At 38.5% G+C, this 55,626-nt stretch carries 55 protein-coding genes, 21 tRNA genes, 2 rRNA genes, 1 riboswitch and 1 other annotated feature (1 of these 80 only partly in view); of the genes, 54 read left to right on the forward strand and 24 right to left on the reverse strand.

The genetic code is table 11. From position 1 onward, the window contains the following. The 23 genes from ACFSFW_RS02320 to ACFSFW_RS02430 form a co-directional block, all read left to right on the forward strand. Positions 1–121, forward strand: a 23S ribosomal RNA gene (locus ACFSFW_RS02320); the annotation flags it as partial. A gap of 106 nt (positions 122–227) precedes the next feature. Beyond that, positions 228–343 (forward strand): 5S ribosomal RNA (gene rrf / locus ACFSFW_RS02325). A gap of 10 nt (positions 344–353) precedes the next feature. After that, a tRNA-Val gene (locus tag ACFSFW_RS02330) sits at positions 354–429 on the forward strand. Positions 430–448: 19 nt separating this feature from the next. Next, a tRNA-Thr gene (locus ACFSFW_RS02335) sits at positions 449–524 on the forward strand. Positions 525–529: 5 nt separating this feature from the next. Beyond that, a tRNA-Lys gene (locus ACFSFW_RS02340) sits at positions 530–605 on the forward strand. Between the two features lie 14 nt (positions 606–619). After that, positions 620–700, forward strand: a tRNA-Leu gene (locus ACFSFW_RS02345). Between the two features lie 4 nt (positions 701–704). Then, positions 705–779, forward strand: a tRNA-Gly gene (locus ACFSFW_RS02350). A 17-nt stretch (positions 780–796) separates the two neighbouring features. Next, positions 797–885 (forward strand) — tRNA-Leu (locus ACFSFW_RS02355). Between the two features lie 18 nt (positions 886–903). After that, positions 904–980 (forward strand) — tRNA-Arg (locus tag ACFSFW_RS02360). A gap of 5 nt (positions 981–985) precedes the next feature. Next, positions 986–1,062: transfer RNA gene (locus ACFSFW_RS02365), tRNA-Pro, on the forward strand. Positions 1,063–1,073: 11 nt separating this feature from the next. Then, a tRNA-Ala gene (locus tag ACFSFW_RS02370) sits at positions 1,074–1,149 on the forward strand. Positions 1,150–1,179: 30 nt separating this feature from the next. After that, positions 1,180–1,256: transfer RNA gene (locus ACFSFW_RS02375), tRNA-Met, on the forward strand. A 13-nt stretch (positions 1,257–1,269) separates the two neighbouring features. Next, positions 1,270–1,346: transfer RNA gene (locus tag ACFSFW_RS02380), tRNA-Ile, on the forward strand. A 19-nt stretch (positions 1,347–1,365) separates the two neighbouring features. Continuing rightward, a tRNA-Ser gene (locus tag ACFSFW_RS02385) sits at positions 1,366–1,458 on the forward strand. Positions 1,459–1,643: 185 nt separating this feature from the next. Then, positions 1,644–1,720, forward strand: a tRNA-Met gene (locus tag ACFSFW_RS02390). A gap of 60 nt (positions 1,721–1,780) precedes the next feature. Continuing rightward, positions 1,781–1,856 (forward strand) — tRNA-Asp (locus tag ACFSFW_RS02395). Positions 1,857–1,864: 8 nt separating this feature from the next. Further along, a tRNA-Phe gene (locus tag ACFSFW_RS02400) sits at positions 1,865–1,937 on the forward strand. A gap of 26 nt (positions 1,938–1,963) precedes the next feature. Beyond that, positions 1,964–2,039, forward strand: a tRNA-His gene (locus ACFSFW_RS02405). A gap of 38 nt (positions 2,040–2,077) precedes the next feature. Continuing rightward, positions 2,078–2,151: transfer RNA gene (locus ACFSFW_RS02410), tRNA-Gly, on the forward strand. A gap of 11 nt (positions 2,152–2,162) precedes the next feature. Beyond that, positions 2,163–2,239 (forward strand) — tRNA-Ile (locus ACFSFW_RS02415). A gap of 9 nt (positions 2,240–2,248) precedes the next feature. Then, positions 2,249–2,323, forward strand: a tRNA-Asn gene (locus tag ACFSFW_RS02420). Between the two features lie 5 nt (positions 2,324–2,328). After that, positions 2,329–2,419: transfer RNA gene (locus ACFSFW_RS02425), tRNA-Ser, on the forward strand. Positions 2,420–2,447: 28 nt separating this feature from the next. Next, a tRNA-Glu gene (locus ACFSFW_RS02430) sits at positions 2,448–2,519 on the forward strand. Positions 2,520–2,623: 104 nt separating this feature from the next. Here the strand turns inward: ACFSFW_RS02430 and ACFSFW_RS02435 are convergent. Then, complete coding sequence (locus tag ACFSFW_RS02435; RefSeq protein WP_099362268.1) at positions 2,624–2,815, reverse strand: hypothetical protein; 192 nt, start codon at positions 2,813–2,815, stop codon at positions 2,624–2,626. Between the two features lie 32 nt (positions 2,816–2,847). Next, entirely contained in the window at positions 2,848–3,645 is a 798-nt protein-coding gene (locus tag ACFSFW_RS02440) for a TIGR00266 family protein (protein ID WP_388034888.1), read from the reverse strand. Positions 3,646–3,834: 189 nt separating this feature from the next. Between ACFSFW_RS02440 and ACFSFW_RS02445 the strand changes: the two genes are divergently transcribed. Further along, on the forward strand, positions 3,835–6,246 hold the full coding sequence (locus ACFSFW_RS02445) for a penicillin acylase family protein (RefSeq protein WP_388034891.1): 2,412 nt from the start codon (positions 3,835–3,837) through the stop codon (positions 6,244–6,246). 36 nt (positions 6,247–6,282) lie between these two features. On the opposite strand, the gene ACFSFW_RS02450 is transcribed toward ACFSFW_RS02445, so the two are convergent. Continuing rightward, entirely contained in the window at positions 6,283–7,038 is a 756-nt protein-coding gene (locus tag ACFSFW_RS02450; RefSeq protein WP_304219375.1) for a TraR/DksA C4-type zinc finger protein, read from the reverse strand. Positions 7,039–7,469: 431 nt separating this feature from the next. Then, the gene (locus ACFSFW_RS02455) at positions 7,470–8,405 is read right to left on the reverse strand and encodes a 1,4-dihydroxy-2-naphthoate polyprenyltransferase (RefSeq protein ID WP_388034893.1); all 936 of its coding nucleotides are present in this window, start codon (positions 8,403–8,405) and stop codon (positions 7,470–7,472) included. A 369-nt stretch (positions 8,406–8,774) separates the two neighbouring features. Here ACFSFW_RS02455 and ACFSFW_RS02460 point away from each other — a divergent pair, with 369 nt between their 5' ends. From ACFSFW_RS02460 to menC, 6 genes are all read left to right on the forward strand, one after another. Continuing rightward, on the forward strand, positions 8,775–10,166 hold the full coding sequence (locus ACFSFW_RS02460; protein WP_369695650.1) for an isochorismate synthase: 1,392 nt from the start codon (positions 8,775–8,777) through the stop codon (positions 10,164–10,166). Next, on the forward strand, positions 10,159–11,907 hold the full coding sequence (gene menD / locus ACFSFW_RS02465) for a 2-succinyl-5-enolpyruvyl-6-hydroxy-3-cyclohexene-1-carboxylic-acid synthase (RefSeq protein WP_304219369.1): 1,749 nt from the start codon (positions 10,159–10,161) through the stop codon (positions 11,905–11,907). The genes ACFSFW_RS02460 and menD overlap by 8 nt, the downstream gene beginning before the upstream one ends. Positions 11,908–11,909: 2 nt before the next feature. Further along, positions 11,910–12,728, forward strand: coding sequence for a 2-succinyl-6-hydroxy-2,4-cyclohexadiene-1-carboxylate synthase (gene menH / locus ACFSFW_RS02470; protein ID WP_388034897.1), 819 nt, complete (start codon positions 11,910–11,912; stop codon positions 12,726–12,728). A 42-nt stretch (positions 12,729–12,770) separates the two neighbouring features. Continuing rightward, entirely contained in the window at positions 12,771–13,592 is an 822-nt protein-coding gene (gene menB, locus ACFSFW_RS02475; RefSeq protein ID WP_304219365.1) for a 1,4-dihydroxy-2-naphthoyl-CoA synthase, read from the forward strand. Between the two features lie 79 nt (positions 13,593–13,671). Beyond that, entirely contained in the window at positions 13,672–15,150 is a 1,479-nt protein-coding gene (locus ACFSFW_RS02480) for an o-succinylbenzoate--CoA ligase (RefSeq protein ID WP_388034900.1), read from the forward strand. Beyond that, positions 15,146–16,246: an o-succinylbenzoate synthase gene (gene menC, locus ACFSFW_RS02485; protein WP_388035028.1), complete on the forward strand. Its 1,101-nt coding sequence runs from the start codon at positions 15,146–15,148 to the stop codon at positions 16,244–16,246. The genes ACFSFW_RS02480 and menC overlap by 5 nt, the downstream gene beginning before the upstream one ends. A 42-nt stretch (positions 16,247–16,288) precedes the next feature. Here the strand turns inward: menC and zupT are convergent, their stop codons facing one another. The 3 genes from zupT to ACFSFW_RS02500 form a co-directional block, all read right to left on the reverse strand. Next, entirely contained in the window at positions 16,289–17,098 is an 810-nt protein-coding gene (gene zupT, locus ACFSFW_RS02490; protein WP_099362257.1) for a zinc transporter ZupT, read from the reverse strand. 234 nt (positions 17,099–17,332) lie between these two features. Beyond that, positions 17,333–17,491, reverse strand: coding sequence for a DUF1540 domain-containing protein (locus ACFSFW_RS02495; protein WP_099351896.1), 159 nt, complete (start codon positions 17,489–17,491; stop codon positions 17,333–17,335). A 95-nt stretch (positions 17,492–17,586) separates the two neighbouring features. Beyond that, positions 17,587–18,525 (reverse strand): metal ABC transporter substrate-binding protein, encoded by a 939-nt coding sequence (locus tag ACFSFW_RS02500; RefSeq protein ID WP_388034904.1) that lies wholly within the window; start codon positions 18,523–18,525, stop codon positions 17,587–17,589. Positions 18,526–18,747: 222 nt separating this feature from the next. Between ACFSFW_RS02500 and ACFSFW_RS02505 the strand changes: the two genes are divergently transcribed. Together ACFSFW_RS02505 and ACFSFW_RS02510 are read left to right on the forward strand one after the other, a co-directional pair. Further along, positions 18,748–19,308, forward strand: a complete 561-nt coding sequence (locus ACFSFW_RS02505; protein ID WP_304219358.1) for a beta-class carbonic anhydrase — start codon at positions 18,748–18,750, stop codon at positions 19,306–19,308. 150 nt (positions 19,309–19,458) lie between these two features. Next, positions 19,459–20,223, forward strand: coding sequence for a FixH family protein (locus tag ACFSFW_RS02510; RefSeq protein WP_388034906.1), 765 nt, complete (start codon positions 19,459–19,461; stop codon positions 20,221–20,223). Positions 20,224–20,239: 16 nt separating this feature from the next. On the opposite strand, the gene yidD is transcribed toward ACFSFW_RS02510, so the two are convergent. Then, entirely contained in the window at positions 20,240–20,479 is a 240-nt protein-coding gene (gene yidD, locus ACFSFW_RS02515; RefSeq protein WP_304219354.1) for a membrane protein insertion efficiency factor YidD, read from the reverse strand. A gap of 183 nt (positions 20,480–20,662) precedes the next feature. On the opposite strand from yidD, the gene ACFSFW_RS02520 reads away from it, so the two are divergent. Beyond that, complete coding sequence (locus tag ACFSFW_RS02520) at positions 20,663–21,136, forward strand: S-ribosylhomocysteine lyase (protein ID WP_304219352.1); 474 nt, start codon at positions 20,663–20,665, stop codon at positions 21,134–21,136. Between the two features lie 30 nt (positions 21,137–21,166). Here the strand turns inward: ACFSFW_RS02520 and ACFSFW_RS02525 are convergent, their stop codons facing one another. Both ACFSFW_RS02525 and ytzI read right to left on the reverse strand, forming a co-directional pair. Continuing rightward, complete coding sequence (locus ACFSFW_RS02525) at positions 21,167–22,630, reverse strand: amidase family protein (protein WP_388034910.1); 1,464 nt, start codon at positions 22,628–22,630, stop codon at positions 21,167–21,169. Beyond that, positions 22,620–22,784: a YtzI protein gene (ytzI, locus tag ACFSFW_RS02530; RefSeq protein ID WP_304219348.1), complete on the reverse strand. Its 165-nt coding sequence runs from the start codon at positions 22,782–22,784 to the stop codon at positions 22,620–22,622. The genes ACFSFW_RS02525 and ytzI overlap by 11 nt, the downstream gene beginning before the upstream one ends. 163 nt (positions 22,785–22,947) lie before the next feature. Between ytzI and ACFSFW_RS02535 the strand changes: the two genes are divergently transcribed. Further along, positions 22,948–23,388, forward strand: coding sequence for a Dps family protein (locus ACFSFW_RS02535; RefSeq protein ID WP_388034913.1), 441 nt, complete (start codon positions 22,948–22,950; stop codon positions 23,386–23,388). Positions 23,389–23,459: 71 nt separating this feature from the next. Beyond that, positions 23,460–24,476 (forward strand): low-specificity L-threonine aldolase, encoded by a 1,017-nt coding sequence (gene ltaE, locus ACFSFW_RS02540; RefSeq protein ID WP_388034916.1) that lies wholly within the window; start codon positions 23,460–23,462, stop codon positions 24,474–24,476. 39 nt (positions 24,477–24,515) lie between these two features. On the opposite strand, the gene ACFSFW_RS02545 is transcribed toward ltaE, so the two are convergent. After that, positions 24,516–24,776 (reverse strand): DUF6154 family protein, encoded by a 261-nt coding sequence (locus ACFSFW_RS02545; protein WP_099351906.1) that lies wholly within the window; start codon positions 24,774–24,776, stop codon positions 24,516–24,518. 177 nt (positions 24,777–24,953) lie between these two features. On the opposite strand from ACFSFW_RS02545, the gene ACFSFW_RS02550 reads away from it, so the two are divergent. Together ACFSFW_RS02550 and ytkD are read left to right on the forward strand one after the other, a co-directional pair. Continuing rightward, complete coding sequence (locus tag ACFSFW_RS02550) at positions 24,954–25,292, forward strand: hydrolase (protein ID WP_304219491.1); 339 nt, start codon at positions 24,954–24,956, stop codon at positions 25,290–25,292. Between the two features lie 72 nt (positions 25,293–25,364). Continuing rightward, the gene (ytkD, locus tag ACFSFW_RS02555) at positions 25,365–25,853 is read left to right on the forward strand and encodes an RNA deprotection pyrophosphohydrolase (protein ID WP_304219342.1); all 489 of its coding nucleotides are present in this window, start codon (positions 25,365–25,367) and stop codon (positions 25,851–25,853) included. Positions 25,854–25,872: 19 nt separating this feature from the next. Here the strand turns inward: ytkD and ACFSFW_RS02560 are convergent, their stop codons facing one another. Genes ACFSFW_RS02560 through ACFSFW_RS02570 form a run of 3 tightly spaced genes read right to left on the reverse strand, consistent with a single transcriptional unit; the run spans position 25,873 to position 28,436 of the window. Continuing rightward, complete coding sequence (locus ACFSFW_RS02560) at positions 25,873–26,682, reverse strand: ABC transporter permease (protein WP_304219340.1); 810 nt, start codon at positions 26,680–26,682, stop codon at positions 25,873–25,875. Further along, positions 26,660–27,439: an ABC transporter ATP-binding protein gene (locus ACFSFW_RS02565; protein ID WP_304219338.1), complete on the reverse strand. Its 780-nt coding sequence runs from the start codon at positions 27,437–27,439 to the stop codon at positions 26,660–26,662. Before ACFSFW_RS02565 ends, ACFSFW_RS02560 begins: the two co-directional genes overlap by 23 nt. A gap of 10 nt (positions 27,440–27,449) precedes the next feature. Beyond that, positions 27,450–28,436: an ABC transporter substrate-binding protein gene (locus ACFSFW_RS02570; protein ID WP_304219336.1), complete on the reverse strand. Its 987-nt coding sequence runs from the start codon at positions 28,434–28,436 to the stop codon at positions 27,450–27,452. 156 nt (positions 28,437–28,592) lie between these two features. Between ACFSFW_RS02570 and ACFSFW_RS02575 the strand changes: the two genes are divergently transcribed. Next, on the forward strand, positions 28,593–29,402 hold the full coding sequence (locus ACFSFW_RS02575; RefSeq protein WP_388034921.1) for an alpha/beta hydrolase family protein: 810 nt from the start codon (positions 28,593–28,595) through the stop codon (positions 29,400–29,402). 20 nt (positions 29,403–29,422) lie between these two features. Here the strand turns inward: ACFSFW_RS02575 and pckA are convergent, their stop codons facing one another. Continuing rightward, positions 29,423–31,012 carry a phosphoenolpyruvate carboxykinase (ATP) gene (gene pckA, locus ACFSFW_RS02580; RefSeq protein ID WP_388034923.1) on the reverse strand — a complete coding sequence of 530 codons (1,590 nt, stop codon included), beginning with the start codon at positions 31,010–31,012 and terminating at the stop codon, positions 29,423–29,425. 282 nt (positions 31,013–31,294) lie between these two features. Next, positions 31,295–31,457, forward strand: a riboswitch (SAM riboswitch). A 423-nt stretch (positions 31,458–31,880) separates the two neighbouring features. On the opposite strand from pckA, the gene metK reads away from it, so the two are divergent. Continuing rightward, on the forward strand, positions 31,881–33,080 hold the full coding sequence (metK, locus tag ACFSFW_RS02585; RefSeq protein ID WP_304219330.1) for a methionine adenosyltransferase: 1,200 nt from the start codon (positions 31,881–31,883) through the stop codon (positions 33,078–33,080). 19 nt (positions 33,081–33,099) lie between these two features. Here the strand turns inward: metK and ACFSFW_RS02590 are convergent, their stop codons facing one another. Next, positions 33,100–33,639, reverse strand: coding sequence for a gamma carbonic anhydrase (locus ACFSFW_RS02590; protein ID WP_388034926.1), 540 nt, complete (start codon positions 33,637–33,639; stop codon positions 33,100–33,102). Positions 33,640–33,759: 120 nt separating this feature from the next. Here ACFSFW_RS02590 and tbcS point away from each other — a divergent pair, with 120 nt between their 5' ends. Further along, on the forward strand, positions 33,760–34,824 hold the full coding sequence (gene tbcS / locus ACFSFW_RS02595; RefSeq protein WP_388034928.1) for a tetraprenyl-beta-curcumene synthase: 1,065 nt from the start codon (positions 33,760–33,762) through the stop codon (positions 34,822–34,824). Between the two features lie 22 nt (positions 34,825–34,846). Here the strand turns inward: tbcS and mnmM are convergent, their stop codons facing one another. Both mnmM and mnmL read right to left on the reverse strand, forming a co-directional pair. After that, positions 34,847–35,419, reverse strand: coding sequence for a tRNA 5-(aminomethyl)-2-thiouridylate-methyltransferase MnmM (mnmM, locus tag ACFSFW_RS02600; protein WP_099351916.1), 573 nt, complete (start codon positions 35,417–35,419; stop codon positions 34,847–34,849). Beyond that, positions 35,416–36,378 carry a tRNA modification radical SAM protein MnmL/YtqA gene (gene mnmL, locus ACFSFW_RS02605; protein ID WP_388034930.1) on the reverse strand — a complete coding sequence of 321 codons (963 nt, stop codon included), beginning with the start codon at positions 36,376–36,378 and terminating at the stop codon, positions 35,416–35,418. The genes mnmM and mnmL overlap by 4 nt, the downstream gene beginning before the upstream one ends. 247 nt (positions 36,379–36,625) lie before the next feature. Between mnmL and ACFSFW_RS02610 the strand changes: the two genes are divergently transcribed. From ACFSFW_RS02610 to ACFSFW_RS02635, 6 genes are all read left to right on the forward strand, one after another. Next, the gene (locus tag ACFSFW_RS02610) at positions 36,626–36,910 is read left to right on the forward strand and encodes a YtzC family protein (RefSeq protein ID WP_099362236.1); all 285 of its coding nucleotides are present in this window, start codon (positions 36,626–36,628) and stop codon (positions 36,908–36,910) included. A gap of 11 nt (positions 36,911–36,921) precedes the next feature. Next, positions 36,922–37,083, forward strand: a complete 162-nt coding sequence (locus ACFSFW_RS02615; protein WP_388034933.1) for a glycogen biosynthesis protein GlgD — start codon at positions 36,922–36,924, stop codon at positions 37,081–37,083. 148 nt (positions 37,084–37,231) lie between these two features. Beyond that, positions 37,232–38,416, forward strand: a complete 1,185-nt coding sequence (locus ACFSFW_RS02620) for an MDR family MFS transporter (protein WP_388034936.1) — start codon at positions 37,232–37,234, stop codon at positions 38,414–38,416. 117 nt (positions 38,417–38,533) lie between these two features. Beyond that, positions 38,534–39,907 carry a sigma-54 interaction domain-containing protein gene (locus ACFSFW_RS02625; RefSeq protein WP_388034939.1) on the forward strand — a complete coding sequence of 458 codons (1,374 nt, stop codon included), beginning with the start codon at positions 38,534–38,536 and terminating at the stop codon, positions 39,905–39,907. 338 nt (positions 39,908–40,245) lie between these two features. Further along, positions 40,246–41,565 carry a GntP family permease gene (locus ACFSFW_RS02630; RefSeq protein WP_388034942.1) on the forward strand — a complete coding sequence of 440 codons (1,320 nt, stop codon included), beginning with the start codon at positions 40,246–40,248 and terminating at the stop codon, positions 41,563–41,565. A 9-nt stretch (positions 41,566–41,574) separates the two neighbouring features. Then, complete coding sequence (locus ACFSFW_RS02635) at positions 41,575–42,351, forward strand: 3-hydroxybutyrate dehydrogenase (RefSeq protein ID WP_388034945.1); 777 nt, start codon at positions 41,575–41,577, stop codon at positions 42,349–42,351. A gap of 133 nt (positions 42,352–42,484) precedes the next feature. On the opposite strand, the gene ACFSFW_RS02640 is transcribed toward ACFSFW_RS02635, so the two are convergent. Next, positions 42,485–43,549, reverse strand: a complete 1,065-nt coding sequence (locus tag ACFSFW_RS02640) for a multicopper oxidase domain-containing protein (RefSeq protein WP_388034948.1) — start codon at positions 43,547–43,549, stop codon at positions 42,485–42,487. Between the two features lie 413 nt (positions 43,550–43,962). Continuing rightward, positions 43,963–44,196 (forward strand) — a binding site (T-box leader). A gap of 69 nt (positions 44,197–44,265) precedes the next feature. Here ACFSFW_RS02640 and leuS point away from each other — a divergent pair. Beyond that, positions 44,266–46,683 carry a leucine--tRNA ligase gene (gene leuS / locus ACFSFW_RS02645; RefSeq protein ID WP_388034951.1) on the forward strand — a complete coding sequence of 806 codons (2,418 nt, stop codon included), beginning with the start codon at positions 44,266–44,268 and terminating at the stop codon, positions 46,681–46,683. Positions 46,684–46,752: 69 nt separating this feature from the next. On the opposite strand, the gene ACFSFW_RS02650 is transcribed toward leuS, so the two are convergent. After that, a complete protein-coding gene (locus ACFSFW_RS02650; RefSeq protein WP_388034953.1) occupies positions 46,753–47,802 on the reverse strand; it encodes a M42 family metallopeptidase in 1,050 nt (349 codons plus the stop codon). Positions 47,803–47,961: 159 nt separating this feature from the next. Here ACFSFW_RS02650 and ACFSFW_RS02655 point away from each other — a divergent pair, with 159 nt between their 5' ends. From ACFSFW_RS02655 to ACFSFW_RS02670, 4 genes are all read left to right on the forward strand, one after another. Then, entirely contained in the window at positions 47,962–48,264 is a 303-nt protein-coding gene (locus ACFSFW_RS02655; protein WP_099351927.1) for a rhodanese-like domain-containing protein, read from the forward strand. 194 nt (positions 48,265–48,458) lie between these two features. Continuing rightward, complete coding sequence (locus tag ACFSFW_RS02660) at positions 48,459–48,989, forward strand: hypothetical protein (RefSeq protein ID WP_388034956.1); 531 nt, start codon at positions 48,459–48,461, stop codon at positions 48,987–48,989. 70 nt (positions 48,990–49,059) lie between these two features. Continuing rightward, the gene (locus ACFSFW_RS02665; RefSeq protein ID WP_388034959.1) at positions 49,060–49,620 is read left to right on the forward strand and encodes a hypothetical protein; all 561 of its coding nucleotides are present in this window, start codon (positions 49,060–49,062) and stop codon (positions 49,618–49,620) included. 55 nt (positions 49,621–49,675) lie between these two features. After that, entirely contained in the window at positions 49,676–49,861 is a 186-nt protein-coding gene (locus ACFSFW_RS02670; protein ID WP_388034961.1) for a sporulation protein Cse60, read from the forward strand. 32 nt (positions 49,862–49,893) lie between these two features. Here the strand turns inward: ACFSFW_RS02670 and ACFSFW_RS02675 are convergent, their stop codons facing one another. Together ACFSFW_RS02675 and ACFSFW_RS02680 are read right to left on the reverse strand one after the other, a co-directional pair. Then, positions 49,894–51,168 (reverse strand): BaiN/RdsA family NAD(P)/FAD-dependent oxidoreductase, encoded by a 1,275-nt coding sequence (locus ACFSFW_RS02675; protein ID WP_388034964.1) that lies wholly within the window; start codon positions 51,166–51,168, stop codon positions 49,894–49,896. Positions 51,169–51,220: 52 nt separating this feature from the next. Further along, positions 51,221–51,613: a thiol-disulfide oxidoreductase DCC family protein gene (locus tag ACFSFW_RS02680; protein ID WP_388034966.1), complete on the reverse strand. Its 393-nt coding sequence runs from the start codon at positions 51,611–51,613 to the stop codon at positions 51,221–51,223. 228 nt (positions 51,614–51,841) lie between these two features. On the opposite strand from ACFSFW_RS02680, the gene ACFSFW_RS02685 reads away from it, so the two are divergent. Next, on the forward strand, positions 51,842–53,470 hold the full coding sequence (locus ACFSFW_RS02685) for a putative polysaccharide biosynthesis protein (protein ID WP_304219276.1): 1,629 nt from the start codon (positions 51,842–51,844) through the stop codon (positions 53,468–53,470). Positions 53,471–53,555: 85 nt separating this feature from the next. Here ACFSFW_RS02685 and ACFSFW_RS02690 read toward each other — a convergent pair whose 3' ends face one another. Beyond that, complete coding sequence (locus ACFSFW_RS02690) at positions 53,556–53,762, reverse strand: hypothetical protein (RefSeq protein WP_388034969.1); 207 nt, start codon at positions 53,760–53,762, stop codon at positions 53,556–53,558. A gap of 129 nt (positions 53,763–53,891) precedes the next feature. Between ACFSFW_RS02690 and ACFSFW_RS02695 the strand changes: the two genes are divergently transcribed. Next, on the forward strand, positions 53,892–54,611 hold the full coding sequence (locus tag ACFSFW_RS02695; RefSeq protein ID WP_388034971.1) for a pseudouridine synthase: 720 nt from the start codon (positions 53,892–53,894) through the stop codon (positions 54,609–54,611). Positions 54,612–54,737: 126 nt separating this feature from the next. Here ACFSFW_RS02695 and ACFSFW_RS02700 read toward each other — a convergent pair whose 3' ends face one another. Then, positions 54,738–54,956: a DeoR family transcriptional regulator gene (locus ACFSFW_RS02700; protein ID WP_010678476.1), complete on the reverse strand. Its 219-nt coding sequence runs from the start codon at positions 54,954–54,956 to the stop codon at positions 54,738–54,740. A gap of 361 nt (positions 54,957–55,317) precedes the next feature. Here ACFSFW_RS02700 and ACFSFW_RS02705 point away from each other — a divergent pair, with 361 nt between their 5' ends. Continuing rightward, on the forward strand, positions 55,318–55,626 hold the start of the coding sequence (locus ACFSFW_RS02705) for an ABC transporter ATP-binding protein (protein WP_388034974.1). It continues 414 nt past the right edge of the window; only the first 309 of its 723 coding nucleotides appear in the window; the start codon lies at positions 55,318–55,320; the stop codon falls past the right edge of the window.

A 55,626-nucleotide genomic window follows, 5' to 3' on the forward strand; every position in this document is an offset into this window, starting at 1 on the left:
GAGATTTCCCATAGTGTTAAACTAGTAAGATCCCTCGAAGATGACGAGGTTGATAGGTCAGAGGTGTAAGCATGGTGACATGTGCAGCTGACTGATACTAATCGATCGAGGACTTAACCAAAATACTTCTAACATGAATGCAAGTACGTTATCTAGTTTTGAAGGAATGAAAATTTCCTCTTGAATTTTTTCTTGAAGATAGTATAATATATCTTGTCTTTAACTTATCTAGTGACGATGGCGAGAAGGTCACACCCGTTCCCATACCGAACACGGAAGTTAAGCTTCTCAGCGCCGATGGTAGTTGGGGCATTGCCCCTGTGAGAGTAGGACGTCGCTAGGTTGGATGAGACGGAGGATTAGCTCAGCTGGGAGAGCACCTGCCTTACAAGCAGGGGGTCGGCGGTTCGATCCCGTCATCCTCCACCATATATTTTAGGTTAAATTTGCCGGTGTAGCTCAGTTGGTAGAGCAACTGACTTGTAATCAGTAGGTCGTGGGTTCGACTCCTATCGCCGGCACCACTTACGAGCCATTAGCTCAGTTGGTAGAGCATCTGACTTTTAATCAGAGGGTCGAAGGTTCGAATCCTTCATGGCTCACCATTTAAATTAAATATGCGGGTGTGGCGGAATTGGCAGACGCGCTAGACTTAGGATCTAGTGTCTTTGACGTGGGGGTTCGAGTCCCTTCACCCGCATTATGCGGAAGTAGTTCAGTGGTAGAACACCACCTTGCCAAGGTGGGGGTCGCGGGTTCGAATCCCGTCTTCCGCTCCAGAGGTAATTTAAGAAGTGCCGGGGTGGCGGAACTGGCAGACGCACAGGACTTAAAATCCTGCGGTAGGTGACTACCGTACCGGTTCGATTCCGGTCCTCGGCACCATCTAAAAAAATATAAAATGCGCCCGTAGCTCAATTGGATAGAGCGTCTGACTACGGATCAGAAGGTTATGGGTTCGACTCCTATCGGGCGCGCCATTTTACGGGAAGTAGCTCAGCTTGGTAGAGCACTTGGTTTGGGACCAAGGGGTCGCAGGTTCGAATCCTGTCTTCCCGACCATTTAAAAAATTGGGGCCTTAGCTCAGCTGGGAGAGCGCCTGCCTTGCACGCAGGAGGTCAGCGGTTCGATCCCGCTAGGCTCCACCAATAGAATTTTAAATAGTTGCTTTTAATTATGGCGGTGTAGCTCAGCTGGCTAGAGCGTACGGTTCATACCCGTGAGGTCGGGGGTTCGATCCCCTCCGCCGCTACCATTTGAAAATTCTAGGACCTTTAGCTCAGCTGGTTAGAGCAGACGGCTCATAACCGTCCGGTCGTAGGTTCGAGTCCTACAAGGTCCACCATTTACAACTTCTTATATGTGGAGGAATACCCAAGTCCGGCTGAAGGGATCGGTCTTGAAAACCGACAGGGGTGTTAAAGCCCGCGGGGGTTCGAATCCCTCTTCCTCCGCCATATTATTTAAAATGGTATGGCTTGAATTAAATATTTTATTATCGCGGGGTGGAGCAACGAGCGTTGCATCATCGAAATACTGCGAGTTGTCCCGACGGACTTAGCTTCTAGAGTAAGCTTGCAGAGGAAGGGACAGTCATCTGCTATAATTAACGCATGACAAAAAACTATATATTTTCTATTATCGCGGGGTGGAGCAGTCTGGTAGCTCGTCGGGCTCATAACCCGAAGGTCGTAGGTTCAAATCCTGCCCCCGCAACCAAAAAAAATATGTTGACAAACAAAAGAAGTTATTGTAAAATAATTTTTGTTGTTAAAAAAAGGTCCCGTGGTGTAGCGGTTAACATGCCTGCCTGTCACGCAGGAGATCGCCGGTTCGATCCCGGTCGGGACCGCCATATATTGTGGCTCAGTAGCTCAGTCGGTAGAGCAAAGGACTGAAAATCCTTGTGTCGGCGGTTCGATTCCGTCCTGAGCCACCTTATTTATTTTATAAACTTTAATGGCGGTTGTGGCGAAGTGGTTAACGCATCGGATTGTGGTTCCGACATTCGTGGGTTCGATTCCCATCAGCCGCCCCATATAAAAATTATAAATTTATAAAAATAAAATTCATTACGCGGGTGTAGTTTAATGGTAAAACCTCAGCCTTCCAAGCTGATGTCGTGAGTTCGATTCTCATCACCCGCTCCAATTTATACAATGGGCCTATAGCTCAGCTGGTTAGAGCGCACGCCTGATAAGCGTGAGGTCGATGGTTCGAGTCCATTTAGGCCCACCATATAATTATTCCGCAGTAGCTCAGTGGTAGAGCTATCGGCTGTTAACCGATCGGTCGTAGGTTCGAGTCCTACCTGCGGAGCCATTTTTGGGGAAGTACTCAAGTGGCTGAAGAGGCGCCCCTGCTAAGGGTGTAGGTCGCGTAAGCGGCGCGAGGGTTCAAATCCCTCCTTCTCCGCCATGTCGAATCATATAAATACTTATTTTCTGGCCCGTTGGTCAAGCGGTTAAGACACCGCCCTTTCACGGCGGTAACACGGGTTCGAATCCCGTACGGGTCATCAAACGTTATGAGAATTTCTCATGGCGTTTTTTTATTTTTAGTAGATTTCTAGCTTCTTACTTCTTTATGGTTTGCAAAAAGAAAAACACCTGTTGCCAGGTGCTAATCTTGAGAAATTATATCATCTTCTATTTTCTTTGCGGGGTTGTCTAAATCTACATCTGAAAAGAGTCCGGGTGATATTCCGCGGAACATGTCAAATGCTAGAATTTTATCATCTGGGGCATCAAATAGTGGAGCATCGGGTTTTCTATTAACGTCGTCATCTTTACGTTTCATCTTCCACACCTCCATTTATTATCCTCCCAGTTATGCCTATAATTATTCTATCTGTTATCACCGTTTAATAAATTTCCGATTCCTCCTAGTATACTTCCTTCACCTGTGTTTCCCCCATTTCTAGGTGCACTCGCGAAAATACGGTCTGCCATACGGCTAAATGGCAATGACTGTACCCAAACCGTTCCAGGGCCACATACAGTTGCGTAGAATAACCCTTCCCCACCAAAGAAAGCTGTTTTTATTTTTCCTACATATTCTATATTGTAATCTACTTCCTTCGTCATCCCAACTAAGCAGCCTGTGTCGATTCGAAGGGTTTCACCTGGTTGGAGTTCTTTTTTATGTATGGTTCCACCTGCGTGTAGAAAGGCTAATCCATCTCCTTCTAATTTTTGCATGATGAAGCCTTCTCCACCGAAGAAACCAGTACCTAATTTGCGTTGAAAGTCTATTCCGACTGATACTCCTTTTGCTGCACATAGAAACGAATCTTTTTGGCAAATCACCTTTCCACCAAGCATACTTAAATCAACTGGAATGATTTTACCAGGGTACGGTGCCGCAAAGGAAACATGTTTTTTCCCCATATGGTTATTTGTAAATACTGTCATAAAAAGACTTTCACCAGTCAGGACTCTTTTACCTGCACCAAAAAGTTTACCTAAAAGACCGCCACCTCCAGATTCTGAGCCATCACCGAATATGGTTTCCATTGAGATTCCATCTTCCATCATCATCATTGCTCCTGCTTCCGCAATAACACTTTCACTCGGATCTAACTCGATTTCTACAAATTGCATGTCATCTCCATATAGTTTGTATTCAATCTCATGAGCGTTCATTGTATTCTTCCTTTCACTTAAAAAAATGATATATAGAAATAATTCGTCATTTGGTTAGTATCTTCCTTTAAACTTTACACTACGTATGAAAATAATGTCAGTCTATTGGAGATTACAATGACAAAATCAAAATGGGATATTATAATATATTTAGAATTTTCTTGAAATGATAAGTCTAAGGGGGATTTTATGAGTTCAGAAGTCGCTATAAATAGACGTATTTGGCCTAGAAAGAAAAGATGGAGGGTTATTTTAGTATCAGGAATCATAATCGTCCTCCTTCTTGTGGCAAGTATTTTGGCAGGCTATTTATTTTTGAGAAAAAGTTTACCAGAAATTGAAGGAAAAATTAGTGTTGCTGGTATTACTGATGAGGTTGAAGTGATTCGTGATCAAAATGGGGTTCCTCATATCTGTGCAAAAAACACTCATGATCTGTATTTTGCACAAGGATATGTAACAGCTCAGGATCGGTTATTTCAAATGGATCTAAGCCGTAGACAGGCCTCAGGAGAGATCAGTGAGGTTATTGGTAGCTCCCTTATTGAGCAGGATAAATACTTTAGAGCTCTTGGGTTACGTAGAGCAGCTAAAATCTCGTACGAAGGATACTCAACAGAAGCGAAGGGTGTCTTACAATCTTATGCGGATGGTGTAAATGCTTTTATTAGGGAAGCAAAGGAGAAGAATACATTACCCGTAGAGTTTACTCTAGCTGGATATAAACCAACTGAGTGGAGCCCTATAGACTCGCTCACGATCGGGAAGTATATGGCTTATGATTTAGGAGGCCATTATAAAGGTCAAGCCTTTCGATATTACATGGCACAACATGTATCAGATGAAAAACTACTAGAATTATTCCCTACATATCCTGAAGACGGGGCAACCGTTCTTCAAGCGATGAAAGAAAGTCCTGTTGATATTTCCAAAAGTATTGCACAAGCACCTTTTCCAAATGAGTTTAACGGTAGTAATAACTGGGTTGTTAGTGGGGAGAAATCTGATTCAGGTATGCCGATTCTTGCGGATGATCCTCATTTAGCATTGGCGACTCCGTCGATTTGGTATGAAACGCATTTACAAAATGACGAGGTAAACGTAAGTGGTGTCATTTTTGCAGGTGTTCCAGGAATTATATTAGGACGTAATGAACATATTGCCTGGGGGGTTACCAATGTAGGTCCTGATGTTCAGGATTTATATATTGAAAAAAGAAATCCAGAAAATCCAAATCAGTTCGAGTATATGGGGGAGTGGGAGGATGCGACAATCATTGAAGAACCAATAAAGGTAAAGGATGGAGAAACAATTCCTTATCAGGTTCAGGTAACAAGGCATGGTCCGATTATTTCAGAATTCACCCATGACCATAGGGAGAAGACAGCTTTAGCGTTAAGATGGACAGCTCTCGACCCTTCGACCGAGCTTGAAGCGGTGTTGATGTTTAACAAGGCGAAAAATTGGGATGAATTTAAAGAAGCTCTTACATCTTTCCATACCCCGGCTCAGAACTTTGTTTTTGCAGCTACGGATGGAACCATTGCTTATCGAGCAAATGGGTTAATTCCTATTCGAAAAAAGGGAGACAGCTCGGTACCTGTACCAGGTTGGACGAATGAATATGAGTGGGAGGGCTTTATTCCATGGGATGAACTCCCAACAATTGTGAACCCAAAGGAAGGTTTTATTTCTACGGCAAATAATAAAATTGTAACAGATGATTATCCATACCATATTACGAATACTTGGGCACAGCCATATCGTCAGCAGCGTATACGGGATGTTTTAACGAGTAAGAATAAATTTTCGGTTGATGATATGTTTCAACTGCAGTTTGACCAACATAATTTGCAGGCGGAGGAATTTGTACCGATTCTTCTTGATGTATTAACAAGCAAAAAAGACAAGCTAAGAGAAATCGATATAGAAGTCTTAAAGCAGTTTGAAGGATGGGACTTTGTGGACCGAATAGAAGATGGGGAGCCTCTAGTCTTTCATAAATGGATGGAGGAATTTGCGAATGTATTGTTTGAGGAATCCATTCCAAATGAAATCGATAACTTGTTTGAGGGTAAATCACAAATTGTAGACCAAATGATTAGAAATGCTACAAAAGGGGATGAAGGTGTATGGTTACGTGAAGCTGGTGGCTTGGAGCAAGTAACTCTAGAGTCATTCAAGCGAGCTGTTGATTTTGCTGTTAAACAACAAGGGAAGAATTCAGGTAAATGGCAATGGGGAGAATTTCATAGGGTTCCTTTTAATCATCCATTGTCTGCAATTTCACCGTTAAACTATCTTTTTAATCAAAATGAATTTGTTCCTATGGGTGGTAGTGGAATATCGGTAGCTGCTGCAAGTTTTAATAAAAAATCAGGCGCGATCACACACGGAGCTGCATGGCGTTCAGTAATTGATCTATCAAACATGAATCAAAGCTATAATGTGGTAGGCCCAGGGCAATCTGGTCATGTATTAAGTCCATTCTATCATGATCAAATTTCTGATTGGACAACAGGGAAATATCACATTACTCATACTGAAAAAGAGAGTTATATGAAAAATAGTTATACACTTCTTTTACAACCAATAAAGTAACAAGAAAGCAGTGGAAGAGATTCCACTGCTTTGAATTTAATCCTGTGCTTCATCTTGTGTGTAAGGTTCTTTTTCATATGGAGGAAGATCGCCGAACATGGTCATGATTCCTTCTTCATCTAACACTTCCTCATATCGTTCATGCTGGTTGTTTGGATAGATGATTATTTCTTTCCCTTCGATGTCTGTTGCGACGAAGTTTTCGTAATCCTCTACATAGCCTACATTTTCATCTGATTCGAGGAATACTTCATTATAACTATCAACTGGGTCAGCAAGGTCTGAAGGAGTATCAGATGTTCCATACTTTGCAACATCTTGCCATGAATCTTCTGCATCAAAGGATACATTATCTTCCTCATCAACAAACTTTCCAAATGGTGGCATTAAAACCCCTTCCTCAATAGGTCGATTATGAGATACGACTTGGGTCGGGGTATGCTCAACACAATATGTTGTGGTAGGAATTGCTTCCAACCGGTCTACAGGTATTTCCTTACCGCATTTTTCACATTTCCCATATCTTCCTTCAGCAATTGCTTGTAAGGCGTAGTCAATGTCTTTTAATTCTTTTTCAATATGCTCATTAAGTGCAATGTCCTTTTCGCGTTCATAAAGCGCAGTTCCCTCATCCCCTGGATGGTTATCATAAGAAGAGAGTTCCCCCATCGACCCGTGGAAATGACCGCGTTCTAAATCAAAATGATCGCTATCCGTTAATTGTTCTTCAACCTCTTTTTTTGCGTTTATCAACTGTGAACGGAAGGTTGATAATTGCTCATTTGATAACATGAAAAGCACTCCTTCCATAATGATTTCGTAACGAATCTTGTTATGTATTATTTACATAAACACGAAAATCATAAATGTAAAAAAGTGCTTGTATAGGATGTTCAAAAGTCCGGTGAAAATGACACATTGAATTTCTGTGATTTTTGCTCCTGGAAAACATCATGAACAATAGGTTATGCGCTTGCGTCTGCTAGTATATTCAAGAAGTCAATTCCTCAGTGCAAGGCTGCAAGGGAGTTAACTCAAGCAGTTGCCTCGCTCCGGTACTCAAAGCTTCGCCGCCTTGAACTTTCGACGCACAGGACGTGCTAGTGTCGACAATGCCACAGGACGTGGCGCTTTTGTCGACGCGGTCCTTTTCATCCTCCTTTTTGAACACGTATTTTGTGAAAGAAGACAAAAGAAAAAACACGATCGTAAAAATCGTGTTTTTAAAAGAAGTAACCGATAAAGATTCCAATAGATAATAGGAAACCAAAAAATGTATTTGTTTGGGCAGTTGCTTTCATTGCTGGCATCATTTGGATTGGTTCTGATTTACCAATAAAACCAATTATTGCTTGAACGGCTTTTGGAACACTTACCAATACAAGTAGGCTCCACCAAGACGCTATTCCCATAAATGACAAAGCAATAATCCAGACATATGAAATAATAAACAATACCGCTAAAAACTTAATCGCATTTTTTCTTCCTAATAAAATCGGTAAAGTGCGACGTCCGTTCTTTTTGTCGCCATCCAAATCACGAATATTGTTTGACATATTAATGGCACCAACAAGGATCATTATTGGAATTGAAATTAAAATACTTGTTGAAGTAACAGTACCCGTTTGGATGAAAAACGATATTAAAATAATGATCATACCCATAAAGAAACCAGCTGCAAGCTCTCCAAAAGGTGTTGATGAAATTGGGAATGGGCCACCTGTATATAAATAACCAACAGACATACATATAGTCCCCACTAACGCTAACCACCAGCTACTATTCATACTAATATAAACACCTAAAAGTGTGGCAATTCCCATAAAGGCAAATGCCAAGTTTAAAATCACTTTTGGCTTTACTCCATCTCTAACAATTGTTCCACCAATACCGACTGATTCAGCGGTATCAAGACCGCGTTTATAATCAAAATACTCATTAATCATATTAGTTGCTGCTTGAATGAGAAGACAAGCAAGTAACATTGTTAAGAATAATGCCATGTTTATAGATGTATCTGGAAGTGCAAGTACTGTTCCTAGTATAACTGGAACAAAAGATGCAGTGAGTGTATGTGGACGCATAAGTCTCCACCATACTTGTAACCCATTTGAAGGCTTTTTAGATAGCTTCTGATTTGACTGAAGTTCCGTATGCATTAGACTTCTCCTCTCACGTCATATCATGTATATCCAAAGTTCAGTTTAGTGAATTGGACAGGTACTGTCAATGGTTTAATGTAACAAAAAAGACATAAACATTCTTCCTACGATTTAATCCCCAGACTAACATAACTCTCAAAACGTAATAATAAGGAAGTAAGTGGTCATAGTGCGAGTAGATATGGTAGAATCAAGTTTGTTGACAACTATTCATTATCAGGTATATCGTAGCATTTGATTCATTAATCAAAAATTATCGGATTATAATACTAAGGGTAAATATATGTTAATGATATACTATAATCATATACTATTTCTAAAGTAAAATTTATTATGGGATACACTTCGGGGGGATATAAGTTGGTCATGATACAACAAAAAGGATTGAAGGATTACATAGAGAAAGGAATGCTCCGTTCAAAGGAGCTTTCAAAGCCGATACTTGTAAGTCAGGTTAGAGAGATTGAGAACATAGACCCCCTATTGTTCTTTTCTGCTGGGAAAAAAGAAACGTTTAAAACGCGATGTTTCTGGTCCAATCCAACAAATGATACGATAATTGTTGGTCTTGGAGAAGCTTATACAATTAGCGATAACGAGTCTACAGAACGTTTTGTTGCAATAGAAGAAAAGTGGAAAAAACTCGTTCACAATTCGATTATAGTGGATGACTTTGCACCATATTCTACAGGTCCAATCTTAATGGGAGGTTTTTCATTCGATCCGTTAAAAAAGAGAACAGAGCTGTGGGATCATTTTGATGATGCGAAATTTGTCTTGCCTACGATTATGCTTTCTGTCTATAAAGGAAGCACTTATTTAACGACAAATATAATTTGTGAGCCTACAAGAACAACTTTTGCTGATTCTGATATAGAACAATTAGAAGGACTGTTTGAGAGAAATCAAAAAGATCCAATAAGCACTTCCTTTACAAAAGAAGAAGTCCAACCAAAGGAATGGATGGAATCTGTTCGAAATGCAACAAAAAAGGTACAGGCCGGTGAGGTTGAAAAGGTCGTATTAGCAAGAGAAATTAAACTGCATTTCGATAAGCCAATTGAAACGGACGCCATTTTAGCACGTCTAAAAGAAGAGCAACCAATGAGTTACTTATTTGCAATTGAATACGGAGATTCATGTTTTATAGGGGCTTCACCTGAGCGTCTTATTAAGAAAAAAGGTGGAGAATTTTTAACGACTTGCTTAGCAGGTTCGATACGACGTGGCAAAACACCTTCTGAAGACGAACAATTAGCTAATGAATTACTTAGTGACCGGAAAAATCTATACGAACATGATGTTGTTGTACAAATGATAAAAAATGCGATGAAAGAATCTTGTGTACGCATCTCTTCACCAACACAACCTGATATCTTAAAAATGCGAGATATCCAACATTTATACACACCTGTAAGAGGGGTAGCAAAAGAAAATGTGTCATTGCTTACTGTTGTAGATCGATTACATCCAACTCCAGCCCTTGGAGGACAACCTAAACAAAAAGCATATGAAATTATTCGTGAGCTTGAGGTTCTTGACCGCGGCTGGTACGGAAGCCCAGTTGGTTGGTTGGATACCAAAGATAATGGAGAATTTGCCGTTGCCATTCGTTCTGGGTTAATAAATAGCAATAATGCATCCTTATTTGCTGGATGTGGTATTGTAGGAGATTCAGAACCAGAAAGTGAATATACAGAAACAATGATTAAGTTTAGACCGATGCTATCCGCATTAGGAGGCTTAGACAATGAATAATGAAGCATTAACTCGGTATGTAGCATCATTTGTTGATGAATTAGTCCAAGTGGGTGTCACAGAGGCCATTGTGAGCCCTGGCTCCCGCTCTACCCCGATGGCAATACTAATGGCTGAACATCCTGATATGAATGTTACAATCAATATTGATGAACGATCATCCGCTTTTTACGCGCTTGGGGTAGCTAAAGCAAGCAAAAAGCCTGTAGCGATCCTTTGTACGTCTGGGACTGCAGCAGCGAATTATTTTCCGGCTATTGTGGAGGCCTATTATTCAAGGGTACCGCTAATTGTGTTGACAGCGGACCGACCACATGAATTGCGCGATGTTGGTGCACCGCAAGCCATAGACCAGAACCAGTTATATGGGAATCATGCGAAATGGTTTGTAGAAATGGCACTACCTCAAGATTCCGAGCAAATGTTGGCCTATGTTAGAACAATGGCAGGAAGAGCAGCGGGTACAGCACAATCAGCTCCCGCAGGACCGGTCCATCTGAACTTTCCTTTTCGTGAGCCACTTGTTCCAAATCTTGGTCTTGATCAACTATGGGGTACAAGCAAAATGGCTAAGAAAAATGTTAATGTCGTGGTTGGAAAACCGACAATGGACGAGGAACAAGCTCAACTGATAAGTGATGTAGTCAGTGAAAAAGTGAAGGGAATTATTGTATGTGGTTCACACGATCATTCTGAGTTTGGACATGCTGTAGCTAATCTAGCAGAAACTCTTCAATTTCCAATACTTGCTGACCCACTATCCCAACTGAGAAGTGGTACACATCCTAAATCATACATACTAGATGGTTATGATGCTTTTTTACGAAACGAAGAGTTCCGAGAAGCTTTTTCACCAGACATTATCATTCGTTTTGGAGCAATGCCTGTCTCTAAGTCACTTCTGCAATTTATTCAAAAACAAAAAAACACACCACAAATCGTTGTAGATGGGGACGGTGGATGGAGAGATCCTACTTTATCCGCAACTGATATGGTGTACTGTGATGAAATAGAATTCTGTCAGGCGATTACGAAACGAATACAGAAACGTAGTGATAATGGGTGGATTAGCTCTTGGATTAACATAAATGAGATCGTGAAAGAAAATATCAACGCGGTACACCAAGAGGAAACCTTATTTGAGGGGAAGGTATTTACTGAACTTCAAGAAATCCTGCCAAATGGATCTACTTTATTTGTCGGAAACAGTATGCCGATTCGAGACCTTGACACATTCTTTACAAATAATGAAAAGTCAATTCATGCGCTAGGAAACCGAGGAGCAAATGGAATTGATGGACTTGTTTCAACGGCAATGGGCATTAGTTCGCAAAATGAGCATACGGTTCTAGTGATTGGTGATCTTTCTTTCTACCATGATTTAAATGGATTATTAGCGGCAAAGCATCATCATTTAAATAGTACGATCGTGTTAATTAATAATGACGGTGGCGGTATATTTTCTTTCTTACCACAATCACAGGAAGAAAAGCACTTTGAAACCCTGTTTGGTACGCCAATCGGGCTTGATTATGAACATGCCGTAAAAATGTATGGCGGGAAGTTTACTAGTGTTGAGAATTGGGCGGAATTCCGAAAAGCCATATCTGCTTCATTAAATGGTAAAGGCCTTCATGTTGTTGAAGTAAAAACGGACCGTCAAGAAAATGTCATGATTCATCGAAAAATGTGGAATAATGTTTCCCAGGAAATAAAAAACCTGCTTAAAAAGGAACAATAACTATGTTTATTTCATCAAGCGGGGTTACTTATCATGTCCAAGTGATGGGAGAAGGCGAACCGATTGTGTTCCTCCATGGTTTTACAGGTAGTATAGCAACTTGGAGCAGGGCTACTGAGCCACTTCATAACAGTTATCAATGTATTTTTATTGATATAATCGGACATGGAGAGACAGATAGTCCTGATGACTTTTCAAGATATCATATAGAAACTGTTGCTAAAGATATCATTCATATACTTGATGCCTTATCTATCCCAAAAACTCATTTAGTTGGTTACTCCATGGGAGGAAGGCTAGCTTTGGCCATTTCTATTCTTTATTCAACTAGAGTAACTAGCCTTGTTCTAGAGAGCAGTTCTCCAGGATTAAGAACAGAAGAAGAGAGAGCTGCCCGTAGAAAATCAGATGAGCAACTGGCAAATCGAATTGAGCAAGAGGGAATCCAAGGTTTTATTGATTTTTGGGAGAAGATCCCGTTATTCCTTTCACAACAGGCACTAACGAAAGAAAGACAACAAGAAATACGTAAACAACGTCTTAAAAATAATCCAGTCGGTTTAGCTAATAGTCTTAAGGGGATGGGGACTGGTTCACAACCCTCATACTGGGATAGACTAAATGAGCTTAACTTCCCGACTTTATTGCTTTGTGGAGAGCTTGACCAAAAGTATTGCAGGATTGCAGAAGAGATGAGTTTAAGCATTCAAAATGCAAAAGTGGAGAAAATAGTAGAGGTTGGACATGCAATTCATGTGGAACAACCACGTTTTTTTGGTAAAATAATAAATGAGTTTGTTTCTGATCATTTTTCTCAATGATCAAAATTACATACAAACCTATACATAAAGGAGGACAAGCTAATGGCTGCAGTTGAATGGATAGCAGAACGGAAGTATGATGAAATTTTATATGAAACATACAATGGTATTGCAAAGATCACCATTAACCGACCACATGTTAGAAATGCGTTTACGCCGAAAACAGTGGCAGAAATGATTGATGCCTTTGCTTATGCAAGAGATGATTCAAATATTGGTGTTATTGTTCTTGCTGGTGCAGGAGATGAAGCATTCTGTTCTGGTGGAGATCAGAAGGTTCGAGGACATGGTGGATATGTTGGAGACGACCAAATCCCACGATTAAATGTTCTTGATTTACAACGTTTAATCCGTGTAATTCCAAAGCCAGTTATCGCGATGGTATCAGGTTATGCAATTGGTGGAGGACATGTATTACATGTTGTATGTGACTTAACAATTGCTGCGGATAACGCTATTTTTGGACAAACTGGTCCGAAGGTTGGAAGCTTTGATGCAGGTTATGGTTCTGGATATCTTGCTCGCATCATTGGTCATAAAAAGGCTCGTGAAATCTGGTTCCTTTGCCGTCAATATAATGCGCAAGAAGCATTAGACATGGGTCTTGTGAACACAGTTGTTCCATTAGAGCAGCTTGAAGAAGAAACAATTAAGTGGTGTGAAGAAATTCTTGAAAAGAGTCCAACAGCTCTTCGTTTCTTAAAAGCAGCAATGAATGCTGATACAGATGGCTTAGCAGGTCTACAACAAATGGCTGGCGATGCTACTCTTCTATACTACACAACAGATGAAGCGAAGGAAGGCCGTGACGCATTTAAAGAAAAGCGCATGCCAGACTTTAAGCAATTCCCTCGTTTCCCTTAATGTTCAGTTCTCAGCTTGATGAAGACCTCATCAAGCTGTTTTTGCATTTTTATTACAAATATAAGAGGATTTGAAAAAGATGAATTCAACAGAAATACCAAATTGGCTGAAACATCGTTCATTTTTAACGCCAAATCGAACTGCGATAAAAACTGAAAATGAAGAGATATCATTTCTAACTTTACATAAAAATGTGTTAAAAAGGGCTAATCAACTCACTTTTGCAGGGATACAAAAGGAAGACGTTGTAGCTGTGCTCCTGAGGAACAGTGTTGAGATGGTTGAGGTGATTCATGCCCTGAAATATATTGGAGCAGTTACAGTCCTATTGAATATAAAACTAACAAGTAGTGAGCTAGAATTTCAATTGAGTGATGCTGGCACAAAAATGCTGCTAACGGAAGAGCCTTTTCTTGAGAAAGTGGCTCATCTAAATATTAAATACATACCATTAAATGAACTTCATGAGCTTCCTGAGAAAGACTGTGAGATTCAAGAGTATTTCTCTTTAGAACAGGCGGATACGATTATGTACACATCAGGAACGACTGGAAAACCAAAGGGTGTTATTCATACATATGGAAACCATTGGTGGAGTGCGATTGGCTCAAGTTTAAATTTAGGGCTACACCAGGATGACTGCTGGTTACTAACTGTTCCGATGTTTCATATTAGTGGGTTATCGATTTTGTATCGAAGTGTCATTTATGGAATACCAGCGGTGATTCACGAAAAATTCGACCCCAAAAAAGCAAATGATGCCATTATGAATCAAGGTGTTACGATCATGTCAGCAGTGAGTGTCATGCTAACGAGGATGATTAGAGAATTAGGGGGTGACAGCTACCCTGAACAGTTTAGATGTATGCTTCTTGGAGGAGGGCCTGCACCAAAACCTTTGTTAGAGGATTGTATTGCTCATAATATTCCTGTGTTCCAGACATATGGTATGACTGAAACAGCATCACAGGTTGTTACGCTTGCACCTGAGTATAGTATTTCAAAGTTAGGTTCAGCAGGTAAACCACTTTTTCCCGTGCAAATCAAAATTGATAAAGATGGTACACCTACACTTCCAAATGAAATAGGGGAGATCGTTGTAAAAGCACCAAACGTGACGAAAGGCTACTTGAATCGGATCGATGCTACGATGACCTCAATAGTTGATGGCTGGCTATATACCGGTGACATTGGTTACATAGATGAGGAAGGGTTTCTATTCGTGTTAGATCGCCGGTCAGATTTAATTATTTCAGGGGGAGAGAATATTTATCCTGCTGAACTGGAAGCGGTTCTATTGTCACATCCAAACATTTTAGAAGCGGGTGTTACAGGTGTGGATGATGAAAAATGGGGACAAGTGCCAGCTGCCTTCGTCATAAAAGAAGAAAGAAGTAATCTATGTGAAGATGAAATCATTGCTTATTGCCACGAACAACTTGCGCGATATAAAGTTCCAAAATCAATCCATTTTGTTGATGCCCTCCCACGAAATGCATCAAATAAACTTATGAGACGAAAATTAGTTGATTTGATAAAGGATGAGAAAAATGATTAAGGTGAAAAAGGTTACCCTCCATCTCATAGAACAAAGTTTGCTCTCACCGTTTGTAGCAAGTACGGGAAAGGTAGATACAAGAGAGAGTATTCTTGTTGAAATGGAGGATGTAGAAGGTGTCGTTGGTTGGGGAGAGGTCGTTGCCTTTTCATCACCTTGGTATACAGAAGAGACGATTAAAACTTGCTGGCATATACTTGTCGATTATCTAATCCCGCAAATTTTAAAAGAAGAGGTTGAGCATCCTCAGCAACTACAAGAACGCTTTCAATTTGTAAAACGAAATAATATGGCGAAAGCTAGCATCGACATGGCTTTATGGGATTTATATTCAAAAAAACAAGGAATTTCCCTTTCTAAAGCGATTGGCGGGACGAGAGATTTTATTGATTCAGGCGTAGTCGTAAGTATTAGTTCAATGGAGGAAGTATTACGTAAAATCCAGGAGCATGTGAACACAGGCTATAAACGAGTCAAAATAAAAATTAAGCCTGGACAAGATTATGAGCTTCTAAAAGAAATTAGACGAGAATTTCCAAGCCTACCGCTAATGGTTGATGCGAATTCTGCTTATACTTTAACGGATACTGACAAACTTAAAGCATTAGATGAGTTTAAGTTGTTGATGATTGAACAGCCACTAGCGGAGGATGACATTTTTGATCATGCAAAGTTGCAAAAAATACTTTCGACACCCATATGTTTGGATGAAAGTATCACATCGGCAGAAGATGCCCGTAAGGCAATTGAGATGGGGAGCTGTCGAGTAATGAATATCAAAATTGGGCGAGTAGGTGGTATCACTGAGTCAATTCGTATTCATGATATTTGTAGGTCCCATCAAATCCCCGTCTGGTGTGGGGGAATGCTTGAAACCGGCATTTCAAGAGCCCATAATATTGCTTTAGCAAGCCTACCAAACTTCACAATTCCTGGAGATATTTCTGCGTCCTCAAGATATTGGTCAAGAGATGTCATTACTCCGGAAGTTATTGTAGAAAACGGCCGCATTGCCGTTCCAGATGAACCAGGAATTGGATATAAGGTAGATCGCGAATGGATTAAGCATATTACGAAACAGAAAAAGGTAATGTAATGTTAACTTTATTCAGCTTGGATAGGCCCAGCTGAATAAAGGTTAGATAAATAGTAATAGACTTAACGCCATAACAGCCATACCTGCAATTAATCCATAAATGGATAAATGTCCACTATCATAACGTTTAGAAGCAGGGAGTAATTCATCGAGAGAAATAAACACCATAATCCCTGCTACCGCAGCGAAGATCATCCCAAACATGATATCGTTTAAAAATGGCATTAAAATCAAGAAAGCAACAATGGCTCCGACAGGTTCAGCTAAACCGGAAAGAAACGAGAGCTTAAAGGCTCTTTTTTTATCCCCTGTTGCAAAATAGACTGGTACAGCAACCGCGATGCCTTCAGGTATATTGTGAATCGCCACGGCTACTGCGATAGCGATACCTAGGCCTGGGTCTTGAAGAGCTGAAGTAAAGGTGGCAATACCTTCAGGAAAATTGTGAATCCCAATAGCTAGAGCTGTAAATGTTCCCATTTTTAATAATTGAGCGTCTTCTAATTTGGAAGATGACAGATTCATGTCCTCCACTTTTTTAACCTCATGTGGGTTGCTACTCTCAGGGACAAACTTATCAATTAAAGCAATTAAAAGCATTCCCCCAAAGAATCCGGCAACTGTCATCCAGTTCCCCAGTTCATTCCCAAGTTCAGACGTTAGCGCATCTTTTGCTTTAACGAAGATTTCAACCATGGACACATAAATCATGACACCTGCTGAGAAACCGAGTGTCCAAGATAGAAATTTGGTATTCGTTCTGGACGTAAAGAGAGCTATTAAACTCCCTATACCGGTTGCGAGGCCAGCGAATAAAGTTAAACCAAAAGCGAGTAAAAGATTTTCATACATCGCTTATTCTCCTCTCAAGCATTTATTTTCTATTATGTTTTTTGTTTTAATGAATAAATGTTTCCTTAGTGCAACTTTTAAAAGTATCATATGTTTATTTTTTTATTTTGTCAATTATTTTATTTCAAAAAATTCGACATGTTATAAGGATTATGCAAGTTTAGGGGATTTTGTTTCAGCTATTAATAAATATAAAAAAGACAGCTGAGAAAATCAGCTGTCTTCGTCACATTTCTATAGCTCACTTGGTATAAAAGTTTTACAATCTGTTTCAGTTTGTTCTGATGCTGTTTTCCCTGAGTGACTTACAACATAAATCGCATCAGCGCTGCATTTATTACCGTTTGCCCAATAATGACAATTTTTAACTTCACATAATACGTCTTGTGCCATTTACTACACCTCTTTCTTAGGAATGTGGTCTAGCATCCTTATTTTCTCCAAGTGAAGAAGCACGGATAACAAGCAACATATCCCAAGGGTGGTAGTTAATTTAGCGCCTTTTTTAATGTATTTAGATTTTGTGTCATTAAGCTAAAATAATCTTTGTTGTCATCGATTTCTTGTTGTGTTAAGGCCTCCAAATTATGAAGGGATAAGCTTTTTGTACCTGTTTCTTTTTGAACTGTTTCAGCAATTTTTGATGATATATTTTGTTCGAATAGAATATATTCAAGATTTTGTTCTTTCACAGATTCAATAATATTTTTTAGCTCTTTTTGAGATGGTTCATTGGAAGGGGAAAAGCCAGTAATACTTATTTGCTTTATTCCATAACGAGCTTCCCAATATCCGTAAGCCGAATGGGCAACTAGAATTTCTTTGCGTTTTGCAGAATTGGCTACTTCCATAAATTCTGTGTTCAATTCTTCTAATTGCTCTTTTAATACATTGAAATTTTCTTCATATACATCTTTACTAGAAGGATTTAACTCACTTAGGGCATTTTTAATATTTTCAGCAATCTGTATGGAGTAGACTGGATCTAACCATATATGTGGATCAATATCTCCATGCTGATGATCTTCTTCATCATCGTGGTGGTGAGTATCGTCTTCCATATTCATGAATTCTATTCCAGATCCTGCTTCAATTAGCGCAACGTCTTCCTTTTCTAGTGTCTTTTTTGCTGAAGATACAAAAGCCTCAACACCGATCCCAGTGTAAATAAAAGCATCAGCACTTGCGATTTCTGTCATGTCCCTAGGAGTGGGTTCAAATGTGTGAGCATCAGCACCCGGCGGGTATACACTATTAACAATGACATCTTCGCCACCTATTCTTTTTGTAAAGTCTGTTAAAGGAAATACGGTTGTATAAATCGTGAGCGTTCCTTCTTCATCTGATGATTTATTTTGATCTGCTCCACAAGCTGAAAGTATGCCGATTACTAGTAGGAGCGCGATATATCCACTTATCTTTTTCATAACTCTTTCTCCTCTCAAGTACCAAAATGGTGCCTGTTTGAAATCCTTTCATATTATATCGTAATTATTACGATTTGAGAACAAAAAACTTTCTTAAGAGGAACGATGTCTTTATTAGTATCTCTGGTAGATACAAGAACTTGTGAATAATAATAAAAATATTATCTAAAAGGATAAGTTTTTGATAAAATATAATGAAATAAAGAGAGAAGGGTGAAAGGTATGTCACTACTGAATAATATCCTAGAATATAACAAAGAGTTTGTTGAAACGAAAGAATACGAAAAATACCAAACGACAAAGCTTCCAAATAAAAGAATGGTTATAGTAACTTGTATGGATACACGACTCATTGAGCTGCTTCCCAAAGCAATGAACATGAAAAACGGCGATGTGAAAATTTTAAAGGTTGCAGGTGCGGTTGTTTCACATCCATTTGGAAGTGTAATGAGAAGTATATTAGTTGCCGTGTATGATTTAAATGCTGACGAGGTTTGTATTGTTGGTCACCACGATTGTGGTATGAGTGCACTAAACTCAGATGCGATTTTAGAAAAAATAAAAGACAGAGGCGTTACTCAAGCTAGAATTGACACATTAAAGTACTCTGGAATTGATCTTGATAAATGGTTTAAAGGTTTTAGCAGTGTAGAAGATAGTGTTCGACACAGTGTTGAAATGGTCGAAAACCATCCACTCCTTCCAGAGGAAGTTCCTGTTCACGGTCTCGTTATTAATCCTGAAACAGGAAAACTTGATGTAGTGGTTAACGGGTATAAATAAGATGGAAAGAGGTCATTTGACCTCTTTTTTTAATGAGTAGAGGTTAAAGAGAAGTTACTTTTGGTTATCATGGGTAAGAGGCAAGAATGTCATAAAAAAGACACAGGAATAAATGGTCATATGTTGTACCATGTAGTTGAGGTGAAAGAAATGAAAAAAATAGGTCTTTTTCTATTTATGGCTGCAATCATCATGCTTGCGGCATGTAATAATGAGACAGAAAAGAAAAATACGAATACGACAGAATTAATCCCAATTGCAGTTGATGTAAAGCTTAATCCTAAAAAAATAAATCCAGGTGAAGAAGTAACCTTACACGCGATTGTTACTCAAGGGGAAGAAGCAGTTGAAGATGCGGATGAAGTCCAATTTGAAATTGCACAAAAAGGCAGTGAAGAAAGCGAATTTCTAGATGGGAAGCATACTTCTGATGGTGAATATACGGCTGTTAAAACGTTTGAACAGGACGGGACTTATTTTGTGACAGCACATGTAACGGCGAGAAGCATGCACACCATGCCAAAGGTTGAAGTGGTAATTGGAAATCCGAGCATAACAGAAGGGCCAGCGGATGAACCAACGGAAGATGGCGATCACCATGGTAGTGAACATCATCATGGAAGTGGAGATGTGTCAATCGACTTCCCTCTAGAGACTGAATATCCGGTAGGAAAATCATCCACTTTGCATGTATCTTTTGAAGAGTCTGGAGCACCTTTGACAGATGCAATCGTTCGGTTTGAGGTTTGGAAAGAAGGCGCCGAGAAGCATGAGTTTATAGATGCAAGTGAAACTGAAAATGGTGTCTATCAATCAGACTATACATTCGCCGAAACTGGGAATTATAATATTCAAGTTCACATCGAAAAAGGAGAAATCCACGAACATCTTGAAAAGAAAACCAACGTAAAATAAAAAAAGGAAGGTAGCATTAATGTTCATGCTTACCTTCCTTTTTTTCGGGTACAAAGTCAATCCCGCCTGGATGGAGGGGATGACATTTTAATAAACGTTTAATGGTCAGCCAACCACCCTTAAATGCACCAAAGCGTTTAATGGCTTCAAGTCCATATTGGGAACAAGTCGGATAAAAGCGACAAGTTGGCGGTTTTAATGGGGATATAAATTTTTGATAGAAACGAATAACACCTATAAATAACGCTCGAAGCAATTTTTTCTACTTCCCTTACTTGGTTTACGTACTTATACTATACTATAGGAAGTAAATAAAAGCATCTTAAAAGGTTATCCCAAATGTCACCTCATCGAATTTTTTCCAATTCAAATTAAATTGATGAAAAAAATCGGAATTAGCGTTATGATAGATATAAAGTATAATCAGGGAGTGAAGAGAATGCCATCAGTAGAAAGCTTTGAACTAGATCATTGTGCAGTTAAAGCTCCGTATGTAAGACATTGTGGTGTACACAAGGTAGGTTCAGATGGAGTTGTAAATAAGTTTGATATTCGTTTTTGTCAGCCAAACAAACAGGCGATGAAGCCAGATGTTATTCATACACTTGAACATTTATTAGCTTTTAACCTTCGTGAACATTGTGAGAAATATGATCACTTTGATATTATTGATATCTCTCCTATGGGGTGTCAAACAGGTTATTATTTAGTTGTGAGTGGGGAACCAACAGTTTCTGAAATTATTGACCTATTAGAAGCTACAATGCAAAGTGCCTTAGAAATTACAGATATTCCTGCAGCGAATGAAACTCAATGTGGTCAAGCGAAGCTTCATGATTTAGAAGGAGCAAAGCGCCTCATGCGTTTCTGGCTAACACAATCAAAAGAAGACCTTCATAAGGTTTTTGGATAAAAAAGGACCTCAGCCACAAGGGCTGAGGTTTTATAGTTTTGGTGGAATCCGATATTTGGTTCCTTGTTCGTATGCATATGCCAATTTTATCAATGTGGCTTCTGAATAGGCGGTTCCTGTGAAGGTGATTCCAACTGGCTCTCCTTCAGATGTATATCCCGCTGGTACCGTTATTGATGGATAACCAGCTTTAGCCGGTATACTTGCTCCAATATTGTTTGGAAATACAATGGCATCTAATTGATGCTCGTTTAAAACAAAATCAATACCATTTTCCGTTGAATGATAATGATCATTTTCTAGTGCTTCAAGATATTCTTTTTCTGTTAGCGTCCCACTCGTTATTTCTGCCTCTTCCAAAATAATCTGGCCGTATTTTAACATCTTTTCTTTATTTTCCTTGTTGAATGCAATCAAGTCAGATAAATTTCGAACCTTAACGGAAGAGTCTAGCTTTCGTAAATAAGCATTTAGGTCAACCTTGAATTCATAGGTTAACACATCATAGCTCCACTTGTTTTTTGAAGAAGGAATTTTTACATCCTCAATAACAGTTGCCCCAAGTTCCTCAAGCTTCTTTACAGCCTGATCCATGACTGATCGTTTTTCCTCACTTAGGTAGTCAAAATAAACCTCTCTTGCAATACCAATTCGTGCACCTTGTAGCCCATCCACATCTAAAAATTGTGTGAAGTCAGTAGAGGATAATGTTCTGCCTGTATAAGTGATTGGGTCACGCTCATCTACTTCTGCCATTGCTGTTAATAGGTAAGCAGCATCCTTTACTGTACGAGCCATTGGTCCTGCAGTATCTTGGGTATGAGCAATGGGAATGATTCCTGCACGGCTTACTAATCCAACGGTTGGTTTGATGCCGACAAGTGAGTTTTGACTTGAAGGACTTAAAATAGAGCCTGATGTTTCTGTACCAACTGCAACAACTGCAAAATTTGCGGCAATGGCTGAGCCAGAACCAGCGCTTGAGCCCCCAACATCAAATTTACCGGGTCCATATGGATTTAAAGTTTGCCCTCCTCGTGAACTATATCCGCTAGGCATTCCTTCTGTCATGAAATTTGCCCATTCTGTCATATTTGTTTTGCCTAAAATAATGGCACCGGCTTCTCTTAAGAGATACGCAACATAAGAATCTTCTGAGGCATGTGAGTCGGCTAAAGCGAGTGAGCCAGCAGATGTGTGCATCTTATCGTTCGTATCTAAATTATCTTTCAGTAAAACTGGAATTCCGTGAAGCGAGCCACGTGGTCCAATTTCTTTTCTCTCCGCATCTAGAGCCATTGCGATTTGCAAAGCATCTGGATTAATCTCTATGATGGAACGTAGTGATGAATCATAGTTTGCAATTCTATGTAAATACATGAGTACCAATTGTTTGGCTGTTAATTCTTCTTTTTCATATTTTTCTTGGATGGAATCAATAGTTGCCTCAATTAACCAATTATTTGAAAGTTCTTGAAGAAGTTTATTTTCCATCAGAATTCTCCTTATCTTCAGGTTGGTTTAAATGTGGATTATCTTCTAAATCATCTACTGTATGTTTGTACTTATACGCTTTGGATGTCGTACTAACAGCTAAAAATAGGACAACAAAAACAATAATGATTGATAAAATTAATACGATAAACATAGCAACCTCCTTTTTTTCACCTTTATTTTAACATGAAAAATGATAGAAGATATTGATATTCCAATTAAATTGAAAAAGTATGAAATTTGTCAAGAAACTAAATCAAAAATTATGTTTCACTGTGTTATAAAGGGGGTATGTTAACAATAAGGAGGAGATATGAATGTCAACACAATTAGTCGAAATGGTAAATAAGCAAGTTGCAAACTGGAGTGTGCTTTACATTAAGCTACATAATTATCATTGGTATGTGAAAGGTTCTAATTTCTTCACCCTTCATGAAAAATTTGAGGAATTGTATAATGAGTCTGCAGTTCATATTGATGAGTTAGCGGAGCGATTACTAGCAATTGGTGGACAACCTGTTGCTACAATGAAAGAGATTCTTGAATTATCTTCGATTCAGGAAGCAAGCGGAAATGAAAATGCCGATGATATGGTAGCTACTATTTCAAATGATTTTTCCATATTAACGGGAGAATTAAAGGAAGGTATGAAGGTAGCTGGTAATGTGGATGATGAAACTACAGGGGATATGCTCCTTTCAATTCACCAAGCACTAGAAAAACATATTTGGATGCTCCAATCCTTCTTAGGAAAATAAAAAAAGTTTACCCTTCTTTCTTGTCGAAAGAAGGGTTTTGTTATACTTTTTTAGTAGGGAGGAGAGTAGATATGATCGATTTACGAAGTGATACAGTTACAAAGCCAACTGCCGAAATGAGAACAGCAGCTTATGAAGCTGAGGTTGGAGATGATGTCTATCAAGAAGATCCAACTGTAATAGAGTTAGAGCAAACAGCAGCTAATATGCTCGGGAAAGATGCAGCTTTATTTGTGACGAGTGGAACTCAAGGCAATCAAATTGCTGTGTTAACTCATACACGAAAAGGGAATGAAATCATCGTTGAACAAGATTCTCATATTTTTAATTATGAAGGTGCTGCGATTTCAGCGTTTGCTGGAGTACAGCCACGAACAATTAAAGGAAATCGAGGCGCAATGGACCCTAGAGCAGTGGAGTCTGCTATTCAAGAGGATGATGTCCATAACCCTGAAACCGGCTTAATTTGTATTGAAAATACACATAATCGAGCGGGTGGTGCCGTCATCCCAATAGAAAATATGGCAGCAATTCATCATGTTGCGTCTGCAAATCACATACCTGTTCATTTGGATGGCGCACGTCTATTCAATGCAGCGGTAGCATTAGGAAGACCTGTAAAGGATATTGCGCAATATACGGATACTGTTCAATTTTGTTTATCAAAAGGATTAGGTGCTCCGGTAGGTTCAATCATCGCTGGAAGCGAGGAGTTTATTAAGCAAGCAAGGAAATGGAGAAAGCGTCTTGGTGGAGGTTTAAGACAGGTTGGGATAATTGCAGCGCCAGGCCTTGTTGCACTGCGCACGATGGTTGACCGTCTTGCAATCGATCATGAACATGCAAAATTTCTTGCAGAAGGACTCGGAAATACCAAGGGGATAAAAGTTGTAAATCAAATTGATACCAATATCATTTTAGTTGATGTGAGTGAAAGAGGCTTAACCTCTAGTCAATTTGTAGGGTTATTAAAAGAACATGGTGTATTGGTTTCAACATTTGGACCTAAACTTGTCCGATTTGTCACTCATTATGATGTTAATCAAGAGTCAATTGAGGACGCATTAAGGATCGTAAGTAAACTCTAATACTAATTTAGGAAGGATTGTCTAGAGCGACAATCCTTTTTAATGTATATCCCTCAACTCATTAATTGTCATCATTTTTGATTGACCAATTCCATCACGTGCCATTTTTGCTTTAAGGTTTTCAATCATGTAGAAACCAACTAAATTTCGTAATTCTTGATCCGTTAAATCTCTTAAAAGGTCTATCAGATCTTCACGTTCAAATTGTTCAAGCACGGAAAAAGCAATGATGTCCGCATCTTCTTCATCACCTGTTAATTTATCTCTATACAGTTCATAAATTTCATCAATAATTTTCATAAGTGGTTTCCCCTTTGCCTGCTTATTTCACTTGTTTTCTTGGAAATTAGTATATGGGGTAATGTCTTAAAAGATACTAATTTTAATGAAATTTAGGCAAAGACTAAAATTGATGTTGAATATTTTTAACACGGGAGGAAAAAGCTAAAATAACGTAAATCACTGTTAGGAGTGACTATAGTGGAACAACAGTCTAAGAAAACCTATTATATTGCTGTAGGAAGTGGGGAAATTTCTCAAGTAAAGTCTGGGTCTACTTGGGAGTATAAGATTGAAGCGACAGACGAGCAAATTCATCAACTGCGAAAGCTTTTTGATTCGAATTATGCAAGCGAAGTTGAAGGATTTTTACGTGCACACGTCCCTTTTGTGGAATATCATTTTGATTCATCAAATGACAAGTACGACACAAACATGCTGCAGGTTTTTCAGATGATTTATCAGCTTGGAGATCAGGAAGCAAAAGATTTCATACAATCACAAGGCATACTTGATGTATTAGGTCATATTGATTAAGCCACTTCTACATGAAGCGGCTTGTTTTTATGTTATCATAATAATAAAAACAACGATATTGGAGATAAAAAAATGATTGTTTTTCAAGACATGTATCATAATGAAGTGAATTTATCGTTTACACCCGATCCTTTTTCGGACAAACCGAAGCATGTGTGGGTCATTTGTCGATATCGGGATCAATGGCTTTTAACAAACCATTCTGAACGAGGGCTTGAATTTCCAGGGGGAAAGGTTGAAGAGGGGGAGACTCCCGAAGCTGCCGCGATTCGTGAGGTTATGGAAGAAACAGGTGCTGAGGTTCAGAAAATCGAATATATGGGTCAATATAAGGTCGTAGGAAAAGGGAAAACGATTATTAAAAATATATATTTTGCTGAAATTACCCGCCTTCTTGAGAAAGATACTTATTTTGAAACAAAGGGGCCTGTCTTGCTAAAAGAAATTCCACTAGACCATGTAAAGACGGACCGACGATATAGCTTCATCATGAAGGATGATGTGTTAACTCACAGCATTGACTATGTAGAGAAGTATTTGAAAACGAAAAAAGCTCTCTAGTTGATACTAGATGAGCTTTCTATTTAGAATCCTTTATTAGCTTTCTCTCGAGGAGCTCAACTCCTTGGTACATGAGAGTGGCACAAATGGCAATCAATAATAAGCTTAGGAAAATGAGTGTGAAATTAAATACCTGGAATCCATAAATGATAAGATATCCCAAGCCCTGCTTTGAAACAAGGAATTCTCCAACAATGACTCCGACCCATGACAATCCAACGTTAACCTTTAATGTGGAGATAATGGCTGGAAAGGATGAGGGGAGAATGACATCACGGAAGATTTGTTTCCGATTTGCTCCAAAGGTCTGTAGTACCTTGATGTAATTATAATCGACTTCCTTAAACGAAGTATAGATGACAATTGTCGTGATAATAACCGAAATGATTGCGCCCATTGCAATAATTGACACATATCCGGTACCTAAGGCAACGATTAAGATTGGGCCTAATGCTACTTTTGGCATTGCATTTAAAACAACTAAATACGGATCAAGGATGTTTGAAAGACGTTCTGACCACCATAAAAGCGCGGCAATTAAAACCCCTAGGGCAGTTCCGATAATAAACCCTAGCACTGTTTCAAACAATGTTACAGCAAGATTATTAAACAAACTTCCATCATTTATTTTATCTAAGAATAGATTCCACACTTTTGAAGGAGCACTAAAGATTAAAGGGTCTATCCAATGGCTTCGACTCGCAATTTCCCAGAACCCGAAAAAGACAATAAAAATGAGGATTTGATAAAATCTGACTAGTCTTTTCTCTTTTTTAATCGACTGCAGATAATGGTTGTGAAGGTCTTTAATATTCAGGTTTTGTTTCAAGTTTATCTAACTCCTCCCATATTTGCTGAAAAATATTCGAATACACTGGGTGTTGTCTTGCATCAAATGGAGTCTCATTGCGCAGGTTCTCTGGGATATCAAATACTTTTGCAATCTTACCCGGTCTTTTAGAAAGCAGGAAGATTCGGTCGCTCATGGCAATCGCCTCACCGATATCATGCGTGACAAGAATGGCTGTTTTTTGGTATTCCTTTAAGGTCTCTGATACAAGGTCCTCCAATTTCAGCTTCGTTTGAAAATCTAGTGCAGAGAATGGTTCGTCAAGTAGAAGGATTTTTGGGTTTGTTGCAAGCGTGCGAACCAATGCGGCTCTTTGTCTCATCCCTCCTGAGAGCTGTTTCGGATAAGCTTTTTCAACCCCTTTTAAGCCAATTTCTTCAAGTAGTTCTAAAGTGTTTTTCCTTGTTAAATCTGTTTCTTGGTTCATGATTTGTAAGCCAACAAGGATGTTCTCCTCAATTGTCTTCCATGGAAATAAGTAGTCCTGTTGCAGCATATAGCCGATATCGGACTTCGCTTTTTCAATCTTTTTACCTTCAATCAAAATCTCTCCATATGTCGGTTTTAATAATCCAGCAATAATAGAGAGTAAAGTGGTTTTACCACACCCACTAGGGCCGAGAAGAGAGATAAACTCTCCCTCCTCGATTGTGAGTGAAATATTCTCGAGTGCGGTCGTTGTAGAATCCTTTGTAAAATAAACATGGTGTATATCTTTTACTGACAAAAAGCTCATAGTAACACTCCTATTTGGAAATTACTTTTTCAGCAATACTTGTGTTAACAAGTGTGTTGTAGTCAATTCTCTTTGGTAATTCTCCTGCTTCATCCATAATGTCTTGAAGGTTATTCCAAGCTTCCTCTGATAAAACAGGGTTTGTTGCGTAAGAACCTTGATTCTTGTAACGTTCAATAGAAGAAGTGATTAGATCAAGTGGTGTATCTGGGAAGAACTCTTGAACCGAATCAGCGATTTCCTCTGGGCTATGGGAATCCACCCATTGTTGTGCTTTATAAATCGCTCTTGTGAATTTTTCAACGGCTTCCCCATTATCATCAATAAAGCTTTGCTTGGTCATAAAGGATGTATATGGGACCTTACCGGATTCTTCACCGAAAGATGCGACAATATAGCCACGGCCTTCTTTTTCAAAAAGGCTTGCAGTTGGTTCGAATAACTGGACGAACTCTCCTGTGCCTGAAGCATAAGCACTAGAAATATTGGCAAAGTCGATGTTTTGAATGAGATTCAAATCACCTTGTGGGTCAATTCCATGCTTTTTTAATACAAACTCCCCAACCATTTGTGGCATACCGCCTTTACGTTGGCCAAGGAATGTACTATCTTTGAGTTGCTCCCAGCTAAAGTTTTCGATGTTCTCTCTTGCGACTAAAAATGTACCATCCGTTTGTGTAAGAGCTGCGAAATTTATTACAGGGTCGGTTGAGCCTTGTGCCTCAACATAGATGGATGTTTCAGAACCTACTAAGGCTACATCAGCACCACCAGAAATTAACGCAGTCATAGTCTTATCTCCACCTGGTACAGTTGTTAATTCAACTTCTAAGCCCTCTTCTTCAAAAAATCCTTCGGTAATCGCTACATACTGCGGTGCATAAAACACCGAACGAGTAACCTCTGCAATACGGATTTTTTGGACCTGGTCATTATTACAAGCGGCTAACGGAATAATAAGCAGTAATGCAAAAAGGCTTGCAAGAATACGGCGCATGTATTCATTCCTCCTTGACAGTTCATCTGTCGACTTTAGTAATTACTTAAGATAGACTATGAAACGTGACAAAAATGTGTGAATGCCTATTTTTGCGTTTTTTAAGAACATTTAAAGTAAAGGTTGTACAATCATGTTTTAGAGAGGATAGATATTATGGTGGAAGGCACTATTATTGAAAAAATGAGATTTCCGTCTCCCAATCCGGCAATCAATCTTTATTTAATTACATATTGGAGTAAAGGACTAAAAGTGAAAGGTTATCTTGCCGAACCAATGGAAGAGGGTGTATACGACGGTTTTTTATATCTACGCGGTGGTATAAAAAATGTAGGTATGGTTCGAATTGGTCGCATCATCCAATTTGCTTCAGAAGGTTTTGTAGTGATGGCACCTTTTTATCGGGGAAATCAGGGGGGAGATGGGAATGAAGATTTCGCTGGTCATGACAGGTATGATGCATTTTCTGCTTTTAAAGTGCTTGAGGATCATGAAAAAGTGAACCCGACTCGGATTCATGTCTTTGGGTTTTCGCGCGGAGGAGTAATGGCCCTTCTTACGGCCATTCAGCATCCCCAGGTATGTACGATCGTGACATGGGGTGGCGTAAGTGATTTAAGCCTAACGTATGTGGAACGAAACGATTTACGGCGAATGCTGAAGCGGGTAATTGGAGGAACACCAACAAAATATCCTGAACGTTATAAATGGAGAACACCACTATACGAACTTGAAAAGCTGGAGGCTCCAGTTCTTATTATTCATGGTGAAAAGGATAAAAATGTTTCTGTTAACCATGCCTATCGTCTAGAAAAAAGAATAAAGGAACTCGGAAAAGAGGTGGAAAGTTGGTATTTTCCACAATACACTCATTATTTTCCGCCAAATGAAAATCGAGAAACAGTAAGACGATTAACTGAGTGGATGAAAACAAGGGAGCCAAAAACAAAAAAGCTCGAGGACTAATTTCCCCGAGCTTCGTTTTATTAAATGCGTGGTCCGCCCAATAATTCGATTTCTTTAGCAACATTAGAGAACTTCTTGAAGTTTTCTTTGAATTTTACAGCTAATTCTTTCGCTTTTACATAGTATTGACTTTGGTCTGCCCATGTTTTGGATGGTTGAAGAACATCATCAGGAACCCCAGGAATATGAATTGGAATTTCTAGACCAAAAATATCATTCTTCACGGTTTCAGCATTGTTTAACTCGCCTTCTAAAGCAGCTTGAACCATTGCGCGAGTATATGATAGTTTCATTCTGCTTCCAATACCATACTCTCCACCAGTCCAACCTGTATTCACTAAGAATACTTGAACATTGTGTTCATCAATCTTTCTACCTAACATCTCTGCATATTCTGTTGCAGGAAGTGGTAGGAATGGTGATCCAAAGCAAGTTGAGAATGTTGCTTGTGGAGCAGTAACACCACGCTCTGTTCCTGCTAGTTTACTTGTATAGCCACTTAAGAAATGGTACATGGCTTGTTCCTTAGTTAGTTTACTGATAGGAGGTAAAACACCAAAAGCATCAGCGGTTAAAAATACGATTGTATTCGGATGACCTGCAATACTAGGCACAATAATATTATCAATATTTTCAATTTGGTATGCAGCTCTTGTATTTTCAGTTAATGAATTATCATCATAATCTGCTATTCTGGATTTTTCATCTACAACCACATTTTCTAACACAGACCCAAAGCGAATCGCATCGAAAATTTGTGGTTCTTTCTCGCGGGAAAGGTTGATACATTTAGCATAGCAACCGCCTTCAATATTAAACACACCAGAACTAGACCAACCGTGCTCATCATCTCCAATAAGACGACGTTTTGGATCTGCTGAAAGAGTTGTTTTTCCGGTTCCAGATAGACCAAAGAATAATGCAACGTCACCTTCTGGGCCTACGTTTGAAGAGCAGTGCATAGAAAGAATATTTTTTTCAGGCAATACATAGTTCATCACAGAGAAGATTGACTTTTTAATTTCTCCAGCATATTCAGTTCCTCCGATTAACACTGTTCGTTTTTCGAAGGAAATAATAATGAATGTTTCAGAGTGGGTACCATCTACCTCAGGATCAGCTTTAAAATTTGGTGCACAAATAACTGTGAATTCAGATTGATGTGTTTTTAGATCCTCTTCAGATGGTCGAACAAACATTTGTTGTGAGAAAAGATTATGCCAAGCATATTCATTGATTACTTGGATTGGCATGCGTACTTTTTTGTCAGCACCTGCATATCCATTGAATACAAAAATCTCATCTTTTTCTGTTAAGTATGAAAGTACTTTTGTATAAAGTTTTTCATATACCTCTTCAGAAATTGGTTTGTTTACCTTACCCCAATCAATTCTATCTTTAGTAGATGCTTCTTCTACGATGTATTTGTCTTCTGGTGATCTTCCGGTGTATTTCCCAGTTGTCGCACGTATAGCCCCAGTCGAAGTAAGGATTCCCTCTTGTCTAGATAGTACTTTTTCAACTAAAATAGGAACAGATAGGTTATGGAGTGCGTTTTTTCCATTCACTAATTCTAATAGCTGCTCATTTGAAACTTCAACTGAATTCATGTTAAACCATCCTTTATTAATTTTTAAATTTCCATAAATTATCTCAAATTTACAATTAGTATAACACATTAATAAAAATAGTCTATACTATTTAACGTATTTTACGTAACATATCATTAAAAAGTGCGCACGGATTCTAAAATAGTCCTTTATAATCGATAATTTTTTTAAAGTTTGTCGATTTCGTGGAAATAGTGTGACACAGTTCGACTTTGTTTTTTTTCGAAATTCTGTTGACACCTTAAGGAATACTGCGATATGATATGTCATTGAACGGATACTCTCTTATCCCGAGCTGGCGGAGGGACAGGCCCAATGAAACCCGGCAACCATCACTTTTCTTACATATCAAATGTTTTTTTGTGAAACCTATTTAGTAGGTCTCCACATTCGTAAAAGTGATAAGGTGCTAACCTGAGCAAGGTATGACCTTGATCGATAAGAGTGAAAGGCTGGATAAACGATAAACCTTTCCTCAAAAAAGTGGGAAAGGTTTTTTATTCTTTATTGGTTTTATTGATGTTACTTAACGCGTAATATGTGTTTAACATTATTCAGTCTGGGTCAAACACCGACTGAATAATGTTAAAGCCTCCGGCGGATGCCTCGATTTTTTAGCGGTAATTTTTCGAGCTGTAAGTTCAAAGACTAAGAACGCCACTTCCTGTGGCAACGTCTTTATGACCCACATCGTGTGGGCCTAAAAATCGGGCGCAAATACGCCAAGGCGCATTTGATCGCAGATAACTGTTCATTAATATAGGATAGAAAATCGTGAAGGTAACAATACTAAGGGAATGAGTACCGTATCAATGAATGTCAGAACTCGAACCTATTCGATTCTGAATCCGAAAAGGAGGAAGCGTTTGTGACAAATAGACGCCGTTTATTTACTTCAGAGTCTGTTACAGAAGGACATCCAGATAAAATCTGTGACCAAATTTCAGATTCTATTTTAGATGCGATTTTAGCAAGTGATGCAAATGCACGCGTAGCGTGTGAAACTTCTGTCACAACAGGTCTTGTACTTGTTGCGGGAGAAATTACAACTTCTACATATGTAGATATCCCAAAGATTGTCCGTGAAACGATTAAAGAGATTGGCTATACACGTGCAAAATACGGATTTGACTATGAAACTTGTGCTGTTTTAACATCCATTGATGAGCAATCACCAGATATTGCAATGGGGGTTGACCAAGCGTTAGAAGCACGTGAAGGTCAAATGACAGATGAGCAAATTGAAGCAATTGGTGCTGGAGACCAAGGATTAATGTTTGGTTATGCTTGTAACGAAACAAAAGAATTAATGCCTCTACCAATTTCATTAGCTCACAAGTTATCACGCAGACTAACAAAGGTACGTAAAGATGAGATTCTTCCATATTTACGTCCAGATGGAAAAACTCAGGTTACTGTTGAATATGATGAGAACAACAATCCAGTTCGTATTGATACAATTGTTATTTCAACTCAGCACCATCCTGAAATTTCATTAGAGCAAATTCAACGTAATTTAAAAGAACATGTAATCAATCCTGTCGTTCCTAGTGAACTAATTGATGAGAATACAAAATATTTCATTAATCCTACTGGCCGTTTTGTAATTGGTGGTCCTCAAGGGGATGCTGGTTTAACTGGTCGTAAAATTATTGTTGATACGTACGGTGGTTATGCTCGCCATGGCGGTGGCGCATTCTCAGGTAAGGATCCAACTAAGGTTGACCGTTCAGCTGCATATGCTGCCCGTTATGTTGCGAAAAACATCGTTGCAGCTGGTTTAGCTGATAAATGTGAAGTTCAGCTTGCGTATGCAATCGGCGTTGCTCAACCAGTTTCTATTTCTGTTGACACATTCGGAACTGGAACTGTGTCAGAGGATGTACTTGTAGATTTGGTTCGTGATAATTTTGATTTACGTCCTGCTGGAATTATTAACATGCTGGATCTTCGTCGTCCAATTTATAAGCAAACTGCTGCATATGGTCACTTTGGTAGAAATGATCTTGATTTACCATGGGAGCGTACTGACAAAGCAGAAGCACTTAAAACACAAGCTGCAAAATAAGATAGAACAAAAGCTCGCCTTACTGGCGAGCTTCTTTGTTAGCTCGTTTTTCCTGTAATTCTTTATAATGCTGCCCTTTTTCCACATATTCACGGCGGATTCTGGCCATATCTTTTTGATCATCTTCATTTAATTCACGAATAACTTTAGCTGGTCTTCCGAATGCAAGAGTGTTTGGTGGAATCTTTTTACCTTGTGGAACAAGGCTACCGGCACCTATAAAAGCCCCTTCACCAACCTCGGCCCCATCAAGAATAATCGAGCCCATCCCGATTAGAGCATTTTTACGGATAATAGAGCTATGTAGGATCACCTGATGTCCAATTGTGACATCATCTTCAATAATTAAAGGATTATTTGGACTTTGATGCAAGGTTGAATTATCCTGAATGCTCACTCTTTTTCCGATAACTGTCGGTGCCACATCACCTCGTATAACAGTATTAAACCAAATGTTTGTTTCCTCACCAATTTTTACGTCACCAGTAACTGTCGCGTATTCCGCAATATATACAGAGTCGGCAATTTCAGGATATTTCCCTTTGTATGGATAAATCATAATAGATACATCCTTTCGTTTGATATTCGATAAATAATCATTTAAGGTAAGTGTATCAACTTTTACAAATATCGTAAATCGTATATAGATTCAATGTTCCTAAAAAATGAGGTGATATCGATGGTACCAACAAAACCAATTAGTTTAATGAAGAAAGTGTATCGTGAGGTATTTCCGATTGTACATCGTGAATTATCGATTTGGAAAAAGAAAGCGGAGGCTATTCCGAATGAGGAACTTCGGAAACAGGCATTAGCGAGTATTCAAACTAAAACGTTTCACTGTGAAGGTGGGGCAATTCTCGCCTTATTATCAGAAGGACAAATGGAGAAATGTATTCGTTTTATCGTTGCCTATCAAACGATAAGTGACTATCTAGATAATCTTTGTGATCGTAGTACCTCACTTGATCCGTTAGATTTTAGCTCGTTACATGACTCTATGCCAGATGCATTACGACCAGGACAGCCAACAAAAAACTATTATCAATATCGAGAGGAACAGGATGATGGGGGATACTTGGAAAGCCTAGTAACAACCTGTCAGGGTGTTCTTCAAAACCTTAATCATTATGATAAGATTGCTAATTATCTACAGGAATTGGCAAGTTATTATTGTGCTTTACAAATTCATAAACATGTAAAGGTAGAAGAGCGAGTACCAAGACTAGAGAATTGGTTTAAAGATCACCAAAAGAACTTACCTAGCATGGAATGGTATGAATTCTCAGCCTGTTCAGGGTCCACACTAGGGATTTTTTGTTTAGTTGCGTACGCTTTTCATGAAGAATTTAACGAAGAGATGGCTAACAAAGTGCGGAATGGGTATTTTCCATATATCCAAGGCCTGCATATCCTTCTTGATTATTTCATTGATCAAGAAGAGGACCGTCAAGGCGGAGACTTGAATTTCTGTTTTTATTATTCACATGAAAATGAATTGGTCGATCGCCTAAAGCATTTTATCACGGAAGCAGATAAACATACAGCAGGACTACCAAATGAAAAATTTCACCGAATGATTAACAGGGGTTTATTAGGTCTCTATTTATCAGATGAAAAGGTAAGGACACAACGAAGTGTATTAAAAATTGCGAAGAAAATCATTAGACTTGGTGGGAAGACTTCGTTTTTCTTTTATGTAAATGGACGAGCCTATCGTAGATTTCAACATGTGTTTGAATAAGAAAAAGATAGAGTGCTGGGCTCTATCTTTTTTCAATGGCAATAATAAAAGGTGGATTGTTCATTTGATTCATAAATCGGTACATTAAAACATGAGCACGGTTTTGGTCAAGTGTTGAACAGTATTCTAATAGCTGATCTCGTTCGACTGCACCTTCTTCATGGCCATGGTACACAACAAGTACGATGATACCTTCAGGCTTCATGATGGTAAGTAATTGCTCAATTGCCTCAATCGTAGAATCAGCCTTTGTAACAATTTCCTTATTCCCCCCTGGTAAATAGCCTAAATTAAAGACGGCCCCTGTAATTTTGCCGTGGGCTTCAGTTGGAATTATCGTTAAAAGTTGACTATGGCTTTCATGAAACAAACGAACACGCTCATATAGGTCTTGCTCTTTCAAACGATTGGTTGTGTTTTCAATGGCTTCTTTTTGTATGTCAAAGCCAAAGACCTGTCCATTTTCACCAACCAATGAAGCGAGCATTGCTGTGTCATGACCATTTCCGATTGTAGCGTCAACTGCATAATCCCCTTCATTCACAGCAAGTTTTAGTAAATTTCGGGCAAATGGAAGGATGCGATCTAATTTCATACGTTTTCAGCTACCTTCTCATAAAATTTTCCTTGATAGCTGTCACGACGTTTCAATTCAGCATCTATTGTATTTAGAACCTCCCATTTGTTAACGCTCCACATCGGCCCAACCATTAAATCAATCGGACCGTCCCCTGTAATGCGATGAACAATCATTTCCGGTGGTAAAATTTCAAGCTGGTCACAAACTAATTGTATATAATCTTCAAAAGAGAGAAATTCCAATAGTCCTTTTTCATATTGCTTCACCATCGGTGTTCCTTTTAACAAATGCAGCAAATGAATTTTGATGCCTTGTACATCAAGTTTCGCTACTTCTCGAGCTGTATCCATTATCATCTCTGGTGTTTCCTGTGGGAGGCCATTAATAATATGGGAGCAAATCTGGATATTATGTTTACGAAGCTTATTAACTCCTTCAACATAACACTGAAAATCATGTGCACGGTTAATCAGCTGCGCTGTTTTTTCATGTACAGTTTGTAAACCAAGCTCAACCCAGAGGTAGGTTCTATCATTTAATTCTCCTAAGTATTCAACAACATCATCAGGCAAACAATCAGGTCTTGTAGCAATAGAGATTCCGACTACACCTTCTTGACTTAAAACAGGTTCAAACCGTTCACGCAAGACCTCTACAGGGGCGTGAGTATTTGTAAACGCTTGGAAGTATGCCATGTACTTGCCATCCTTCCATTTTTCATGCATTTTATCTTTAATCGTATGGAATTGTGTAAGGATATCGTCCGCACGGTTTCCGGCAAAGTCACCTGACCCTGAGACACTACAAAAAGTACATCCACCATGTGCGACTGTACCGTCACGGTTTGGGCAGTCAAATCCTCCATCAAGTGCTACTTTAAATACTTTATTTCCAAAAGTATTACGTAGGTGGTAATTCCATGTATGATAACGTTTATTATCTGTTGAATATGAAAATGGATTTCCTTGAGGCATTTAATCGCCCCTCCTAACTAAGAAAAGAATTTGCTACGTAAATTTTAGCACGGGGGCTTTTAAGAACTCAAATGTAAATTCGAAGAACAAAAAATTGAGAACACCGCTTTCTGTGACAACGTCTATGTGACCCATCTCGTACTGGCCTCATAAATTGGAAATAACTTTTTGAGAGAAGTAATGAAGGATGAACAAACTATAGTTGAGAAGGCTTTTGCTTCTCATTTCGAATGTAGGAGGGGGAAGAATGGCTACTCGACAATCAGTAGATGCCTTTTTACAGCGCTGTGAGGATTCAATCCGAAATGCTCAAGAACAAATTACGTATGCAAGAAGACAGGAGCATTATAATACTACGGAATATACAGATGCTCAAATGCAACTAGAGGAAGTCACGAATGAATTAGCAAAGTTAGCACAAAGTTCTAATGATCAGCAACGCGAGCAATTGCACCGAATGAGGTTGCAATTACAGCAACTTCAAAATGATATGACCTTGGATGCAAACGTGATTCAACAGTATAAGATGTAGGGGATGAATTCATGAAAAAGCGTTCGAAACAAAACAATCCAGAGCAAAAAACCAAAAACGGTGTTAACAGCAATGATGTGGAGTTCGGGCAGGATTTTGATCCTGTGAAAAAATCAAAGCAAAACTATCAGAAAAAGGGACAACCAATAAAATCAAAACAGCGTCACGAATAAATGACAAACCGACAAGCGAAATTCGCTTGTCGGTTTGTTTTTTGTGTCCAGTTATCCGAATACTTTTTTAAATTGAATTAACGTGTGGAAAGGAATAGAATATTTATTTGGTATACGATAAATACGTGAAAATGAAGGAGGTGCCCGTATGCCGCGAGCGCTTTGGATGATTATTATTGGAATGATCATTAATGTCACAGGTTCATCTTTTTTATGGCCATTAAACGCGATTTACATTCATGGTCATCTTGGTAAATCTTTATCTGTTGCAGGTCTTGTACTAATGGTTAATGCGGGTGCAACCGTTATTGGAAATTTAGTAGGTGGCGTGTTATTTGATAAAATAGGTGGCTATAAATCAATTCTGACAGGAATCCTGATTTCATTAGTGGCTCTAATAGGACTTACCTTTTACCATGGTTGGCCACATTATGTGGTTTTCCTAACCATCATTGGGCTTGGTACAGGTATGGTATTCCCAGCCATGTTTGCAATGGCAGGAGCTGTTTGGCCAGAAGGTGGAAGAAAGGCATTTAATGCCGTTTATATCGCACAAAACCTAGGTGTTGCGATTGGATCAGGACTTGGTGGATTTGTGGCATCTTATTCATTTGATTATATTTTTATGGCGAATACATTTATGTATATTCTATTTTTCTTAGTGGCATTGTTTGGTTACCGCGGAATTCACGCTGAAAAGGCTACTCAATCAAGCTTAATTGAACAATCGAAAATGGTTAAAAATCGCTCAAAATTAACAGCATTACTGATTCTTTGTATTGGTTATGTTTTATGTTGGGTGGCCTATGTGCAATGGCAAGCAACTATTTCAAGCTATACACAAGACATCGGGATTACATTAAAGCAATATAGTTTATTATGGACAGTAAATGGAGGCTTAATCGTTCTCGGGCAGCCATTACTGAACATGGCGATAAAATCTTTTGCAAAATCCTTGAAAAAACAAATTATTATAGGAATTCTTATTTTTATTTGTTCTTTTCTTATTGTTTCAGCGGCAAGCTCATTTAGCGGATTTTTAGTTGCGATGATTATATTAACGGTTGGGGAAATGTTTGTATGGCCAGCTGTACCGACCATTGCAAACGATCTTGCACCAAAGGGTCGCGAAGGATTTTATCAAGGGATTGTAAACAGTATGGCAACTGGCGGCCGTATGATTGGACCCGTACTCGGTGGACTGCTTGTTGACTTATGGGGTATGAGCATGTTATTTACGGTATTAGCGGTATTATTGTTCGTATCCATCTTCACTACCGTGATTTATGATAAAAAATTAAAAGAAAAAACGAATGTTGTTATTAGTGCATAACGAAGAGGGCTTGATACGAAAAAAGGTATCAGGTCTTTTTTTAACCTCTTTAATGAATACCTATTCAGATGATATGATGAATATATAAAGGGAGAATAAAGAGGGTGTGGGGAATATATGTTTAATCACAATGATTTTGAGTTCAAAAACAAAATTCTTGAAACGATTATTGACACTGCTTATGAATGGATTGTTGTAGTAGATCATCAAGGTAAAATTATGTACATGAATAAAAATTATTGTGATTTCCTTGAAGTCAATCGAGAAGAGGTTATTGGCACACATGTGACCAAGGTAATCGAAAACACAAGGATGCATATCGTTGTTCAAACCGGAGAAGAGGAAATTGGCAGTCCGCATTATATAAAAGGGAATTATATGATTGCGAATCGAATTCCAATTTATTCTGAACATACAATAGTTGGGGCAGTAGGGGCCGTTATTTTTAAAGATACAAAGGCATTAAATAAGATGAATAGCCATATAAAAAGCTTAATGTCACAGCTGCAAACCTATATTGAGGATTGGCAGGAAAACAATGGGGCTAAATATACGTTGAATGATATTAAAACGGTTTCAAAGCAAGTACTTGAATTAAAGGAAAAGGTTAAAAATATCGCATCAGGTGATATTTCTGTTTTAATTCGAGGTGAAAGTGGAACCGGAAAAGAATTGTTTGCTCACAGTATTCATCAATTAAGTGAAAGAAGTCAAAATCCTTTTATTAAAATTAATTGTGGAGCAATCCCTGAGCATTTATTAGAATCAGAGTTATTTGGTTATGAAGAAGGAGCATTTACTGGAGCAAAAAAGGGAGGAAAAAAAGGCAAGTTTGTTCTTGCGCATGGTGGAACCATTTTTTTAGATGAGGTGGGTGACATGCCATTAAATATGCAGATAAAGCTATTGCGCGTTCTCCAGGAAAAAGAGGTCGAACCAGTAGGAGCAGTAAAGCCTATCCCGGTTGATGTTCGCGTGATTGCAGCGACGAATCGACCTTTGGAACAGATGATTGAGGAGAATCGATACCGTGAGGATTTATTTTACCGAATCAATGTAATCCCGTTCAGGATTCCGCCCCTTCGTGAAAGGCTAGAAGATATTGGTCCGTTAACCCAATTTTTTATTGAAAAAGTTTCAAAGCGTACAGGAAAACGAATTACAGCTATTGACGATGAGGTAATGAGTATTTTTAATCAACATCAATGGCCAGGAAACCTTCGTGAGCTTGAAAATGTAGTAGAGGCTGCTATCCATTTAACAAGTGGAGAAAAAATAGAGATCAGTTCGTTACCGGATTATTTGGTTGATGATCCCAAACTATTAATCGGCCAAAAAACATTGAAAGAAATACTTGAAGATACTGAAAAAAGGGTACTCGAGAAAACATTACAAAAATATAGTGACGATAAACAATTAGCTGCGAAAGCACTTGGGATAAGTAAATCTAGTATGTATGAAAAACTTAAGAAGCTAAAGCTAGAATCGTAAATTCCAGAAATCCGGAACATTATTCCAGATTCCTGGAATTCTTTTTTTCCCCATGTAATCTAGGTTTATAAAAAACTAGGAAACTATAATTCCAGAATTCTGGAATTATAGGGTGGAAAGTAAATTGAAATATGGCGATTTAGTGACCTTTTTGATTTTGGCACAATACTTGCAACATTAAAAACTGAAATGATCAAAAGGAGGTCAAATATAGCGAATCGAAAAAAGAGGTTAAAAAGAAATTGAAAGCGGTTACTAAGTGCATCAGGATTTGAGACGGAATTACTGTATATGGTTGACAATGTTTCACAATAAAATTTGAGTAAGGGGGATATAAAATGCTCAGTATGATTGGGTTGGTTGGAGGCTTAGTGCTTTTAATTGTTTTAACAATGAGAGGCATGAACTTACTAATTGCAGGGCCATTATGTGCTCTAGTTGTAGCTGTTTTAAGTGGCCTTCCGTTGTTTCCACAGTTAGCAGGTGAGGGAGAAGCAAACTTTGTTGGCAATTATATGAGTGGATTTTCAAGTTTCGTTACGTCTTGGTACCTCATGTTCCTATTAGGAGCCATATTTGGAAAAGTGATGGAGGATAGTGGTGCGGCTGATAGTGTGTCAAAGTGGATTGTTGATAAATTAGGTATGAAATATGCCATTTTTGCAATCGTCTTAGCCTGTGCAGTACTCACCTATGGCGGTGTAAGTTTATTTGTTGTTGCTTTCTCTGTTTATCCAATGGCAATTAGTCTATTTAAAGAAGCAAATTTACCGAGAAGATTTATCCCTGCAACATTAGCATTCGGTTCTGTTACATTTACAATGACATCAGCAGGGTCTCCAGAAATTCAAAACTGGATCCCTATTGAATATTTAGGTACATCACCATTAGCAGGTTGGGAAGTTAGTGCCATTGTCGCGGTATTTATGATGATTTTTGGCGGCTGGTGGTTAAAGCGGATGATTAATAAGGCAGTTGCAAAAGGAGAAACCTTCGTTTCAAGAGAAAATGACCCAATTGTTGAAAATAAAGAACTGCCACACCCGATTACAGGACTTATTCCGTTAGTAGTGGTTCTTCTTATTTCGTTTTTCCTTCACGATAAGCTTGCACAATCTGCCCTTATCATTGCTTTATTAGGTGGGGTTATTTCAACTTATTTATTGAATCGTAAGTATTTTACATCCGTTAATAAAGCACTTTCCGAGGGGACACTTGGTGCATTAATTGCGATTGGTAACACTGCAGCCGTTGTTGGATTTGGAGGAGTTGCAAAAGCGGTTCCTGCTTTCGAGGTTGCAGTTGATGCGATGACAAGTATCCCAGGTAGTCCATTAATTGGAGGAGCAATTGCCGTTAGTGTCATTGCCGGTATGACAGGTTCAGCATCTGGGGGGCAGGCGATCGCACTTCCATTATTAGCTCCACATTATGTTGAAGCAGGCGTTAATACAGAGGCACTTCATAGGGTCGTGGCCATTTCGTCAGGTGCATTAGACTCACTCCCTCATAATGGCTATGTTGTAACAACGGTACGGTCAATTTGTGGAGAATCACATAAGGATGCATATGGTGCCGTTGGTGCGTTAACAGTGATTGTTCCCTTAATTGGGCTAGCCATTGCCATTATTTTATTTTCTTTAGGTTTAGGAATTTAGGAGGACGTCATGTTTACAAATCAGGTTATCTTAATTACCGGTGCAGCACAAGGGATTGGATTTGAAATGGGGAAAACCTTTGCTAAGAATGGCGCACGTGTTGTATTAACGGATATAGATGAGTCGGCAGTAAAAAAATCTGCATCAGAGCTTCAGGATTCTGGCTATGATGCGAGTGGTTTAAAATGTAATGTCACCAATGAACTAGAAATTATTGAGATGATTAATAGTACGGTTTCAACATACGGGAGAATTGATTGCCTAATCAACAATGCAGGGTTGCAGTATGTGTCTCCAATCGAAGAATTTCCAAAAGAAAAATTTGAATTATTATTGTCCGTTATGCTTACTGCCCCATTTGTGGCAATCAAGCATGTGTTTCCGATTATGAAACAACAAAAGTTTGGACGGATTATTAACATGGCTTCCATTAATGGTTTAATCGGTTTTGCTGGTAAAGCTGCTTATAATAGCGCAAAGCATGGTGTTATTGGTTTAACAAAGGTTGCTGCATTAGAAGGAGCAGAACACGGAATTACAGTGAATGCAATATGTCCTGGCTACGTCGATACACCACTTGTAAGAAATCAACTTGCAGACCTAGCCAAAACACGAAAAGTGGATCTAGAAAAGGTTTTGGAGGAGGTTATTTATCCTCTTGTTCCACAGAAGCGCCTTTTAGAGGTTGAGGAAATTGCAAATTACGTTATGTTTTTAGCAAGTGAACATGGAAGAGGAATAACAGGTCAGGCATGTGTAATTGATGGGGGCTATACAGCTCAATAAAAGTGAAAAAGAATCTCATATTCTGAGATTCTTTTTCTGCTATTTTTCTATTTTTATGGTAAAATTTATTTAGCGAATTTTTGTTGACCTTATAAAAGGGTGCCACTAGTGTCCTTTTTTATAGGGTCTTTTTTTAATGTCCGACAGTTTCACTACCGTCATCTGTTCCATCTGCTGTTACTTTTAATAATGCAACTGCACCTTTTTGTGCATGGTTAAATTGGTGAGTTACGATTGAGTAGGTTCCTTCTTTTGTAACCGTAAATTCAACAACAGCTCCACCGCTAGCTGGAAGCATAACAGTTTGTAGACCTTGCATGTGGTTGTATGGGTTACCATCGATATATACATCATCAAATATTGTACCCACTACGTGGAAAGAACTCACTTCATTTGGACCAACATTGTTTACATAAAATCTTACACGATCGCCAACTTTAGCAAGAAGTGGAGTTTCTTTTAAAGAGAAAGTGTCTCCGTTTGTATTTAAGTCACCATCTTTAAGGGCCTTTGTAGAGAAAACAACTTGGCTAGGAACTCCATTTGTCATATCATTTAAATCGTTGTATTTATACCATTCGTTTTGGATGATAAGGTATTCTCTATCAATCTCATTATCTGTTGGATACCCATCTTTTGGTTTAACAATAATTGTACCGTGCATTCCGTTTGCGATATGTGATAAAACCGGTGCAGTTCCACAGTGATACATAAATACTCCTGGCTTATTCGCTGGATATGAGAATGATCCCGTTTCATCTGGCATAACATCAATGAAATCTTTTGAAGGTGCTGCATGTACGGCATGAAAATCCATGCTGTGTGGAATTGCAGGGTCCATATTTTTTAGGGTAAAGTTAATCGTATCACCTTGATTAACAATAACGACAGGTCCTGGGGCTTCACCATTAAATGTCCACGCCTTATAGATATACCCTTTGTCAATTTCAATATCTGTAATTTGCGCTGTCATTTCAACGTTTACTACATTTTCAGAAACCCTTTCTACTTTTAATGGTACAGGTTCTTGGTTAAGGTCTTTGTGAGGAGCAATTACTTCTCCTTGGCCAGACTCAGAACCAGCTGTTTGTGCTTCTACTTTCTCCTCCTTCACAGCCTCTTGATTACTACCACATCCAGATAAAATGATTGAAGTTCCAACTATTGATGCAACCAACAATTTAATTTTTGTGTTCATGAATAATACCCCCTTGGATATTTGGTATTTGCTTTCTACACCCTTATCATATTCGGAGGGCATATCTGAAAACGTGATTTTAATCACGCATTTTGACTTAATCTGTGGACAGTTTGTGAAATGGTGAGCATATAAACATCGTTCCAATAGTGATAAGGGTTTAAACGCTTTCGAAACGGTGTTTTTAGTCAAAATTCCTTCACATATCTGGCCATTTTTACCCCTAGGGAATGGTTGTCCTAATAACCCGTTTTCTGATGTTAAAATCAGCTATATTAATAAACCAAAATCGTAACTGAATACGTTTAGGAAAAAATATAGTGGGTAAAATGATGGAGGAAAAGCCCAATTTTTCCTATTTCACTTGCAGTTCTTATATAAATTCTATACAATACTGAATATAATCAAAAATTAATGAAGCGTTGAAAAGGAGTAGTAATGTTCTACACACGTGTTAGAGAGTTGACGGGTGGTGCAAGTCAATCGTTGATGAACATGAACTCGCCTTTGAGCAATAAGCATGAACTGCAAATGTGCAAATTAGTGCTTGTCGTATGATCCGCGTTAAGGGTGAATGAAGTGAGTGCACAATTTGTCACTAATGTGGGTGGTACCGCGGGAAGAATACATATCCTCTCGTCCCTTTTGGGATTAGGGGTTTTTTGTTTTTTTTAGAGGATTTTTTAGCATTTGTAACTGATTAAGGAGGAAGTCTTATGAGTTTTAATCACCAAAAGATCGAGAAAAAATGGCAGCAGTACTGGGAACAGAACAAAACATTTAAGACAACTGAAGACGAAGGAAAGCGTAAATTCTATGCGTTAGACATGTTCCCATATCCTTCTGGAGCGGGACTGCATGTTGGCCACCCTGAAGGCTATACGGCTACTGATATTTTAGCAAGAATGAAGCGTATGCAAGGATACAATGTTCTTCATCCAATGGGATGGGATGCATTCGGTTTGCCAGCTGAACAATATGCATTAGATACTGGAAACGACCCTGCTGAGTTCACAGAAAAAAATATCAATACCTTCCGCCGACAAATTAAAGAACTTGGATTTTCATATGATTGGGATCGTGAAATTAACACAACAGATCCTAATTACTATAAATGGACACAATGGATTTTCACAAAGCTTTTTGAAAAAGGTTTAGCATATGTAGATGAAATTCCTGTTAACTGGTGCCCTGCGTTAGGAACTGTACTTGCAAACGAAGAAGTAATCGATGGGAAAAGTGAACGTGGTGGCCATCCTGTTGAAAGACGCCCAATGAGACAATGGGTATTAAAAATTACTGAATATGCAGAACGTTTACTACAGGATTTAGATGAGCTTGATTGGCCAGACAGTTTAAAAGAAATGCAGCGTAACTGGATTGGCCGTTCAGAGGGAGCGCATGTAACCTTTAACATTGATGGACATGAGGAAACATTTACCGTGTTCACAACTCGTCCAGACACTTTATTTGGTGCTACTTATGCAGTACTTGCGCCAGAGCATCCATTTGTTGATAAAATCACGACTCCTGAACAAAAAGAAGCAGTCAATGCCTACCTAGATAAAATCAAGAGTAAGAGTGATTTAGAGCGTACAGACTTAGCAAAAGATAAAACAGGTGTATTCACAGGTGCATATGCCGTTAACCCTGTAAACCAAGAAAAAATGCCAATCTGGATTGCCGATTATGTTCTAATGAGTTATGGAACAGGAGCCATTATGGCAGTTCCAGCACATGATGAGCGTGACTATGAATTTGCACAAAAATTTGAATTGCCGATTATAGAAGTCGTTGCTGGCGGTGATGTTTCCAAAGAAGCATATACTGGTGACGGTGAGCATGTTAATTCAGATTTCCTAAATGGATTAAATAAAGAAGAAGCCATTACAAAAATGATTGCATGGCTTGAAGAAAATAAGTTAGGTAAAAAGGAAATTACCTATAAGTTACGTGATTGGTTATTTAGCCGCCAGCGTTATTGGGGTGAACCAATTCCAGTCATTCAATGGGAAGATGGAACAATGACTACTGTTCCAGAGGAAGAACTTCCGCTTGTACTTCCAAAAACGAAGGAAATCAAACCTTCCGGAACTGGTGAATCACCACTTGCAAATATCTCAGAGTGGGTAAATGTCGTTGATGAAAAGACTGGCAAAAAAGGCCGTCGTGAAACAAACACAATGCCACAATGGGCAGGTAGCTGTTGGTACTACTTACGCTATATTGATCCACACAATGATCAAGCAATCGCAGATCCGGAAAAATTAAAAGAATGGTTGCCAGTTGATATATATATTGGTGGAGCAGAACATGCAGTACTTCACTTACTTTATGCGAGATTCTGGCATAAAGTTTTATATGATATCGGTGTTGTTACAACGAAAGAACCATTCCAAAAGCTATTCAACCAAGGTATGATTCTTGGTGAAGGTAACGAAAAAATGAGTAAGTCAAAAGGAAATGTTGTAAACCCTGATGACATCATTGAATCTCATGGAGCAGACACTCTTCGTTTATACGAAATGTTCATGGGACCATTGGATGCTTCCATTGCTTGGTCAACAAACGGCCTAGATGGTTCTCGTCGTTTCTTAGATCGAATCTGGCGTTTACTTGTCGAAGAAAATGGTAGCCTATCTTCCAAAGTGAAAGCTGATTCAAATGATACTACACTTGAACGTGTGTATCACCAAACAGTGAAAAAGGTAACAGAGGACTATGAAGCATTACATTTTAATACGGCAATTTCACAATTGATGGTATTCATCAATGATGCATACAAAGCAACTGAATTGCCTAAGCCGTTTATAGAAGGCTTTGTAAAACTTCTTTCTCCAGTTGCTCCTCACTTGGCTGAAGAGCTTTGGGAGAAACTTGGAAATACAGGATCTATTGCTTATGAATCATGGCCAGCATTTGATGAAGCAAAATTAGTTGAAGCTGAAATTGAGATTGTTATTCAAGTGAATGGAAAAGTAAAAGCAAAGCTTCATGTTCCTGCAGATGCTTCTAAAGAAGTACTTGAGCAAATTGCGATGGGGGCAGACCCAGTTAAGGAACAAATCGAAGGAAAAACGGTTCGCAAAGTTATTGCGGTACCAGGTAAGCTTGTAAATATTGTAGCTAACTAATAGCAAAAAGCCCTCCAATTGGAGGGCTTTTAACATGTAAAAGGATACCACTAATGGCTGCTTTACCATTTACTCAACCATTTCAGATTGTAGATAGTTATAGAGTAGCTTTGTAGTGTTTTCAATTGAATCTTTATGTGTTCGCTCAAATGCGTGAGAAGAGTCGATTCCAGGTCCAATTAATCCATGGATAATATCATGTCCGGAACGAATAGCTGCAGATGCATCAGATCCATAGTATGGATAAATATCAAGCTTATACCCGATTTCATGTTTTTCAGCAAGTTGGACAAGTTTTTTTCGGAAAGCATAATGATAAGGTCCACTAGCATCCTTCACACAAATGGAAACTGTATATTCATCGGTTGATTGACCGTCTCCCATTGCCCCCATATCTACGGCTAAGTACTCTACTGTTTCAGGTGTGATATTAGAGTTTCCTCCATAGCCGATTTCTTCGTTATTTGAAATAAGAAAATGTGTTGTATACGGGAGTTCAATATTCTCTGACTTGATTTGTTTAATCAATTGAAGCAGGATACCAACACTTGCTTTATCATCCAGATGGCGAGACTTTATAAAGCCATTAGCTGTAACTTCCACACGTGGGTCAAAGGAAACAAAATCGCCAATTTCAATACCAAGAGCTCTAACTTCATCCGCATTTTTTACTTTCTCGTCAATCCGGACTTCCATATTTTCTTGGTTACGTTCAGCTTTACCTGCATCCTTGTATACGTGTACAGATTGCTGATGCATTAAAATAGTTCCTGTATAAAATTTGCCAGTTGAAGTTTCGATTCGGCAGTATTCCCCTTCAATCGAGTTGTATTTAAATCCACCAATTAGATCAAGTTTTAATCGACCACTTGGTTTAATTTCTTTTACAATAGCCCCCAATGTGTCTACATGGGCTGTGAGCATACGATGTTTTTGTGTGTCTTTTCCGGGAATAGTAGCGATTAGCCCGCCTTTTCGGTTTCGATATGTATCTACATTTTCCTCTTTTAGAAGCTTTTCTACGAAAGTGATCACTTCGCTTGTGTTTCCAGATGGACTTGGAATCGAAACAAGCTCTTTAATAAGTTGAATGGTTTCGTCTGTATTTGGATAAGTCAACTTCTTTTCCCCCTTGATTTTAAGCTAGTTATAGCATACTCTTTTTTAAAAAGAAATTCTAGTTTTCAAGAATATGGAAAACTTCAGTTTTTGAAAATTGTAATCCGTATTTTCGGTTTGCTATAATGGTCGAGATAGAAAGTGAAAGGATGGGACCTAATGATTGAAGAAATAACAACCGAAGAACTGAAACAAAAGCTTGAAGCAGGTGAGAAGTTAGAGCTTGTTGATGTTCGTGAAGATGAAGAAGTAGCAGAGGGAATGATCCCTGGAGCAAAGCATATTAAAATGGGAGAAATTCCGGAAAATCTAGGGTTTTTTGATAAAGATACTGAATACATCATTATTTGCCGCTCTGGTGGTAGAAGCTTTAATGTTTGTGCATATCTCGATGACCAAGGGTATAAAGTCCGAAACATGGTCGGTGGAATGATGAATTGGACAGGAGAAACGAAGCGATAAAAGGAAGGACTACCTGTATTCCTGATAAAAAGTTATAAAAATTACATTCAAATAAGTAATTAACGTGAATTCATATAGAATTCACGTTTTTATTTTGCTGAAACAATAAGAAAATAGTAAATAACGGTAATAATTTATTGAAAAACGATAAAAATATGTTTAGAATTAAAATAATAACATTTGGAGGGGAAGAAATGACACTTTTTTTATTGCTTGGTATCTTATTAGTCGTTGTTTTGGGAATTTATCAAAACAAACTTGTGAATTACATAGGTACCAATAATCGTATAGTAAAAAAACTATCAAGCTATAATTGGTTCCAAAATCCATGGCTTAGTGGGTTATTTCTATTTGTTTTGAATGCCATTTTATTTGGCTTAACTTTATTAATACTCTATGGACTGAGCTTCCTGATGATCCCTTACATCCATTTATTTATTATGGTGGGGGCTGTTCTAGTAAGTCTGGTTGCATGGATTATACTTTTGAATGCCTGGAAAGGTGATAAAAAGGGGCGTTTACTAAGAGGGTTTCTAGGCAGTAGTTTTTATTTAATCCTTACACTTGTTTTCGCTTATATGATTGTCACTCTTGAACCACAATTTCCAGGAGACGATACCTTTATGGCATTCATCGGACTCGTCATGGCCATCACCGTAACCCTTGTCGCATTCATCACCTGTTTTTTATTTACAGGACTGTTTGCAAGAAAGGAAATGAGCTAATCTAAAACTTGGAGTTATTTGCAACTCTTGCCTTCCTTTTTTCGACTATATTTAAAAGGGGGTCTACGAAATGAAATATACAAAAGGGATACTCGTTATAGTGTTACTTTTTCTGATTTTTATTGGGTTATTCCCACGTCAAGCATCTGCATGTTCATGTGCCTATCCTGAATCTGTAAAGGATGAGTTAAATAGAAAAACGGCCGTATTCTCTGGAAAGGTCATTAAAATGGAGGATGAAAATAAACGTTCGTATATTCAATCAAGTGCCGATCCTATTGAGGTGTTGTTTGAAGTCAATGAAAGTTGGAAAGGTGTTGAGACCTCTCAAGTTATTGTAAGCGCTGCAAGATCTAGTGCAAGCTGTGGGTACGAATTTGAATTAGATAAGGAATATATTGTCTATGCCTATGGGGAAAACGATCATTTAGAAACAGGATTATGCGAGAGGACAGCGTTATTATCTGAAGCAGGGGAAGATTTGGCGATTCTTGGCCAGGGGAAAGCACCCACCGAACAAGTGGATTTACAAGATGAACTAGGAAATTCGAATCTATCTTTGTATCTTGCCATCAGTGTCATTTTTCTCGTTATAGGATTCTTATTCCGTAAAAGAATGAAAAAATCTTAATTTGTAAGCTTATAAGTCTAAAACTCTGTCAATACTAGTGTTGGAGGTGGAGTTTATGGCTTTGAAGGTTAAGGTTTTTGATGAAGAACATGAAGAGGACCTCGAGCATAAGATGAACCGCTTTTTAGAACAGATTGGCGAAGGAGATATTATTGATATCAAATTCCAGGTCGGCATTTCTTGCGATCAAGAGGATGACCAAATCTTTTGTTTTTCTGCGATGGTCATATATAGAGCCTAACCCACAATAACTAGAGTGAGTTAGGCTCTGCTTTAATTTCGTATGGCTGATGCTTGTTTCCCTGCGTTATCGCCTGCTAATCTTCCCGTGACAAGAGCTGATGTTATATTGTAGCCACCCGTATATCCGTGGATATCAAGAATTTCTCCACAGAAAAAGAGTCCCTTCATGAGTTTTGATTCCATTTCCTTTGGATGAATCTCTTTGATTGAAACACCACCACCAGTTACAAATGCTTTCTCAATTGGTAAGGTGCCATTTACTGTGAATTGAAATTGTTTACAATCCTTAGCAAATGCACGAATCCGATCATGAGGCAAGTTTGCAAATGTAACCTGAGGGTCAATCTCATTTCTTTCTAATAAAAAGAGTAAATATCTTTCTGGTAAAAATCCTTTTAAGATATTTTTTAAAGCCTTCTTAGGCTCTTCTTTCACTAGTTTCAATATCTGCTGAAAAATTTGCTCTTCGTTCATCGTAGGAAGCGCATCAATACTAATGACTACATCGTCTACTTTAAACTTTTTCATCGTCTTTACAACAAACTGGCTACAGCGTAAAACGGCCGGTCCCGAAATTCCGAAATGAGTAAACAACATGTCCATTTGATGGGTAATTACCGTCTTACCTTTAGGGTTCAGGACACTAACAGCAACATCTCGTAATGCTAGTCCTTGTAGGGATTTATTTTTAATAAAATCTTCGTTAGATGTTACCGGAACTTCGGTAGGGAATAGGTCTGTGATTGTATGACCGGCAGCCTTTGCCCATGCATATCCATCCCCAGTCGAACCTGTTTGTGGTACAGATTTACCACCGACAGCGACAACGACACAACTTGCTTCTAGGTATTCACCGTTTTTTAAGTGTACACCTGCGACCCGACCATCTCTATATTCGAGCTTAGCAACGGGTGTGTCTGTTTGGATATGAACGTGTAAAGACTCAAGTTGATTTAATAGGGCATCGACGACAGACTGGGCTTTATTTGTCGTTGGAAACATCCTGCCATGGTCTTCTTCTTTTAGTTGTATCCCTAATTTCTCAAAAAACGCGATAATATCTTCGTTATTAAATACAGAGAACGCGCTATATAAAAATCTGCCATTACCTGGGATATGTTTGATGATTTCTTCTATGGGGAGTCGGTTAGTGACATTGCAACGTCCTCCACCTGAAATTGCAAGCTTTCTCCCAAGCTTGTTCCCTTTATCTAAAAGGAGAACCTTTGCTCCTTGCTCTCCAGCAGCAATCGCAGCCATTAAGCCTGAAGGTCCCCCTCCAATTACAATTACATCATACTGCAAATAGAACACTCCTTATAATCAAATACGCCTTGGCGTACCAAGTTGGATTAAGTTAATCTAAAAATCGTTGGCGGTCCTCTGGAGAAGGAAGCATACAGCTTTCCTGTTTTCCAAACCATTTATAACGATTATTGGCAATTACATGATAAAATATATCCCTGATAGGTGCTGGCACAAATCTAAAAATCGAAAGAAAACGATATTGGCCTTTGAGATTTCGGCAGACCCTAAGTGCAGCACTTGATTTTGTAAAATAACGCTCACCTTCAATTAATACGAAACTATTTATGTTTTCGGATATACCATGTGTTTTCAACAGGTCTTTTCCCACTTCACTTTGAAGGGATGCAAAAAGATAACGTTGTTTCAAATCTCTTTTAAGGATAAATTGGACACTGCTGTTGCAAAACGTACAAACGCCATCAAACAAAATAATCTCTTTCATGGCTTTCCACACTCCCATGCTTTCCTTATTACATCATATCATGGGATTGATGAAATGTTGAATCATAGAATAACGTTGAAATTAAAAACTAACAAGTCTAAACTATACATGACAAAGCTAAAGAAGCTAATAAGTCAAGAAACAGACAAATAATTATAGGTTAATAATTTTTATAAGTATGATAAAATTGATTAGTTAGTCTTCAAATATATAGATTGGGGATTTTATATGTCAGATTCGAAACTATTGCGTGGGACGTTTGTTTTAACCCTTGCTACATATATTTCTCGAGTACTTGGAATGATCTATGTGTTTCCTTTTGTTTATTTAGTTGGAAGCCTTGGATCTGCCCTTTATTCTTATGGGTATGCACAATATACAATATTTTTATTTATATCAACAGCGGGAATTCCAGCTGCTGTTTCTAAATTTGTTTCGAAATATAACTCATTAGGCGATTATCATACCGGGATGAGGATGTATAAGTCTGGACTAATCGTAATGGGGCTTACAGGTTTAGTCGGTTTTACAATCCTTAACTTAATTGCACCCATTCTTGCGCCAATTGTTCTTGGTGGGGGAGATGCAGGAAATACGGTTGAAGATGTTACATTCGTGATACGAATGGTAAGCTTTGCACTACTTGTTGTTCCGATTATGAGTATTCAACGAGGATTCTTCCAAGGTCACCAATCAATGGGACCAACTGCTGTTTCACAGGTTGTGGAACAAATTGTCCGTATTTCCTTTGTTCTTGCAGCAACTTTTATTGTAATGAAGATAATCGATGGAGAGAGAGTATTTGCTGTTGGCTTAGCTACATTTGGTGCCTTTATTGGGGCGCTTGGTGGATTGGCAGTCCTCCTATGGTATTGGTTTAAGCGAAAACCATACTTAGAGGAAATGCTCGCGAAAAGTAAACCACAAACAGATATGACAACAAAGGAGATGTTTAGGGAGCTGTTTTCCTATGCGGGACCTTTTGTCATTGTAGGACTTGCGATTCCGCTTTATCAATATGTTGACCAACTTACGTTTAACAAAACAATGATGAGCAACGGAGTCGATAAAGATATATCTGAAGGATTATTCTCATATGTCACCTTTATGGTTCCAAAATTGGTTATGATTCCTGTGTCTTTAGCGACTGCATTTAGTCTAACGCTTGTACCAACGATTACAAAGTCGTTTACATCAGGGGACTTTAGTTTACTTAGAAGTCAAATTGATAAGACCTTTCAAATTTGTGTGCTGTTAGTATTACCAGCGGTTGTTGGTTTATCAGTATTAGCCTATCCAGCCTTTAATGCATTTTTTGAAATGAGTGAAGCTGGCGGTCGAATTTTAAGATGGTATGCACCTGTCGCAATTCTATTTTCTTTCTATTCGATTTCAGCTGCCATTCTACAAGGAATTAATAAGCAAAAGTTTGCAGTGGTAAGTTTGTTTATGGGGCTAATTCTTAAAATAAGTTTTAATGGTCCGTTTATCTCTTGGTTTGGTGAGATTGGTTCTATTCTTTCAACTGCCTTAGGATACACGGTAGCCATTTTATATTGTTTCTGGATGATTGCAAGGCATGCAGGATATAAATACTCAATGTTTGCAAGAAGGTCGTTATTAATGGCTATTTTCGCAACGGTTATGGCATTGGCTATATTTTTAGTCGGATGGTTATTATCTTTTGTTGTCGGATTTGAAAATGGTAGGGTGCAGTCAGTCTTCGTGCTCTTAGTTGGGGTTGTAGTTGGCGCTGCTGTTTACCTATTTTTAGCCTATCGTTCACGACTATTGGAGGTCCTTCTCGGCAATCGATTTGCATTTTTATCAAGAGATAGAAAAAAGGCTGTTCAGTAAGTGACAGCCTTTTTTTCGAATATAACTATTCGATTTGTGTGAGAGGAACTCCATTTTTTCCGGGTTAGAAGGATCTTACAATGGCCTAGCCTTGGAAAGTTCCAATGCCTAGACGACGCTCAATGCGGTCTATACGGCGGTCTAAACGGTCGATCTGATTTTCTAGTCTTTGGACTTGGCGCTCAAGACGGTCGAGACGACGATCTACGTTTCCGCCTCCGCCTCCACCTGGAAATCCAGGCATTCCTGGGAAGAAGCCCTGAGGTTGTTGACGATAATCATAATAATACATAGTGGTATCGCTCCTTTTTCTTTATAAAAATACAATAACAGTGTATGTATGAAGGGCGTTTGTGCAATGAATAAAACGCCCATTCTAATAAAGAATGGGTATTCGCGGAGTAAAAAGGAGGTATTTGAATTGCGAATTGATAAATTACTTGCCAATCGAGGATTTGGAAGTAGGAAAGAAGTTAAAAGCCTATTAAAATCAGGAGCTGTTCAAATAAATGGAGTAGCTATCAAAGATTCTAGTAAGCATGTAAATGTAGAATCAGATTCAGTCACCGTTCATGGTGAAATAATCGAATACAAGGAATTCATTTATTTAATGCTAAATAAACCTCAGGGTGTTATATCGGCAACTGAGGATCATCTTCATGACACTGTTCTTGATTTATTAGAAATGGAAGATACGGTCTACAATCCTTTTCCAGTCGGACGTTTGGATAAGGATACAGAAGGTTTATTGATGTTAACTAATGACGGTCAGCTTGCACATCAATTGCTTTCACCAAAAAAACATGTGCCCAAAACCTATATTGCCATTATTGAAGGTGAAGTAACTCAAGAGGATGTGGAGGCATTTCGAAACGGGGTTACGCTTGATGATGGATATGAAACAATGCCAGCAGAACTAAAAATCATTAGCAGTGGATTGCGCTCTGAAATCGAAGTAATCATTGAAGAAGGAAAGTTCCATCAAGTAAAGCGAATGTTTGAGTCGGTCGGGAAGCGAGTCATCTATTTGAAAAGGGTTAAAATGGGGCCGTTACCACTAGATGAGTCCCTCGAGTTAGGGGAATATCGTGAGTTAACAGATGATGAGGTATTGCAATTAAAAAACTATACGAAAAATTAACAAGGGCTGTCATTAAGACAGCCCTTTATCATTGCAAATATAGTTTCTATGTATGTATCTGTATGAATAGGCTTTCTAGTGTGAAGTTATTTGCTACCTTCTTCAAGCGCCCCTTATAATTGGTTGCTAAGATATTTTGACTTTCTTTTTTGTGATTGTCCATTTTCCTCGGCTAGGGCTGCGAACCAAATCATTATATGCTAACACATTCAAATCACGCTGAATGGTTCTTGATGTTATTCCAAATTCATCCACAAGCTCCTGTGTTGTTACAGTCCCTTTTTCGTTAATAAACATGTAGACTGATTTGATACGAGTTAACATACGGTTTGTTGAAGGCTTCAAAAAACCACTCCTTATCATTTTTGTACATGCCAGACATGCCTCAGTCTTCCTATTAATCAAATCGCTTTTCAAAAATATCAATTGGTATGAAGTATTCATATTTTAAACAAACAATCTTATATATATGTCCTTTTATCACCTCTTCTCTTTACAGGTGCGTTTGCTATATATATATAGTTGTAACTGAATAGTATGACTATTTCCACAAAATTTTTCAAGAATTTACATTTTACTTCTATTATTATCATAAATTATTTCTACTATTCTGTTTTTTACATTTTAATTACAGTTTGGTAAAGGTCGTCCAAAATAAGGAAACTTTTTCTCAGGATTTTCGTATGTAATGGTGGAGGGGTTGTGAATGGAACAGACATTATTGGAAGTATCGATACAGGATTCGGGCTATGAAGAGAATAATAAGATTGTAGAAAATCTTTCTTTTTCAATCAACCGAGGTGAAATCGTTGGGCTTATAGGGCCTAATGGTGCAGGTAAAAGTACAACGATCAAAACAATTCTCGGATTATTGGAAAATACGAATAGCAAGATTGATTTTATCAATAACCATACATATGCTTATATTCCGGAACGTCCGGTTTTTTATGATGAATTGACATTATGGGAACATCTCGATCTTGCGGCGGGTGTGATGGAGATTGAAGACTCACAG

The sequence above is a fragment of the Ferdinandcohnia salidurans genome, assembly GCF_042680725.1.
Classification (GTDB): Bacteria; Bacillota; Bacilli; order Bacillales; family Bacillaceae_L; genus Ferdinandcohnia; species Ferdinandcohnia salidurans.

Excerpts from the sequence above, each read along its gene's own strand:
- ACFSFW_RS02435 (WP_099362268.1), bottom strand. The coding sequence starts at position 2,815 with ATGGAGGTGTGGAAGATGAAACGTAAAGATGACGACGTTAATAGAAAA.
- ACFSFW_RS02440 (WP_388034888.1), bottom strand. The coding sequence starts at position 3,645 with ATGAACGCTCATGAGATTGAATACAAACTATATGGAGATGACATGCAA.
- ACFSFW_RS02445 (WP_388034891.1), top strand. The coding sequence starts at position 3,835 with ATGAGTTCAGAAGTCGCTATAAATAGACGTATTTGGCCTAGAAAGAAA.
- ACFSFW_RS02450 (WP_304219375.1), bottom strand. The coding sequence starts at position 7,038 with ATGTTATCAAATGAGCAATTATCAACCTTCCGTTCACAGTTGATAAAC.
- ACFSFW_RS02455 (WP_388034893.1), bottom strand. The coding sequence starts at position 8,405 with ATGCATACGGAACTTCAGTCAAATCAGAAGCTATCTAAAAAGCCTTCA.
- ACFSFW_RS02460 (WP_369695650.1), top strand. The coding sequence starts at position 8,775 with ATGATACAACAAAAAGGATTGAAGGATTACATAGAGAAAGGAATGCTC.
- menD (WP_304219369.1), top strand. The coding sequence starts at position 10,159 with ATGAATAATGAAGCATTAACTCGGTATGTAGCATCATTTGTTGATGAA.
- menH (WP_388034897.1), top strand. The coding sequence starts at position 11,910 with ATGTTTATTTCATCAAGCGGGGTTACTTATCATGTCCAAGTGATGGGA.
- menB (WP_304219365.1), top strand. The coding sequence starts at position 12,771 with ATGGCTGCAGTTGAATGGATAGCAGAACGGAAGTATGATGAAATTTTA.
- ACFSFW_RS02480 (WP_388034900.1), top strand. The coding sequence starts at position 13,672 with ATGAATTCAACAGAAATACCAAATTGGCTGAAACATCGTTCATTTTTA.
- zupT (WP_099362257.1), bottom strand. The coding sequence starts at position 17,098 with ATGTATGAAAATCTTTTACTCGCTTTTGGTTTAACTTTATTCGCTGGC.
- ACFSFW_RS02495 (WP_099351896.1), bottom strand. The coding sequence starts at position 17,491 with ATGGCACAAGACGTATTATGTGAAGTTAAAAATTGTCATTATTGGGCA.
- ACFSFW_RS02500 (WP_388034904.1), bottom strand. The coding sequence starts at position 18,525 with ATGAAAAAGATAAGTGGATATATCGCGCTCCTACTAGTAATCGGCATA.
- ACFSFW_RS02505 (WP_304219358.1), top strand. The coding sequence starts at position 18,748 with ATGTCACTACTGAATAATATCCTAGAATATAACAAAGAGTTTGTTGAA.
- ACFSFW_RS02510 (WP_388034906.1), top strand. The coding sequence starts at position 19,459 with ATGAAAAAAATAGGTCTTTTTCTATTTATGGCTGCAATCATCATGCTT.
- ACFSFW_RS02520 (WP_304219352.1), top strand. The coding sequence starts at position 20,663 with ATGCCATCAGTAGAAAGCTTTGAACTAGATCATTGTGCAGTTAAAGCT.
- ACFSFW_RS02525 (WP_388034910.1), bottom strand. The coding sequence starts at position 22,630 with ATGGAAAATAAACTTCTTCAAGAACTTTCAAATAATTGGTTAATTGAG.
- ytzI (WP_304219348.1), bottom strand. The coding sequence starts at position 22,784 with ATGTTTATCGTATTAATTTTATCAATCATTATTGTTTTTGTTGTCCTA.
- ACFSFW_RS02535 (WP_388034913.1), top strand. The coding sequence starts at position 22,948 with ATGTCAACACAATTAGTCGAAATGGTAAATAAGCAAGTTGCAAACTGG.
- ltaE (WP_388034916.1), top strand. The coding sequence starts at position 23,460 with ATGATCGATTTACGAAGTGATACAGTTACAAAGCCAACTGCCGAAATG.
- ACFSFW_RS02545 (WP_099351906.1), bottom strand. The coding sequence starts at position 24,776 with ATGAAAATTATTGATGAAATTTATGAACTGTATAGAGATAAATTAACA.
- ytkD (WP_304219342.1), top strand. The coding sequence starts at position 25,365 with ATGATTGTTTTTCAAGACATGTATCATAATGAAGTGAATTTATCGTTT.
- ACFSFW_RS02565 (WP_304219338.1), bottom strand. The coding sequence starts at position 27,439 with ATGAGCTTTTTGTCAGTAAAAGATATACACCATGTTTATTTTACAAAG.
- ACFSFW_RS02570 (WP_304219336.1), bottom strand. The coding sequence starts at position 28,436 with ATGCGCCGTATTCTTGCAAGCCTTTTTGCATTACTGCTTATTATTCCG.
- ACFSFW_RS02575 (WP_388034921.1), top strand. The coding sequence starts at position 28,593 with ATGGTGGAAGGCACTATTATTGAAAAAATGAGATTTCCGTCTCCCAAT.
- pckA (WP_388034923.1), bottom strand. The coding sequence starts at position 31,012 with ATGAATTCAGTTGAAGTTTCAAATGAGCAGCTATTAGAATTAGTGAAT.
- ACFSFW_RS02590 (WP_388034926.1), bottom strand. The coding sequence starts at position 33,639 with ATGATTTATCCATACAAAGGGAAATATCCTGAAATTGCCGACTCTGTA.
- tbcS (WP_388034928.1), top strand. The coding sequence starts at position 33,760 with ATGGTACCAACAAAACCAATTAGTTTAATGAAGAAAGTGTATCGTGAG.
- mnmM (WP_099351916.1), bottom strand. The coding sequence starts at position 35,419 with ATGAAATTAGATCGCATCCTTCCATTTGCCCGAAATTTACTAAAACTT.
- mnmL (WP_388034930.1), bottom strand. The coding sequence starts at position 36,378 with ATGCCTCAAGGAAATCCATTTTCATATTCAACAGATAATAAACGTTAT.
- ACFSFW_RS02610 (WP_099362236.1), top strand. The coding sequence starts at position 36,626 with ATGGCTACTCGACAATCAGTAGATGCCTTTTTACAGCGCTGTGAGGAT.
- ACFSFW_RS02615 (WP_388034933.1), top strand. The coding sequence starts at position 36,922 with ATGAAAAAGCGTTCGAAACAAAACAATCCAGAGCAAAAAACCAAAAAC.
- ACFSFW_RS02620 (WP_388034936.1), top strand. The coding sequence starts at position 37,232 with ATGCCGCGAGCGCTTTGGATGATTATTATTGGAATGATCATTAATGTC.
- ACFSFW_RS02625 (WP_388034939.1), top strand. The coding sequence starts at position 38,534 with ATGTTTAATCACAATGATTTTGAGTTCAAAAACAAAATTCTTGAAACG.
- ACFSFW_RS02630 (WP_388034942.1), top strand. The coding sequence starts at position 40,246 with ATGCTCAGTATGATTGGGTTGGTTGGAGGCTTAGTGCTTTTAATTGTT.
- ACFSFW_RS02635 (WP_388034945.1), top strand. The coding sequence starts at position 41,575 with ATGTTTACAAATCAGGTTATCTTAATTACCGGTGCAGCACAAGGGATT.
- ACFSFW_RS02640 (WP_388034948.1), bottom strand. The coding sequence starts at position 43,549 with ATGAACACAAAAATTAAATTGTTGGTTGCATCAATAGTTGGAACTTCA.
- leuS (WP_388034951.1), top strand. The coding sequence starts at position 44,266 with ATGAGTTTTAATCACCAAAAGATCGAGAAAAAATGGCAGCAGTACTGG.
- ACFSFW_RS02655 (WP_099351927.1), top strand. The coding sequence starts at position 47,962 with ATGATTGAAGAAATAACAACCGAAGAACTGAAACAAAAGCTTGAAGCA.
- ACFSFW_RS02660 (WP_388034956.1), top strand. The coding sequence starts at position 48,459 with ATGACACTTTTTTTATTGCTTGGTATCTTATTAGTCGTTGTTTTGGGA.
- ACFSFW_RS02665 (WP_388034959.1), top strand. The coding sequence starts at position 49,060 with ATGAAATATACAAAAGGGATACTCGTTATAGTGTTACTTTTTCTGATT.
- ACFSFW_RS02670 (WP_388034961.1), top strand. The coding sequence starts at position 49,676 with ATGGCTTTGAAGGTTAAGGTTTTTGATGAAGAACATGAAGAGGACCTC.
- ACFSFW_RS02680 (WP_388034966.1), bottom strand. The coding sequence starts at position 51,613 with ATGAAAGAGATTATTTTGTTTGATGGCGTTTGTACGTTTTGCAACAGC.
- ACFSFW_RS02685 (WP_304219276.1), top strand. The coding sequence starts at position 51,842 with ATGTCAGATTCGAAACTATTGCGTGGGACGTTTGTTTTAACCCTTGCT.
- ACFSFW_RS02690 (WP_388034969.1), bottom strand. The coding sequence starts at position 53,762 with ATGTATTATTATGATTATCGTCAACAACCTCAGGGCTTCTTCCCAGGA.